The sequence below is a fragment of the Methylobacterium sp. J-076 genome (assembly GCF_022829405.1).
Lineage (GTDB): Bacteria > Pseudomonadota > Alphaproteobacteria > Rhizobiales > Beijerinckiaceae > Methylobacterium.
In genome coordinates this window covers 226,159-281,328 of record NZ_JAKSXW010000133.1, presented here as the reverse complement: position 1 = coordinate 281,328, position 55,170 = coordinate 226,159, and the positions used below count along the sequence as shown (strand labels likewise).

55 protein-coding genes, 1 tRNA gene and 2 pseudogenes (2 of these 58 cut by a window edge) are annotated in these 55,170 nt (G+C 71.6%); 22 read left to right on the top strand and 36 right to left on the bottom strand.

Going from position 1 to position 55,170, the window contains the following annotated elements:
• The 4 genes from MKK53_RS16785 to MKK53_RS16770 form a co-directional block, all read right to left on the bottom strand.
• On the bottom strand, positions 1-349 hold the beginning of the coding sequence (locus MKK53_RS16785; protein ID WP_243929835.1) for an alpha/beta hydrolase. Its footprint begins 788 nt before the window's first position; 349 of the gene's 1,137 nt are visible here — the first part of the coding sequence; the start codon lies at positions 347-349; its stop codon lies beyond the left edge, outside the window.
• A 94-nt stretch (positions 350-443) separates the two neighbouring features.
• Positions 444-860 carry an ester cyclase gene (locus tag MKK53_RS16780; RefSeq protein ID WP_243929834.1) on the bottom strand — a complete coding sequence of 139 codons (417 nt, stop codon included), beginning with the start codon at positions 858-860 and terminating at the stop codon, positions 444-446.
• Positions 861-885: 25 nt separating this feature from the next.
• On the bottom strand, positions 886-1,182 hold the full coding sequence (locus tag MKK53_RS16775; protein ID WP_243929833.1) for a hypothetical protein: 297 nt from the start codon (positions 1,180-1,182) through the stop codon (positions 886-888).
• Positions 1,183-1,196: 14 nt separating this feature from the next.
• Complete coding sequence (locus tag MKK53_RS16770; protein WP_243929832.1) at positions 1,197-2,273, bottom strand: catalase family protein; 1,077 nt, start codon at positions 2,271-2,273, stop codon at positions 1,197-1,199.
• 165 nt (positions 2,274-2,438) lie between these two features.
• On the opposite strand from MKK53_RS16770, the gene MKK53_RS16765 reads away from it, so the two are divergent.
• The 4 genes and pseudogenes from MKK53_RS16765 to MKK53_RS25465 all read left to right on the top strand — a co-directional run.
• On the top strand, positions 2,439-3,008 hold the full coding sequence (locus MKK53_RS16765; RefSeq protein WP_243929831.1) for a type 1 glutamine amidotransferase domain-containing protein: 570 nt from the start codon (positions 2,439-2,441) through the stop codon (positions 3,006-3,008).
• Positions 3,009-3,084: 76 nt separating this feature from the next.
• Positions 3,085-4,167: a catalase family protein gene (locus tag MKK53_RS16760; RefSeq protein WP_243929830.1), complete on the top strand. Its 1,083-nt coding sequence runs from the start codon at positions 3,085-3,087 to the stop codon at positions 4,165-4,167.
• Between the two features lie 51 nt (positions 4,168-4,218).
• Positions 4,219-5,124 (top strand): alpha/beta fold hydrolase, encoded by a 906-nt coding sequence (locus tag MKK53_RS16755; protein ID WP_243929829.1) that lies wholly within the window; start codon positions 4,219-4,221, stop codon positions 5,122-5,124.
• Positions 5,125-5,127: 3 nt separating this feature from the next.
• Positions 5,128-5,262 (top strand): annotated as a pseudogene (locus MKK53_RS25465) (hypothetical protein); the annotation flags it as partial.
• Between the two features lie 12 nt (positions 5,263-5,274).
• Here MKK53_RS25465 and MKK53_RS16750 read toward each other — a convergent pair.
• From MKK53_RS16750 to MKK53_RS16740, 3 genes are all read right to left on the bottom strand, one after another.
• Positions 5,275-7,974, bottom strand: a complete 2,700-nt coding sequence (locus tag MKK53_RS16750; RefSeq protein WP_243929828.1) for a PAS domain-containing protein — start codon at positions 7,972-7,974, stop codon at positions 5,275-5,277.
• Positions 7,975-8,083: 109 nt separating this feature from the next.
• On the bottom strand, positions 8,084-9,316 hold the full coding sequence (locus tag MKK53_RS16745) for an RNA-guided endonuclease InsQ/TnpB family protein (protein ID WP_243929827.1): 1,233 nt from the start codon (positions 9,314-9,316) through the stop codon (positions 8,084-8,086).
• A 30-nt stretch (positions 9,317-9,346) separates the two neighbouring features.
• Positions 9,347-10,138: a Crp/Fnr family transcriptional regulator gene (locus MKK53_RS16740; protein ID WP_243929826.1), complete on the bottom strand. Its 792-nt coding sequence runs from the start codon at positions 10,136-10,138 to the stop codon at positions 9,347-9,349.
• Between the two features lie 677 nt (positions 10,139-10,815).
• Between MKK53_RS16740 and MKK53_RS16735 the strand changes: the two are divergent.
• Positions 10,816-11,715: pseudogene (locus tag MKK53_RS16735) on the top strand (YifB family Mg chelatase-like AAA ATPase); the annotation flags it as partial.
• 60 nt (positions 11,716-11,775) lie between these two features.
• Here MKK53_RS16735 and MKK53_RS16730 read toward each other — a convergent pair.
• The 4 genes from MKK53_RS16730 to MKK53_RS16715 form a co-directional block, all read right to left on the bottom strand.
• The gene (locus tag MKK53_RS16730; RefSeq protein ID WP_243929825.1) at positions 11,776-12,222 is read right to left on the bottom strand and encodes a hypothetical protein; all 447 of its coding nucleotides are present in this window, start codon (positions 12,220-12,222) and stop codon (positions 11,776-11,778) included.
• A 119-nt stretch (positions 12,223-12,341) separates the two neighbouring features.
• Positions 12,342-12,731, bottom strand: a complete 390-nt coding sequence (locus tag MKK53_RS16725; protein WP_243929824.1) for a hypothetical protein — start codon at positions 12,729-12,731, stop codon at positions 12,342-12,344.
• 19 nt (positions 12,732-12,750) lie between these two features.
• Positions 12,751-14,628: a methylmalonyl-CoA mutase subunit beta gene (locus MKK53_RS16720; RefSeq protein ID WP_243929823.1), complete on the bottom strand. Its 1,878-nt coding sequence runs from the start codon at positions 14,626-14,628 to the stop codon at positions 12,751-12,753.
• 165 nt (positions 14,629-14,793) lie between these two features.
• Positions 14,794-15,597: an undecaprenyl-diphosphate phosphatase gene (locus tag MKK53_RS16715; protein WP_243929822.1), complete on the bottom strand. Its 804-nt coding sequence runs from the start codon at positions 15,595-15,597 to the stop codon at positions 14,794-14,796.
• Positions 15,598-15,838: 241 nt separating this feature from the next.
• Between MKK53_RS16715 and MKK53_RS16710 the strand changes: the two genes are divergently transcribed.
• From MKK53_RS16710 to hslV, 3 genes are all read left to right on the top strand, one after another.
• Complete coding sequence (locus MKK53_RS16710; RefSeq protein WP_243929821.1) at positions 15,839-16,531, top strand: glutathione S-transferase family protein; 693 nt, start codon at positions 15,839-15,841, stop codon at positions 16,529-16,531.
• Positions 16,532-16,560: 29 nt separating this feature from the next.
• The gene (queG, locus tag MKK53_RS16705) at positions 16,561-17,676 is read left to right on the top strand and encodes a tRNA epoxyqueuosine(34) reductase QueG (protein ID WP_279599102.1); all 1,116 of its coding nucleotides are present in this window, start codon (positions 16,561-16,563) and stop codon (positions 17,674-17,676) included.
• 209 nt (positions 17,677-17,885) lie between these two features.
• On the top strand, positions 17,886-18,422 hold the full coding sequence (hslV, locus tag MKK53_RS16700) for an ATP-dependent protease subunit HslV (RefSeq protein WP_243929953.1): 537 nt from the start codon (positions 17,886-17,888) through the stop codon (positions 18,420-18,422).
• A gap of 12 nt (positions 18,423-18,434) precedes the next feature.
• Here the strand turns inward: hslV and MKK53_RS16695 are convergent, their stop codons facing one another.
• Positions 18,435-18,731: a DUF2218 domain-containing protein gene (locus MKK53_RS16695; RefSeq protein ID WP_243929820.1), complete on the bottom strand. Its 297-nt coding sequence runs from the start codon at positions 18,729-18,731 to the stop codon at positions 18,435-18,437.
• 244 nt (positions 18,732-18,975) lie between these two features.
• Positions 18,976-20,412, bottom strand: coding sequence for an FAD-binding oxidoreductase (locus MKK53_RS16690; RefSeq protein WP_243929819.1), 1,437 nt, complete (start codon positions 20,410-20,412; stop codon positions 18,976-18,978).
• 130 nt (positions 20,413-20,542) lie between these two features.
• Here MKK53_RS16690 and MKK53_RS16685 point away from each other — a divergent pair, with 130 nt between their 5' ends.
• From MKK53_RS16685 to MKK53_RS16675, 3 genes are all read left to right on the top strand, one after another.
• Positions 20,543-21,238: a fumarylacetoacetate hydrolase family protein gene (locus MKK53_RS16685; protein ID WP_243929818.1), complete on the top strand. Its 696-nt coding sequence runs from the start codon at positions 20,543-20,545 to the stop codon at positions 21,236-21,238.
• An 8-nt stretch (positions 21,239-21,246) separates the two neighbouring features.
• Positions 21,247-21,711, top strand: coding sequence for an NUDIX domain-containing protein (locus tag MKK53_RS16680; protein ID WP_243929817.1), 465 nt, complete (start codon positions 21,247-21,249; stop codon positions 21,709-21,711).
• Positions 21,712-21,821: 110 nt separating this feature from the next.
• A tRNA-Gly gene (locus tag MKK53_RS16675) sits at positions 21,822-21,896 on the top strand.
• Positions 21,897-22,391: 495 nt separating this feature from the next.
• Here MKK53_RS16675 and MKK53_RS16670 read toward each other — a convergent pair.
• From MKK53_RS16670 to folE, 3 genes are all read right to left on the bottom strand, one after another.
• Complete coding sequence (locus MKK53_RS16670) at positions 22,392-23,372, bottom strand: patatin-like phospholipase family protein (protein ID WP_243929816.1); 981 nt, start codon at positions 23,370-23,372, stop codon at positions 22,392-22,394.
• A 71-nt stretch (positions 23,373-23,443) separates the two neighbouring features.
• A complete protein-coding gene (hisI, locus tag MKK53_RS16665) occupies positions 23,444-23,899 on the bottom strand; it encodes a phosphoribosyl-AMP cyclohydrolase (protein WP_243929815.1) in 456 nt (151 codons plus the stop codon).
• A gap of 24 nt (positions 23,900-23,923) precedes the next feature.
• Positions 23,924-24,718 (bottom strand): GTP cyclohydrolase I FolE, encoded by a 795-nt coding sequence (gene folE, locus MKK53_RS16660; protein WP_243929952.1) that lies wholly within the window; start codon positions 24,716-24,718, stop codon positions 23,924-23,926.
• A 241-nt stretch (positions 24,719-24,959) separates the two neighbouring features.
• Between folE and MKK53_RS16655 the strand changes: the two genes are divergently transcribed.
• The 4 genes from MKK53_RS16655 (at position 24,960) to MKK53_RS16640 (ending at position 26,300) form a co-directional block, all read left to right on the top strand.
• On the top strand, positions 24,960-25,406 hold the full coding sequence (locus MKK53_RS16655; protein WP_243929814.1) for an iron-sulfur cluster assembly scaffold protein: 447 nt from the start codon (positions 24,960-24,962) through the stop codon (positions 25,404-25,406).
• A 2-nt stretch (positions 25,407-25,408) separates the two neighbouring features.
• Positions 25,409-25,789: a membrane protein insertion efficiency factor YidD gene (gene yidD, locus MKK53_RS16650; RefSeq protein ID WP_243929951.1), complete on the top strand. Its 381-nt coding sequence runs from the start codon at positions 25,409-25,411 to the stop codon at positions 25,787-25,789.
• Positions 25,790-25,897: 108 nt separating this feature from the next.
• Entirely contained in the window at positions 25,898-26,068 is a 171-nt protein-coding gene (locus tag MKK53_RS16645; RefSeq protein ID WP_243929813.1) for a DUF3606 domain-containing protein, read from the top strand.
• A 46-nt stretch (positions 26,069-26,114) separates the two neighbouring features.
• Positions 26,115-26,300, top strand: a complete 186-nt coding sequence (locus tag MKK53_RS16640; protein WP_243929812.1) for a DUF2934 domain-containing protein — start codon at positions 26,115-26,117, stop codon at positions 26,298-26,300.
• A 309-nt stretch (positions 26,301-26,609) separates the two neighbouring features.
• Here the strand turns inward: MKK53_RS16640 and MKK53_RS16635 are convergent, their stop codons facing one another.
• Genes MKK53_RS16635 through MKK53_RS16625 form a run of 3 tightly spaced genes read right to left on the bottom strand, consistent with a single transcriptional unit; the run spans position 26,610 to position 29,607 of the window.
• Positions 26,610-27,293, bottom strand: a complete 684-nt coding sequence (locus tag MKK53_RS16635) for a glutathione S-transferase family protein (RefSeq protein WP_243929811.1) — start codon at positions 27,291-27,293, stop codon at positions 26,610-26,612.
• 24 nt (positions 27,294-27,317) lie between these two features.
• A complete protein-coding gene (locus tag MKK53_RS16630; protein ID WP_243929810.1) occupies positions 27,318-28,772 on the bottom strand; it encodes a M48 family metalloprotease in 1,455 nt (484 codons plus the stop codon).
• A 13-nt stretch (positions 28,773-28,785) separates the two neighbouring features.
• Positions 28,786-29,607, bottom strand: a complete 822-nt coding sequence (locus MKK53_RS16625; protein WP_243929809.1) for a thermonuclease family protein — start codon at positions 29,605-29,607, stop codon at positions 28,786-28,788.
• A gap of 763 nt (positions 29,608-30,370) precedes the next feature.
• Here MKK53_RS16625 and MKK53_RS16620 point away from each other — a divergent pair.
• A complete protein-coding gene (locus MKK53_RS16620; RefSeq protein ID WP_243929808.1) occupies positions 30,371-33,322 on the top strand; it encodes an FAD-binding and (Fe-S)-binding domain-containing protein in 2,952 nt (983 codons plus the stop codon).
• Between the two features lie 65 nt (positions 33,323-33,387).
• A complete protein-coding gene (locus MKK53_RS16615) occupies positions 33,388-34,068 on the top strand; it encodes a GntR family transcriptional regulator (protein ID WP_243929807.1) in 681 nt (226 codons plus the stop codon).
• 13 nt (positions 34,069-34,081) lie between these two features.
• Here the strand turns inward: MKK53_RS16615 and MKK53_RS16610 are convergent, their stop codons facing one another.
• Complete coding sequence (locus MKK53_RS16610) at positions 34,082-34,729, bottom strand: GntR family transcriptional regulator (RefSeq protein ID WP_243929806.1); 648 nt, start codon at positions 34,727-34,729, stop codon at positions 34,082-34,084.
• A gap of 173 nt (positions 34,730-34,902) precedes the next feature.
• Between MKK53_RS16610 and dctP the strand changes: the two genes are divergently transcribed.
• Genes dctP through MKK53_RS16595 form a run of 3 tightly spaced genes read left to right on the top strand, consistent with a single transcriptional unit; the run spans position 34,903 to position 37,963 of the window.
• A complete protein-coding gene (gene dctP / locus MKK53_RS16605) occupies positions 34,903-35,925 on the top strand; it encodes a TRAP transporter substrate-binding protein DctP (protein WP_243929805.1) in 1,023 nt (340 codons plus the stop codon).
• Positions 35,922-36,614, top strand: a complete 693-nt coding sequence (locus tag MKK53_RS16600) for a TRAP transporter small permease (protein WP_243929804.1) — start codon at positions 35,922-35,924, stop codon at positions 36,612-36,614. Before dctP ends, MKK53_RS16600 begins: the two co-directional genes overlap by 4 nt.
• The gene (locus MKK53_RS16595; RefSeq protein ID WP_243929803.1) at positions 36,611-37,963 is read left to right on the top strand and encodes a TRAP transporter large permease; all 1,353 of its coding nucleotides are present in this window, start codon (positions 36,611-36,613) and stop codon (positions 37,961-37,963) included. The genes MKK53_RS16600 and MKK53_RS16595 overlap by 4 nt, the downstream gene beginning before the upstream one ends.
• A gap of 318 nt (positions 37,964-38,281) precedes the next feature.
• Here the strand turns inward: MKK53_RS16595 and folK are convergent, their stop codons facing one another.
• The 16 genes from folK to MKK53_RS16515 form a co-directional block, all read right to left on the bottom strand.
• Positions 38,282-38,752, bottom strand: a complete 471-nt coding sequence (gene folK / locus MKK53_RS16590; RefSeq protein ID WP_243929802.1) for a 2-amino-4-hydroxy-6-hydroxymethyldihydropteridine diphosphokinase — start codon at positions 38,750-38,752, stop codon at positions 38,282-38,284.
• The gene (gene folB / locus MKK53_RS16585) at positions 38,749-39,123 is read right to left on the bottom strand and encodes a dihydroneopterin aldolase (protein ID WP_243929801.1); all 375 of its coding nucleotides are present in this window, start codon (positions 39,121-39,123) and stop codon (positions 38,749-38,751) included. Before folB ends, folK begins: the two co-directional genes overlap by 4 nt.
• Positions 39,120-39,899, bottom strand: a complete 780-nt coding sequence (gene folP / locus MKK53_RS16580; protein ID WP_243929950.1) for a dihydropteroate synthase — start codon at positions 39,897-39,899, stop codon at positions 39,120-39,122. Before folP ends, folB begins: the two co-directional genes overlap by 4 nt.
• Positions 39,900-40,239: 340 nt before the next feature.
• On the bottom strand, positions 40,240-40,608 hold the full coding sequence (locus MKK53_RS16575) for a hypothetical protein (RefSeq protein WP_243929800.1): 369 nt from the start codon (positions 40,606-40,608) through the stop codon (positions 40,240-40,242).
• On the bottom strand, positions 40,589-41,308 hold the full coding sequence (locus MKK53_RS16570; RefSeq protein WP_243929799.1) for a hypothetical protein: 720 nt from the start codon (positions 41,306-41,308) through the stop codon (positions 40,589-40,591). Before MKK53_RS16570 ends, MKK53_RS16575 begins: the two co-directional genes overlap by 20 nt.
• Positions 41,305-42,450 (bottom strand): pyrroloquinoline quinone biosynthesis protein PqqE, encoded by a 1,146-nt coding sequence (gene pqqE, locus MKK53_RS16565; RefSeq protein ID WP_243929798.1) that lies wholly within the window; start codon positions 42,448-42,450, stop codon positions 41,305-41,307. The genes MKK53_RS16570 and pqqE overlap by 4 nt, the downstream gene beginning before the upstream one ends.
• Complete coding sequence (pqqC, locus tag MKK53_RS16560; RefSeq protein WP_243929797.1) at positions 42,447-43,523, bottom strand: pyrroloquinoline-quinone synthase PqqC; 1,077 nt, start codon at positions 43,521-43,523, stop codon at positions 42,447-42,449. The genes pqqE and pqqC overlap by 4 nt, the downstream gene beginning before the upstream one ends.
• Before the next feature lie 202 nt (positions 43,524-43,725).
• Positions 43,726-44,625 carry a pyrroloquinoline quinone biosynthesis protein PqqB gene (gene pqqB / locus MKK53_RS16555; protein ID WP_243929796.1) on the bottom strand — a complete coding sequence of 300 codons (900 nt, stop codon included), beginning with the start codon at positions 44,623-44,625 and terminating at the stop codon, positions 43,726-43,728.
• 34 nt (positions 44,626-44,659) lie between these two features.
• Complete coding sequence (gene pqqA, locus MKK53_RS16550) at positions 44,660-44,749, bottom strand: pyrroloquinoline quinone precursor peptide PqqA (RefSeq protein WP_238204934.1); 90 nt, start codon at positions 44,747-44,749, stop codon at positions 44,660-44,662.
• Positions 44,750-45,026: 277 nt separating this feature from the next.
• Positions 45,027-45,731: a response regulator transcription factor gene (locus MKK53_RS16545; protein ID WP_243929795.1), complete on the bottom strand. Its 705-nt coding sequence runs from the start codon at positions 45,729-45,731 to the stop codon at positions 45,027-45,029.
• The gene (locus tag MKK53_RS16540; protein WP_243929794.1) at positions 45,728-47,374 is read right to left on the bottom strand and encodes a sensor histidine kinase; all 1,647 of its coding nucleotides are present in this window, start codon (positions 47,372-47,374) and stop codon (positions 45,728-45,730) included. Before MKK53_RS16540 ends, MKK53_RS16545 begins: the two co-directional genes overlap by 4 nt.
• A 135-nt stretch (positions 47,375-47,509) precedes the next feature.
• Complete coding sequence (locus MKK53_RS16535; protein ID WP_243929793.1) at positions 47,510-47,716, bottom strand: hypothetical protein; 207 nt, start codon at positions 47,714-47,716, stop codon at positions 47,510-47,512.
• Between the two features lie 115 nt (positions 47,717-47,831).
• Positions 47,832-48,626 (bottom strand): formylmethanofuran dehydrogenase subunit C, encoded by a 795-nt coding sequence (locus MKK53_RS16530; protein ID WP_243929792.1) that lies wholly within the window; start codon positions 48,624-48,626, stop codon positions 47,832-47,834.
• 3 nt (positions 48,627-48,629) lie between these two features.
• Positions 48,630-49,577, bottom strand: a complete 948-nt coding sequence (gene fhcD, locus MKK53_RS16525) for a formylmethanofuran--tetrahydromethanopterin N-formyltransferase (protein WP_243929791.1) — start codon at positions 49,575-49,577, stop codon at positions 48,630-48,632.
• 163 nt (positions 49,578-49,740) lie between these two features.
• Entirely contained in the window at positions 49,741-51,369 is a 1,629-nt protein-coding gene (locus MKK53_RS16520) for a formylmethanofuran dehydrogenase subunit A (RefSeq protein ID WP_243929790.1), read from the bottom strand.
• A complete protein-coding gene (locus MKK53_RS16515; protein WP_243929789.1) occupies positions 51,363-52,439 on the bottom strand; it encodes a formyltransferase in 1,077 nt (358 codons plus the stop codon). The genes MKK53_RS16520 and MKK53_RS16515 overlap by 7 nt, the downstream gene beginning before the upstream one ends.
• 799 nt (positions 52,440-53,238) lie before the next feature.
• Between MKK53_RS16515 and MKK53_RS16510 the strand changes: the two genes are divergently transcribed.
• Positions 53,239-54,210 (top strand): beta-ribofuranosylaminobenzene 5'-phosphate synthase family protein, encoded by a 972-nt coding sequence (locus MKK53_RS16510; RefSeq protein ID WP_313901561.1) that lies wholly within the window; start codon positions 53,239-53,241, stop codon positions 54,208-54,210.
• Between the two features lie 100 nt (positions 54,211-54,310).
• On the top strand, positions 54,311-55,170 hold the 5' portion of the coding sequence (locus MKK53_RS16505) for an NAD(P)-dependent methylenetetrahydromethanopterin dehydrogenase (RefSeq protein ID WP_243929788.1). The gene runs 34 nt beyond the window's last position; 860 of the gene's 894 nt are visible here — the first part of the coding sequence; its start codon is at positions 54,311-54,313; its stop codon lies off the right edge, out of view.

Below are 55,170 nucleotides of genomic sequence, written 5' to 3'. Positions count from 1 at the left end.
CCGCGGTCTCGTAGGCGAGTTCCCTCGTGCTCACACCAGCCTCGGGGGCGGTGCTCTTGCCCTGCTCCTTGAGGAGTGCCTTGACGCCGTCGGCTGCGCTCGGCTGCTGGCGGGCCTCCTGGGGCGACAGCTTCGGGATCGGCTTCGGATCGAGCGTCTTCATCGCGTCGAGCACGTGCTTCATGTCGAGGTCGAGGTCGGCCATCGGCGACCCGGTCACCGTCGAGACGGCGCCGTCGAGGCGATCCTTCATCGTTGGCGTCTCCTGCGCCCAGACCGAGGACGCCGTCAGGAGGGTGGTGCCGGCGAGAAGCGCGGCGATGCTATGTGTCTTGATGCGTACTTGCATGTTGATCCCTTGTATTGAATCGGATGCCTTCGGGTTGCTGCCGAAACCACCCCCGGTCTCATGCGGTGTTTGCTGGTCCCGTGAGACGGCACCTTCAAGCCTCGACGGCGCCGATCTGTTTGAGCATCGTCAGGTTGTCCATCAGCGCCCAGTGCTCGGCCAGCCTGCCGTCCGCGATGCGGAAGTAGTCCATCACCACGATGTCGACCGCCTTGCCGGTCGCCGGCACGCCCTGGAACTCACCGGTGTGCCGGCCCTGGAAGCGCAGGCGGGCGAGCACGCGGTCTCCCTCGGCTATGACCTCGTCGATGGGCATCTCGATATCGGACAGGCCGCCATGCAGCACATCGCCGAGCCTGGCGACGCCGGCCGGCCCGCGGACCTCGAAATCAAGGCCAGGGTCGTGCCGCACGAAGTCCGGCGCGATGAAGCGATCCCACCACGCTTGGTCCCGGTCGCGGAACGCGACGAAGTACGCCCGCACGAGATCCTTGTTCGATTCCATCGACATCGCTTTCTCCCCGCCCATCGCCGCCTCAGCGCGCCTCGACCCTGATGCAGGTGAAGGCGACCGGCAGGGCCTTTCCGCCCTCCGCCTTCCGCGTGAACGAGGCGGCGTTGGCGGTGGTCGAGGCGATGGCGTGCTCGACGTCCGGGCTATCGACCGGCAGCACGTAGTCCTGACCGCTTTCCACGCCCTTGGTCGGGTCGAAGACGCGGATGGTGACGTTGTACGGCTTGAGCTCCGTCTTCATGATGTCCCCTGCCTGGAGTTGCGTGGACCCGACGACGGCGAGCGCCGCCAGGACCGCGCCCGAGATGAGGCCGCGCATCGTCGTCTCCGTTCTCAGCGCCCGGCACCAGGCTCGTGGATCGGGCAGCCGTTGAAGCGCTGGCGGAACTCGGCGGAATGCTTGTAGGGGGCATTGCGGGCGCGGTTGATGTTGCCGAGCGGGCGGTGCGCCGCGAGGCCGGTCCAGATCGAGAAGCGCATCTCCTCGTTCACGGCCTGCACGCGGGCCTCGTCCCAACTGTCCTGGGGACGGGCGGTGATCAGGCCGACCCGCTGGAACGGCGCCTCCTCCTCGTTCCACTCGACGGTGGGGTCCTCGACGGGCTGGCGTTCGAGGTCGCGGCAAAGCTGGACCCGGAACTCCCAGACGCCCTCGATGGCCTCCATCTCGGACTGCACCGTCTCGCGGATCGCGTTCGGCCGGCCGGAGGCATCGATCTCGGTGCCGGTCAGCGCGGTCAGGCCCGGGGCGACGGGGGCGACCGAGAACTTCGCGATGTGGTCGCCGTACCGGAACGGGGTGACGCTGTAGTAGGTCTCGCCGAGCGGATCGACGTTCGGAGCGCCGCCGAGCGAGCCGATGGTCGGGCTTTCGATGCCCACCGCCGTCAGGGCCTTGTTGACGCCGCGCAGAACGGTGGAGGCGGCGACCTTCAGCCCCTCGACCCGGTCGGTCGTGCCGGCAAGCATCTTCAGGCTGCCCAGGAATTTCTCGGCGTTCGGCGCCTGGAAGACCTTGCCGTTGACCATGATGAAGTTCTGGGTAGTGCCCTCGGCTTCGGGCAGGCGCTCGCCCTCGACGTCGAGCACCTTCAGGGCGAGGCCGCGCGGCAGCGAGACGGCGTCCGGCAGGATGTCGCCGGCGTTGGTCGACAGCCGCATGAAGACCTTGTGCTCGCCGGGCTTGGCGAACAGGCCCTGCGCCAGTTCCGGCGGCAGGTTGGGATCGATCCTGAGAACGCCCTCCAGGATGCCGTGCGCCTTGGCGTGGACGGAGCGGACGGCATGGCCCGAGTCGTCCGCGACCGTCTGCAGGATCGTGTCGAAGGTCTCGTTCAGCCCCTCGATTGTCTTGGCTTCGTCAGGCTTCACCACCTCGACGTCGGGGCTGTAGCGGACAGGGGCTTGCAAGGCTCACGACTCCGTTTTCTGCAATTCGGAAATGAACCTCCTTCGTCGTTCTCCGTTCCATCACGCGTGAATGAATCGCCGGGGACGCACCTCCGATGGGGTTCGCCGAGCCGACGGCCGCCACACCGGGAGCGGGTCCTATCCGGCCAGGAAACGGAGAGAGACATGAGCCTCCAAGGAAAGAAGATCGCCATCCTGATCGCCCCGCGCGGGACCGAGGAGCCGGAGTTCGTCCAGCCACGCGATGCGGTGACGAAGGCCGGCGCGAGCGTGACGGTGATCGGGCTGGAGGCCGGTGAGGCCGAGACCGTCAACAACGACCTGGACCCGGCAGGGCGCTACGCGGTCGACGCAACCATCGAGCGTGTCTCGGCCTCCGATTACGACGGGCTCGTCATTCCGGGTGGCTGCGTCGGCGCCGACAAGCTCCGGGCGAGCAAGGCGGTGGTCGCGTTCGTCCGGGACTTCTTCGCCCAGGGCAAGCCGGTCGGCGTGATCTGCCACGGACCTTGGACCCTGGTGGAGGCGGACGTCGTGAAGGGGCGCACCCTAACCTCGTTCCCGACGCTTCAGACCGACATCCGGAACGCCGGCGGCACCTGGGTCGACCAGGAGGTCGTCACGGACAAGGGCCTCGTCACCAGCCGCAATCCGAAGGACCTGCCCGCCTTCTGCGCCAAGATCGTCGAGGAGTTCGCCGAGGGCCGCCATCCCGACCAGGCCCGCAGCGTCTGAGGGCCGTCCTGCTTTCGGCCGGTCGCACAATCCGCGGCCGGCCCGCGTTGCCCCTCATAAGATCCGCGAGGTGACCATGACCTATCTTCGATACGCCCCCGACATCGAGAAGCCCGCCGAGGGCGAGCAGCAGACCATTGACGGCATCATCAAGGGGATGACGCAGCAATCCGAGACGGTCGAGGCCCGCGAGCAGCACGCGGTGCGCGCCAGCCACGCCAAGAGTTCGGCCTGCGTCACCGGTGAGTTGACGATTCCACCGGGCCTGCCCCCCGAACTGGCGCAAGGGCTCTTCGCCAACCCCGGCACCCACCCCGTCGCGGTGCGCTTCGCGCAGGGGCCGGGCGAGACCCTGGGCGACCGCGTCTCGACCCACCGCGGCATGTCCATCAAGGTGTTCGACGTCCCCGGCGAGAAGCTGCCCGGCCATTCCGTCGAGACCCAGGACTTCGTCCTCGCGACCGGGACCACCTTCCCCTCCGGCACGGCGGCCGGCTTCCTGCGCGACGGCACGGTCATCGGCAAGTCGACCGGGCTGCCGGAAGGGGTCAAGAGCGCGGTCTCCTCGACCATGCGCAACCTCAACCGTGCCCTGCATGCCTTCGGGACGGAGAGCGCGCTCGCCGACTTCTTCGGCCATCCCTACAGCCATCCCCTGGCCGACAGCTACTTCAGCCAGGCGCCGGTCCGCTACGGCGACTACGTCGCCAAGCTCGGGGCCGTGCCGTCGACGGAAAGTCAGCTCGCACTGTCCGAATGGCGCCTCGACCCGCACCAGGACGAGGACGGCTTCCGCCATGCGACGGTCGCCTTCTTCCGGGACCACGAGGTGGTCTTCGAACTGAAGGCGCAGCTCTGGGCCGATGCCGAGAGGCAGCCCATCGAGGACGCCTCGGTCGACTGGCCGGTCTCGATCAGCCCCTACCGGACGGTGGCGACGCTGCGCCTGCCGCGCCAGGACGCCTACGCGCCGGACCGAGTTCGCTACTTCGACGAGGTGATGACCTTCCGGCCCGCCCACAGCCTCGCGGCACACCGGCCGCTCGGATCGGTGATGCGCGCGCGGCTCCAGGTCTACCAGGCCCTGAGCGCCTTCCGCCATCGCGAGAACGGCGTGGCGGAGGAGGATACCGCGAGCATCGACCGCATCCCGGCCTAGGACCGGCGTTTCGGACGCCGGTGAGCATAGCCCTGCCAAAGGAGGCTTCGCGTGAGCGAGCAACAGGTCGAGACCACACTCCTGAACGTGAACGTCGACTTGGCGGGTCCGGCGGACGGCCCTGCCGTCCTCCTGCTCCACGGCTGGCCGGATGACGCCACGACCTGGGCGACCGTGGCCGGGCATCTGAACGACGCCGGCTTCCGGACGGTGACGCCGGAACTGAGGGGTTTCGGACGTACGCGGTTCCGCTCGGTCGACACGCCGCGCACCGGCAACTCCGGCATCCTGGCCCACGACGCCATCGACCTGATGGATGCGATGGGCATCGCGACCTTCATGGTCGCGGGCCACGACTGGGGCTCGAACGCCGCCGAGGCCATGGCGGTCGGCTGGCCCGGGCGCGTGACCCGCATGGCGATGCTGTCGACCCCGTCGCGTCTCGGCGGCATGCCGACGCCGCCGTTCCCGCAGTGCCAGCGCCAGTGGTACCACTGGTTCCAGGCGACCAGGCGCGGCCAGGACGCCGTGCGGGCCGATCCCAAGGGGTTCGGCCGCATCATGTGGGACAACTGGAGCCCGCCCGGCTGGTACGACGAGGCGACGTTCGCGGCGGTCGCCGCGTCCTGGGAGAACCCGGACTTCGTCGACGTCACGTTGCACTCCTACCAGGCGCGCTGGGACGAGGCCGAACTGGACCCGCGCTCGGCCGAGCTTGAGGCGAAGGTGAAGGCGACCAAGACCCTGTCGACCCCGACCCTCTACATCCAGGGCGCCGTCGACGGCGTGAACCCGCCGGAGGCGAGCAAGGACGTACCGTCGAAGTTCTCCGGACCCTTCGAGTTCATCACCCTGGACGGGGTAGGCCACTTCGCCCCGCGAGAGGCTCCGGACGCCGTCGCGGCGGCGCTCGTCCGGCACTTCCGGGCCACGGAAGGTAACGAGGGAACACGGTGATGCGTGCTTGCCTCGGGCTACAGCCACGTCCTCGCCGAGAAGGGCACCCACGGGTTCCCGTTCCTGCGCAAGCCTTACTCCGTCGAGAACCTGTCCCGCATGCTGCGCCGGGCGGTCCGTCGGTCACGGGGCGGCTGACCGACGCCCCCCTCAGTCCGAGGACTGGAAGTTGACCAGCGGCGCCTCGACCGTGCAGGTCAGGCCGTCGAAACGGAAGTCCGAACGCAGGCATCCGCCGACCTGAACCGTCAGACCGCGCTCGATCAGGCGCGAACCGAACCCCTTGTGCGTCGGCGGTGCGACCGGCGGTCCGTCCCGTTCCTCCCAGACGATGCGGAGCAGCGGGCCGTCGGCAGCCTCCACCACCGTCGCCGTCACCGCCACGTGGCCCTCCGGTACCGACAGGGCGCCGTACTTCACCGCGTTGGTGGTCAGCTCGTGAAGCGTCAATGCCAATGACATCGCCGCCCGGCCGCCGATGGGCACGTCCGCCCCCGAAAACGTGACCTGGCCACTTCTCCCATGGACCCCGACGCCCTGGCGCACCACGGCCTCAAGGGACGCACTCACGGCTGCGCCGCCGAGCAGGATGTCATGGGCGTTGCCCAGCGCGACCAGACGACCGCCGAGCACCTCGCGGGCCGCCTCGACATCACCGGCACCTCGGAGGGTCGAGGACGCCACGGCCTGCACCATGGCGAGCAGGTTCTTCATCCGGTGCGAGAGCTCGTGGTTGAGCAGGTCCTGGAGCGCCTCGGCCCGCTTGCGGTCGGCGATGTCGCGCGAGACCGTCGCGAACCCGGCGAACTCGCCACCCGGACCGCGCAGGGAGAACTGGTTGTAGTGGACCGGCACCGGCTCCCCGGTGCGGAGGTTGCGGAACTTGAAGTCCCCGGCCCACGTGCGCCCAGCGACGACGGCGGGAATGATGCTCTCCTCGACGTACGGAAGGTCTTCCGGCACGAAGAAGTCGCGGACATGGAACGCGCCCGCGGCTTCCCCGTCTTCGAGCCCGATCAGGCGGCGGCCCGCCGGGTTGATGTACTCGCCTCGTCCGTCCGCGTCCGCGATGCCGATGAAGTCGTCGGACTGCTCGACGATGGCCGCCAGCCGCGCCGCCTGGGTCTCGGCGCGAAGGCGGTCCTCGACGTCGACCAAGATGGTGACGGCGGCCACGAGCGTCCCGTCGTCGCCGCGCACCGGGGCACTGGACACCTCGAAGCGGCGGACCTCGCCGGTCGAGGCATCGCGGTGGCGCAGGAGCTCGGCGTGAACGGTCTCGCCCCGGCGCAAGGTGCGGGCCGTCGGGTAGTCCGCGGCCTCGTAGGACGTGCCGTCCGCGCGCTGCGCGCCGTGTCCCTCGCGCAGCGCGTCCGGATGGCCGCCCACGCCGAGACCGATCATCGCCTGCGCCCGGTCGTTCACGAGCGTGGTCCAGCCGGAGGCGGCATCGGTCACCGAGATCCCGACCGGGGCCTGCTTGAAGACGGACCTGAGCAGGCTCCGCTCCAGCACGAGTTGCCGCTCGCTCTCGCGCAGCGCCCTCTCGGTGGCCCGAAGGTCGGTGAGGTCGAGCATCGCCCCGATCATGCGACTGGCGCCGCCGTTCGTGTCCCGGATGACGTAGCCGCGGTCGAGGATCTCGGCGTATTCCCCGTCGGCGCGGAGGAATCGGTAGGTGTCCGTCCAGGCCGAGCCGCTTCCCTCGATGACCGCATGGATCGAGGCGTCGATCCGCGGGCGGTCGTCGGGGTGGATGTGCTCGATCCACCAGTCGCCGGTCGGCCGCACGCCATCGGACGCATGTCCGTATGCCGCCTCCAGCGCCGCGTTCCAGCGCACGTGGTTCGTCGCAAGGTCCCAGTCCCAGATCGCGTCGTTCGTGGCGCGGGCGGCGAGGCGGTAGCGCTCCTCGGTCTCGGAGAGGGTGGCGAGCGCCGTCTTGCGGACGGTGACGTCGCGGACGGTGCCGATGAAGCGCACCGCCTTCCCGTCCTCGACGATGGCCTGTCCCCGCGCCGCGACCCAGCGCGTCACGCCGGTTTCGGCGGAGACGGTGCGGTACTCGATGTCGAATTCCAGGGAACCGGCAGGGTCGAGCGCGGCCTGGACGGCGGCGTCGGCCGGTCCGCGGTCCTCGGGATGCAGGTTTGCCAGGAACGAGCCCTCGTAGGTCACCAACCCGCGCTCGGGCACGCCGAACAACTCGCGCACGCGCCGGTCCCAACGAAGCTCGCCCGTGACGAGATCGAGGTCCCAGACCCCGATGCCCCCCGCCGCCGTCGCGAGCCGTAGCTGCTCCTCGGCCTGTCCCTTGGCGGCGAGCGCCTGCCCGCGGTTCTCGATGGCCCGGTGCAATTCCATCTGCACCATGACTTGCCGGGCGAGCGTGCGGAGCGCCTCCCGCTGGTCGTCGGTCAGCCCTTCGGGGCGCGGCTCGTGATCGATCACGCACAGGGTCCCGAGGACGGCGCCCTCGGGCGAGTGCAGTGGCGCCCCAGCGTAGAAGCGCAGGTGCGGCTCGCCCGTCACCAGGGCGTTGTCGGCGGTGCGCAGATCGAGCGTCAGGTCCGGAATGACGAGCAGGTCGTCGAGGCCGAGCGCATGGGCGCAGACCGATTGCGAGAGCGGCGTCTCGCAGGGGTCGAACCCGATCCGCGCCTTGAACCACTGTCGATCCTTGGCCACGAGGCTCACCAGCGCCACCGGGGTCCGGCAGAACTGGCAGGCGAGCGCGACGATGTCGTCGAAGCCCCGCTCGGGCTCGGTGTCGAGGATGTCGTAGCCGGCCAACGCCGCAAGACGGTCCGGGGCCTCGACCAAGCCCGGATCGGACGACGACGCGGTCATTCCGCGGCCTCCCTGTTGGACGCCGCCTCGACGGCGTCGACGGCTAGAATTCGGTCATTCGTCATACGGGGTTGATGCTCTCCCCCGATGGCGATCTCCAGCGCCGCCCTCAGGCGGCGAGGAGGGTCCCGGGACGACGCACGGCCCGACGGCCCACGTTGGCGTCCCCGAGGGGTCGACCCCCCTCGCCCGCGGCCTTCGCCGCGAGCCCACGGGCGAGCAGGACGCCCGCCGCGTTCACGTCACGATGCACGTCCAGCCCGCACGGGCAGCGGTGTCGGCGCAGCGACAGCGGCTTCGCCGCCACCGCCCCGCAGTCCCGACACTCCTGCGACGAGCCACGCGCGTCGACCAGGACCATCTCGCCACCGGCTCTCGCGGCCTTGTAGCGTACCATCCAGACCAACCTGCCCCATCCAGCGTCCAGGATGGACCTGTTCAAACCCCTCTTCTGGCTGACGTTCGTCCCCGGCTCGGCGACGGTCCCCGCCGCGGATCGTGTCATGTTCGCGATCCGCAGGTCCTCCAGCACGATCAGCGGATGCTCGCGCGTGAGCCTGGCCGAGACCCTGTGCAGGTGCGTGTCCCGCGCGTCCGCCACGTGCCGGAGCTGCCGCGCGAGCCTCGCCTTCACCTTGCGCCGGCGGTTCGAGCCCTTGCGGCATCGGGCCAGCGCCCGCCGGGACACCCGGATCTCCCGGGCCCGCCGCGAGGCCGGGCGGACGTTCGGGATGCGCTCGCCGTTCGACAGCGTCAGCAGCGCCTCGACGCCCAGGTCCCCGCCGACCGCCTCGCCGGTCGGCGCCTCGGAGGCAACGACCTCCGTGGTCTCGACCGTGAACGCGACGTGCCAGTCGCGCCCGGTCCGGGTGAAGGTGACGCCCAGGATCCGCGCGTCCGCGGGCAGCGGACGGTCCGGGTTCATCCGGATCGGCCGGTCCATGCCCTTCAGCCGGAGGCGGTCACCGTCAATCCGCAGGCCCGCGACCTCCAGCAGGCCGAACGTGTCCCAGCGGGACATGGGCTTGAAGCGCGGGAATCCGGCCTTGCCGCCCTTCCCGGCCCGGGAAAAGAACCCGGTGAAGGCGTCCTCGACCCGCTTGAGGGTCCAGCGTCCCATGTTGGCCGGGTCGACGCCGTGACCCTCGGGGTCGTCTGCGCGGACGACGGTGAGGCTCTTCTGCTGGTCAAGCCGGGTGACGGTCTTGCGCGCGAGCCGCCAGGCGTCGCGTCGCTCCTGCAGGGCGGCGTTGTAGAGCAGGCGCTGCCGCTCCAGCCGCTCCAGGAGCAGGCGGTGCTGGGCCCGTGTCGACCTGAGCTTCTGGCGGTACGTGAGGATCACGCCGCCAAGCTAGAACGAAAGCGGAACGGGTCAAGCCTCTATCAAAGGCTTATCAACCCCAAACGACGAAGGACCTAGAATTCTTCCCCTGCGCCCGTAGACGGCGCCGAGCACCTCGACGAAATGCCGCCGGACGTTGCCGTGGCATTCGCAGGACGCCCGCTCCGCCTTCGCACGGTCGACCAGCGTGAGCTGCCCGCGACCGGTGCGGACCAGGCCCTCGCGCTGCAGCTTGCCCAGCGTCTCGGTCAGGTAGGCGCGACGCACGCCGAGCATCTCGGCAAGGACCTCGTGGGTGACCGGGAGATCGGCGGTGCCGAGCCGGTCCTGCAGCGTCAGCAGCCAGCGCATGGTGCGCTGTTCGAGCGAGTGGACCGCGTTGCAGGCCACCGACTGGAGCAGCTGCGCGACGAGGCAATCGGAATAGCGCACGAACAGGTCGCGGACCGCGATGGATGCCTGCTTGGCCCGCTGGAGCCGCTCGGCCTCGATGCGCAGGACCCTTCCCTCGACCTGGACGACGGCATGCGAGAAGGCCGGCAGGCAGCCGTTGCTGACCACGCCGCCGATGGCGCCCTCGCGCCCGACCGTAGCGGTCTCGACGGTCTTGCCGTCCTTCAGCGTCACGAGCAGCGTGACGATGCTGCGATCCAACGGGAAGGTGACGTGGGATACGTCCTCGCCGGCCCGGAACAGCACGTCGCCGCGGCGGACATCGCGCGGTTCCAGCCACTTCGCGATCAGGGCGCGGTCGCGCGGTTCCAACGCCTGCAGCAGCAGGTTGGCGTCGAGGTCGACGGGGCGTGGCTCGACCGTTCGCACGGTTGGTCCCATGGGCGAATCTTGCTCTGTCCAATAGCGGACACGAAATGTAGTGTCTGTCCGTTGCCTGACAATCGAGACGGAATTCCCGCACGATGCCGATGGGGTTCGTCCGCGCCGTCAGGGTCCTGGTCGGGCCCGGTCATAGGGAACGCGATCACCGGTGCTCCCGTCGTTCCCGGACCTCCATCGTGCTCGACGGGGTAAGCGGGTCCAGGCCGAGCCTACGGCCTTATCGGCGGCGCGCCGCTCCGGTCCCGGTCCGTCACCATGGCGTCGCCCCGCTGGACGGCCCCGTGGAGGGCACCCCCGCCGGATCACACATGCCGCAGTGGATGGCCATCCGCCTCGTTGCCCGAACCGACCACCCGTCGCGCTTCAGGGAGGGCACGCTCGCCGCCCGGTGGGCGGAAGGCACGGCAAGCCTCCAGTCTTCGGCCTGCGGCATGGCCGGCAGCATGCGTCCTCGACGGTGGCCGGACGCTCCCGGATGCCGAGCTAGTCGTCATCCGGCGGCAGCCCTCGGCGTGCCAGGCCATCGTGTCGTGCCCCGGCCCGACGGCCCAGGGGACGCCGCCGTTCAGGAGGACGACCCGGGATTCGTTGCCGGCCCTCATGGTCTGGCCCACCCTGCGAGCTGCACCCCGGGGCCCATCGCGCACGTTCGCAGAAAGTGCCACGACGTGCTGTTCAACGGGCCGCCGGGGGCCGGCAAGTCGATGCTCGCCGCCCGGCTGCCCTCGATCCTGCCGCCGCTCTCGCCCCGGGAACTCCTCGACATCGCCATGGTGCAGTCGGTGGCCGGGGGGCTGAAGGGCGGCGCCCTGTCGAACCGGCGGCCGTTCCGCCAGCCGCACCATTCCGCGTCGATGGCGGCCCTGGTCGGGGGCGGCCACGGGGCCCGGCCGGGGGAGGTGTCCCTGGCCCACGGGGGCGTGCTGTTCCTCGACGAGCTGCCCGAGTTCAACCCGCAGGTGCTCGACTCCCTGCGCCAGCCGATGGAGACGGGGAGCGTGATGATCGCCCGGGCGAACCACCGGGTGACCTATCCGGCGCGGTTCCAGCTCGTGGCGGCCATGAACCCGTGCCGCTGCGGGCATGGGCTGGAGCCGGGCTATGCCTGTCGGCGGGGGCCGAACGAGCGGTGCATGGCGCAATATCAGGCGCGCCTGTCAGGCCCGCTGCTGGACCGGATCGACCTGCGCATCGAGGTGCCGGCGGTCTCGGCCGCGGACCTGATCCTGCCGGCACCCTCCGAGGGCTCGGCGGAGGCCGCCGCCCGGGTGGCCGCCTCCCGGGCGCGCCAGACGGCGCGTTACACGGACCGGGGCCTGCCCGCGGCCACGACCAACGCCACCTGCCCGGCCAAGGTGCTGGAGGAGGTCGCCGCCCCCGATGGGGAGGGCACCGCCCTGATCCGGCAGGCGGCCGAGACGATGCGGCTCTCGGCCCGGAGCTTCCACCGGATCCTGCGGGTCGCCCGCACCCTGGCCGACCTCGACGGCGAGGCGCAGGTGCGGCGGTTCCACCTCGCGGAGGCGCTGTCCTATCGCGGGCGGAACGAGGGGATGGCGTAGCGGCTGCACGAACCGCCGCCGTCACGGCGTCCGTGGTGACGGCAGGGGGGCGGGGCCGCCCTACTCCGCCGGGGCGGATTCGTCCGCCGAAACCTTCTCGGCCGGCGGCTCGGCGCTGGCGAGGGCCTTGCGCTCCAGCATCGGCTGAAGGCGCTCGGCGAGCTGCTTGTCGAGGTGGCGGGCGTAGGCGCCCTTGAAGTAGCGCTCGCCGGTCTTCGCGCCGAACAGCCGGTCGTGGGTCTGGATCATCGCGGCGACCTCGGGCCGGCACAGGAAGCCCGTGATGCCCGCGGCCTCGTACCAGTGGCCGGCGCGGGCTTCGCGGATCGCCTTCGGGTTCGCCATCACCGTCTCGGCGAAGCAGTCGGTCGCGGCCTGCCGCAGGGGCTCCATGGCCTTCTCGGCCACCACCGGATCGGGGGCCTTCGCCACCATCCGGTGCGGACCGGCTTGCGCGGTCGACCCGAGGGCGAGGACGGCGAGCGTGGCGATGATTGGGGACTTCATGCGGGGCGGCCTCGTCGGGTATCCGAACCGGGTGTCAGATTCCCCCCGGATTGCGTCGGGAACAGGGCCGGGACGCGGTGCCGGCGTGGTATCGCCACGCAAGTCCCGCGCCGTGGCGGTCAGCCCCGGCGCGCGGCGTTCCAGCGCCCACGGCATTCGACGGTGCCGGAGGCGACCCAGGTGCCCCGGCCGACGCCGTTCGCCCCCAGCCGGCCGACCACGTTGGCCGTGGCGAAGCCGTTGGAGATCGAGCCGCTGAGCGCACCGGTGCGGGAGACCTGCCCGTTCACGGTGAAGGCGGTGCCGACGAAGCGGGCCTGCCCGTTCTCGATGCGCACGGGGTAGCGGTAGGCTCGGTCGCAGGAACCCGCCTCGGTGACGATCTCGACGGCCCACGTCCCGTCGAACCGGGCGGGGGTGGCGACACGGGCGGGGGCCGCCGGCGCGGCCCCGGCCGACAGGCAGAGGCCCGCGGCGAGGCATCGGGCCGACGTGGCGGAACGGATCATCGGATCGGCCTGACCGGGCTCAGCGGGTGGGGCTCCGGAGGGCGCGCCGGATCGCGTCGTCGAGCAGCGCCAGAAGGTCGCAGCCGGCATGGAGGAAGGCGTGGACGCCCGCCGCCTTCAAGGGCTCCATGAGGTCGGTCGGCCGGCCGGCGAGGTAGATCGTCCCGGCGCCCGCCGCAACGAGCGCCCCGGCGGCCTCCACCGCCCGCTCGGCGTAGAGGGCATCGGAGGAGCACAGGCAGACGAGGGGCGCGCCGGAGGTCTTGAAGGCCGTCACCAGGGCCTCCGTCTCCTCGAACCCGTCGTTGGTGATCGCCTCGATCCCTCCGGCCGCGAAGGCGTTGGCCGCGAAGGACGCCCGGGTGTTGAACGCGGCGAGCGGCCCCAGATTGGCCAGGAACACCGCAGGGCGCCGTCCGGCCTTGTCCAGGGCCGCGTCGGAGGCGTCGCGCAGGATCTCGAACGGCGCGGCGAGGCGCAGGGACGGCAGCGGATCGCAGGCGACCGCGGCGGCGGACCCGAAATTCGCCGCCGGGGCGGGGGGCACGGGAGCCACGTCGAGGACGGCGGGCGGCTTCTCGGCGAGGTTCGGGAACTCGGTCGCCCCGGTGAGCGGCATCCGCCGCGTGGCCACCGCCTTGGCGCGGGCCTCCCGCACGGCCTCGATCCGCCGCTGGATCTTGCCGACGCTGAGGGAGGCGACGATGCCGCCCTCTCCCTCGATGGCCCGGAACGCGTCCCAGGCGGCCTCGGCGATCTGCGCCGTCAGCGTCTCGAGCCCGCCCGCGCCCGCGGCCGGGTCGCTCACCCGGCCGAGATGCGATTCCTCCAACAGGACGATCTGGCTGTTGCGGCCCACCCGCCGGGCGAAGGCGTCCGGCAGGCCGAGGGCCTGGGTGCAGGGCAGCACGCAGACGCTGTCGGCCCCGCCCATGCCCACCGCCGCCGCAGCCATGCCGGTGCGCAGGATGTTGGTGAAGGAGTCGCGCCGGGTCATCATCCGCCACGCCGTCTCGGCATGGATGCGCAGGGGCTTGGGATCGAGGCCGCAGGCCTGCTCCACCCGCGCCCAGAGGCGGCGCATGGCGCGGAACTTGGCGAGGGTGACGAACTCGTCCGCATCCGCCACGAGGAGCACCGCGATCCGGTCGCGGGCCGTGTCGAGGTCGGTGCCGGAGGCTTCCAGGGTACGCAGGTAGGCGACCGCGGTGGCGAGCACCGCGCCGAGTTCGGCCGCCTCCCCGGCGCCGGCCTCGTGGTAGGGGCGCCCGTCGGCGAGGAAGGCCCGGCCGGAGAAGCCGGCCGCCCCCAGCTCGGTGATCGCGTCGGCGAGGCGGGGGGCAATCTCCTTCCACACGCCGCCGAGGGTGCCGCTGGCGGCCAGCACGCCCACCGGGTCGATGCCGAGGTCGAGGTCGTAGGCGGAGAAGTCCTCGCCGCGGGCGGCGGCGACGTCGCGCATCCACCGCGCCGCCTCGAGGCCGCGCCCGCCCGCGTCGAGTCGCAGGCCGATGAGGGGCAGCATCACGCCGGACAGGGCGGTCGCGAGCCCGGCGGCGTCGTGCACCGTCAACCCGTAGCCGCGGGCGCCGAACGCCCCGGCGAAGGTCAGGACGAGGGCGTCTGCCCCGCCTTCGAGGTCGGTGAGCGCCTGCGCGGCGGCGGCGGCCGGATCGGGATGGTCGACGCGCTGGGCGATCCGCCACGGGCCCGGCGCCCGCACGGGCTGCGCGACCGGCTCGGCGGGGCCGTAGAGGGGCTCGATCCGCAGGCCGTCGGCGGTGCGGGAGACGAGCTTCTTCTCGAAGTCCGCACCCTTCAGCGCGGTCTCGACGAGGGACAGCCAGCGCTTGCGGTCGGCCGGCTCGAACAGGTCGGCGAGAGGTCTGTTGTCCATCGGTTCGGCCGAGCCCCCCTCAAGGCACGCCACGCGGGGGGTGAGCCCGCGGGAGCGCGCGTCGCAGCGTCGTGGATGCGCCGCGGTTCAACTGCCGCGGTCGTTCCGCTGCTGCGTCGCACGCAACCCGTTCCGATGCAATTCCCCGGAAGGCCGCTTTTCCGGTCAGCCGAGGATGATGAGGCCCGCCAGGCCGAGCGCGCCGACGATGATGCGCCACCACGCGAACAGGCGGAAGCCGTGCCGGGACACGTAGTCGAGGAGCACCCGCACCACGAACAGCGCCGAGATGAAGGAGACGACGAAGCCGATCGCGATCAGCCCGACATCGTTGCTCGACAGGTTCTTGTAGTTGTCGAGCAGGTCCTTGGCGAAGGCGCCGGCCATGGTCGGCATGGCAAGGTAGAACGAGAACTCCGTGGCCGACCGCTTGTCGGCGCCCATCAGCATCGCGCCGACGATGGTCGCCCCCGAGCGCGACACGCCGGGGATCATCGCGAGGCACTGGAAGATGCCGATCTTGAAGTCCATCGGCAGGGTGAAGTCGTAGACGTCGGTCTTCTTCACCTCGAGGTCGGTGTCGTCCACCACGAGGAGGACGAGGCCGCCGGCCACGAGGGTGGCGCAGACGATCCAGGGGTTGAACAGGTAGGCCTTGATCAGCTTCGAGAAGAGGCCGCCGATGATCGCCGCGGGCAGGAAGGCGATGAGGATGCCGAGGACGAACCGGCGGGCCTGGGGGTTGTGCGGCAGGGCGGTGGCGATGCCGAGCAGGCGCCGGAAATAGACCAGCAGGATCGCCAGGATCGCGCCGAGCTGGATCAGCACCTCGAAGGTGTTGTTGGGCGAGTGGAAGCCGATGAAGTGGCCGACCAGGAGCTGGTGGCCGGTGGAGGAGACGGGGATGAACTCCGTCGCGCCTTCCACCAAGCCGAGCAGTACCGCCTTGCCGATGCTGATCGGATCCATGCTTCGCCTCGCGCCTTCCGGCGCACGCACGGAAGGCGCCGCCCTTGTGTCGTCCGCCCGGAGCCATCGCCGATCAGGGTTGACGGGCGGTTACCGTGTTGGGCGGCACGTGTTAAGGGGGCGGCAAGAAACGGGCAATAACGCTTCACCCGAAGCCCTGTCCGATGGGGCGGACGGCGCGAGAGGGAGCCCCGCGCCGAAGTGACCGTCAAGTGACCGTTCTGTCCCCTCCGCGGCTTCGATGGCGAACCTCTATCACTTTCCCTTCTGCGCCAATTCCCGCTTCGTCCGGCTGATCCTGGCCGAGATGGGTCTCGAACCGACCCTGATCGAGGAGCGCGCCTGGGACCGGCGCGACGAGTTCCTGCTCATCAACCCGGCCGGGACCACGCCCGTGCTGCTGGAACAGTCCGGCACCGTCGTGCCCGGCGCGGGCATCATCGCGGAATACCTCGACGAGACCCGCGGGCTCGGCCTCAGCGGGCGCCGCCTCCTGCCGGAGGATCCCACCGGCCGGGTGGAGGTGCGCCGCCTGCTGGACTGGTTCCTCGTGAAGTTCGAGGGCGAGGTGACGGGCTATCTGGTGGCCGAGAAGATCGCCAAGCGGTTCATGTCCGCACACCAGGGCGGCGGACCGCCGGACATGAACGCCATCCGCGCCGCCCGCACCAACGTGCGTTACCACTTGAAATACATCGGCTATCTCATCGCCCGCCGCCGCTGGCTCGCGGGCGACGACCTGTCCTATGCCGACCTGGCCGCCGCCGCCCACCTCTCCTGCGTCGACTACCTGGGCGACGTGCCCTGGGAGGAGGACGAGATGGCGCGCAACTGGTACGCGCGGGTGAAGTCGCGCCCCTCCTTCCGCAGCCTCCTCGCCGACCGGGTGGCCGGCATGCCGCCCGCGGCCCATTACGCGGATCTCGATTTCTGAGCGCACGGCGCATCCACCACGGCCCGGACCTGCGCCGGCTGGTCGAGGACCGCGCGCGGCACCTGGGCTTCTGCGGCCTGCGCATCACCCGGCCCGACCGCGTCCCGGACCTGCCCGAGCGCCTCGCGCAATGGCTCTCGGAGGGCGCCCACGGCACCATGGCCTGGATGGAGGAGCGGGCGGACCAGCGCGCCCGGCCCGTGGGCCTGTGGCCGGGGGTGCGCAGCATCCTCGTCCTGGCCATGAGCTACCGGCCGGAGGAGGATCCCCTGGCCGTCCTCGCCCGGCGCGACCGCGCCGCCATCGCCGCCTACGCCCAACGGCGGGATTATCACGAAGTCTTGAAGGGCAAGCTGAAGGAACTCGGCGGCTTCCTGTCGGCCCGGGGCGATGCCCGGGTGAAGGTCTTCTGCGACACGGCCCCCGTCATGGAGAAGGCCCTGGCGGAGGCGGCGGGGCTCGGCTGGCAGGGCAAGCATACGGTGCTGATCTCCCGCGAGGCCGGCAACTGGCTGCTGCTGGGGGCGATCTACACGAGCGCCGAGTTCGCGCCCGACCCGCCGGGGCAGGATCATTGCGGCTCCTGCCGGGCCTGCCTCGACATCTGCCCCACGGATGCGCTGCCCGCGCCCTACCGCCTCGATGCCCGCCGCTGCATCTCGTACCTCACCATCGAGCACCCGGGGCCGATCCCGGCCGAGTTCCGGGTCGCCATGGGCAACCGGGTGTTCGGCTGCGACGACTGCCTCGCCGTCTGCCCCTGGAACAAGTTCGCCCGGCAGGCGGCGGAGACGCGCCTCGCCGCCCGGGACGACCTCGCCGCCCCGGACCTGCGCCGCCTCGCCGCCCTCGACGATGGCGGGTTCCGCCGCCTGTTCGCCGGCACCCCCGTGAAGCGCACGGGGCGCGACCGGTTCCTGCGCAACGTGATGATCGCCGTAGGCAACTCGGGCGAGCCCGGCCTCGCCGACGCGGCGGTGGAGCGCCTCGGCGACGCCTCGCCCCTGGTCCGCGGCATGGCCGTCTGGGCCTGCGGGCGCCTCCTCGACGGGGCGGCGTTTGCGGAGCTGCACCGCCGCTACGGGGCGGGCGAGGCGGACGGGCATGTGCGCGAGGAATGGGCGCTGGCATCCCGCCGGGCGTGATCCCTCGCGGGCGCAGCGGATCCCGGCGGTGGCGCATCCTCGGGTTGCCGCGCGGCGCCCGCAGTGACGACGGTGGCGGGAAGTTCGCGCGTCGCCGGCGGGGTGAGCGAGAATGGCGCTGGACGCGGGGGGAAATCCTCCCCATCTGCGGCCCATCACACAGCCGGAGCCGAGACGTGAGCCACGACGACCGGGGCGGGCCGCCCAGCATGCACGCCACCACGATCCTGATGGTCAGGAAGGGCGGCCGCGTCGTCATCGGCGGCGACGGGCAGGTCAGCCTCGGCCAGACCATCGTGAAGGGCAACGCCCGCAAGGTGCGGCGGCTGGCCAAGGGCACGGTGATCGGCGGCTTCGCGGGCGCGACGGCCGACGCATTCACCCTGTTCGAGCGGCTGGAAGGCAAGCTGGAGCAGTATCCCGGCCAGCTCACCCGCGCCTGCGTCGAGCTGACGAAGGACTGGCGGACCGACCGCTACCTCCGCCGCCTGGAGGCGATGATGCTGGTGGCCGACAAGGACGTGAGCCTGCTCCTGTCGGGCTCCGGCGACGTGCTGGAACCCGAATGCGGCGTAATGGCCATCGGCTCGGGGGGCAACTACGCCCTCGCCGCCGCCCGCGCCCTGGAGGACGGCCCCATGGATGCGGAGGAGATCGTCCGCCGGGCGATGGGCATCGCCGCGGAGATCTGCGTCTACACGAACGGCAACCTCGTCATCGAGGCGCTGGACGAGGTGGCGCAGTAGGCCCGTTCCGCCTCAGGCGACGGCGCGCGACCAGCGGATGTCGCCGAGCCCTTCGCGGAAGGCGAAGCGCAGGAGGTGGTCCGAGACCACGTTCTCCAGGCGGGTGAGGTTGACCGGATCGGCGCTCTCGATGCGCATCACAAGGGCGTCGGGCTCGGCGTTGAGGGTGCAGACCCGGTCCGCCCCGAACGGCACCGTGCCGTGGTCGGCCGTGGCCTCCACATCGAACTTATGGCTCCAGTGGCGGCAGAGCTGCTGGAGGTAGCGGCTCGCCTCGGCGGTCTGCACGCGGGCCAGGGAGGAGGGCATGCGGGGGGACTCCGGATCGGTGACGCTCGACGGATCGTCTCGCAACTGCGAAACACCCGTGGCGGGATGCAAGGGGCGGGCCTGAATTTCGAGGTCGTGGCCGCGTCGCTCTTAGAAAGTCGGATCGAAGCCTGAACAGCGAGTTAACGCCTCGGTTCGATTGCGGCGGGCCTGCCCGCCGCCCCCTCGTCATCCCCCCTCACGCGAGCCGAATTATGGCGCGCTGCACAAAAGTCGCGGCTTGTCACAGGGCCGGCCCGTCCCCGGGCGGGACGACCTTTCCCGGATTGAGCAGGCCCCGCGGATCGAGGGCCGCCTTGAGGCTGCGCATCATCGCGAGGGCGACCGGCGGGGTGTAGCGGGCCAGCTCGTCGCGCTTGATCAGGCCCACCCCGTGCTCGGCCGCGATGGAGCCGCCGAACTCGTACACGATGTCGTGAACGATCCGGTTGAACCGGCTCCAGTGCGTCAGGAACTCCGCCCGGTCCATCCCCACGGGCTGGCTGAGATTGAAGTGGATGTTGCCGTCGCCGAAATGCCCGAAGCCGCAGGGCCGCAGGCCGGGCATCGCGGCGAGGCAGGCGGCCTCCGCCCGCGCGAGGAAGTCCGGCAGCCGGGCCAGCGGCACTGAGACGTCGTGCTTGATCGAGCCGCCCTCGCGGGTCTGCGCCCCCGGCACCGCCTCCCGCAGGCCCCACAGGGCCTCGGCCCGCGCCGCGCCGGTGGCGATGGCGGCATCGCCGATCAGCCCCGCCTCCAGCGCCTCCCCCAGGGCGGTTTCGAGATCGCGGCGCATGTCCGATCCCGGCCGGCAGGACGAGACCTCGATGAGGGCGTAGGCGCCGTGCTCCTGCGCCAGCGGCCGGACCGCGCCCGCGGTGTGGCGCAGGGCGATCTCCAGGGCGAAGGGAGGCATGTACTCGAAGGCGGTGAGGTCCCGGTCGGCCCTGTCGCGCAGGAAGACGAACAGGTCGAGGGCGGCCTGCGCCGAGGCGAGGCCGACGAAGGCGACGCCCGTGGAGCGCGGCTTCGGGAACAGGCGCAGCACGGCGGCCGTGACGATGCCCAGCGTCCCCTCGGAGCCGATGAAGAGCTGCTTCAGGTCGTAGCCGGCATTGTCCTTCCGCAGGGCCTTCAGCCCGTCCCAGACGCGGCCGTCGGGCAGCACGACCTCGAGGCCCAGCACCAGCTCCCGGGCGTTGCCGTAGGCCAGCACGTTGAGGCCGCCCGCGTTGGTGGCGATGCCGCCGCCGATCCGCGCGGAGCCCCGGGAGGCGTAGGTGAGGGGGAACAGCATCCCCGCCGCGTCCGCCGCCTCCTGCACCTGCGCCAGGATCGCCCCGGCCCCCACGGTGATCGTGGCGCCCACCGGATCGAGCGCCCGCACGGCGGCCAGCCGCTCCAGGGAGATGACGACCGCCCCCTGCGGGACGCCGCCGCCGGTCAGCCCGGTATTGCCGCCCTGCGCCACGAAGGGCACCCCGGCGGCGGCACAGAGGGTCACCGCGGCCGCCACCTCCGCCGTCGAGCCGGGCCGCAGGACGGCGGGCGTCGCGCCCGTGTAGAGGCCGCGCCGCTCGGTGAGATACGGGGCCACGAGGTCGGGGTCGGTCAGGACATGGCGTTCGCCCAGGGCGCCGCGCAGGGCGGACAGGAGATCGGAGGCAGCAGGCTGAGGCATCGCATGAATCTTGCGCCACTTCCCCCGCGCAGCAAGCCCGGCGGATGGCGGCCCGGGGCGGATGCCTTACAACAGGGCTGGCCCGCGGCAGCCCGGCTGCCGGAGAGGGCGCGAACGACCGAGGATCCCGATGCTGTCCGTCATCCAGAATCCGCCCCGGACCACGCTGTCGATCGTCGGCAGCCAGGATTTCTTCCCCGTGCGGCGGGTCTATTGCGTCGGGCGCAACTACGCCGCCCATGCCCGCGAGATGGGCGCGGACCCGGACCGCGAGCCGCCTTTCTTCTTCATGAAGCCCGCGGACGCCCTCCAGGTCGTCGGCCCCGAGCCCACCGCCCACCCCTACCCGCCCAAGACCGCGAACTATCATTTCGAGGTGGAGATGGTGGCCGCGCTCAGCGGCGGGGGCACCGACATCCCGGTCGAGGCCGCCCTCGAACAGGTCTACGGCTACGCGATCGGCCTCGACATGACCCGGCGCGACCTGCAGGACGAGGCCAAGGCGATGGCCCGGCCCTGGGACCTCGGCAAGGCGGCCGATTTCTCCGGCCCGGTCGGCGCGCTCCATCCGGTCTCCCTGGTGGGGCACCCGGCCAAGGGAGCGATCACCCTCTCCGTCGATGGCACCGTGCGCCAGAAGGGCGACCTCGCCGACATGATCTGGTCGGTGGCCGAGCAGATCGCCTACCTCTCCACCTATTTCGCCCTGCAGCCCGGCGACCTCATCTTCACCGGCACGCCCTCCGGCGTCGGCCCGGTGGGGCGTGGGCAGCGCATGGTCGCGGCGGTGGCGGGTCTCGGCGAGATCGCCCTCGACGTCGTCTGACCGGCCGGATGCTCCTCGACCGCCCGGCGTTCCGGCGCCTCTTCCTCCTCGGCGCCCTCGCCACGCGGGGCGTCACCCTCGGCGTGCGGGGCATCGCCCTCGACGGCGAGGGCCGGGTGTGCCTCGTGCGCCACACCTATGTCGCCGGCTGGCACCTGCCCGGCGGCGGCGTCGAGCGGGGCGAGGCGGCCCACGACGCCATGGTGCGGGAATTCCGCGAGGAGGCGGAGATCCGCCCGGACGCGCCGCTGCGCCTGCTCGGGCTGTTCCACCACACGGCGGGTGCCGCCCGGGACCACGTCGCCGTCTTCCTGGCCCCGGCCTTCACGCTGCTGCGGCCGAAGGCGCCCGACAGGGAGATCGCCGAGAGCGGCTTCTTCCACCCCGATTCCCTGCCGGAGGGCACCACCCGCGCGACGCTGGCCCGTCTGCGCGAGCTCCGGGAAGGCCTTTTGCCGGGATCGCATTGGTGAGGTGAGAAACGGGCTTGCGTCCCCCGCCGGAATGGTGTTTAGAGAGCGCCGCCGGGGGCCGCCGGCACGGACTTCCGGAGACGGACTTCTGCGGTGGCTCGGCATAGTGAGCGGGTGTAGCTCAGGGGTAGAGCACAACCTTGCCAAGGTTGGGGTCGAGGGTTCGAATCCCTTCGCCCGCTCCAGTTTTCCCAACCAGACGATCGACAAACGACAAGCCGCCTTTGGGCGGCTTCGTCGTGTCTGGGGCGGCGTTGCGTTCGCTTGCGGCGCGGTGTGCGCCGCACTCCGTGCTCGTCAGGCTGCGTTTTCGTCGGCCGGGAAAAAGGGCTCGCACGAGATCTGGCGAGGCCCGATCACCAAACGGCGTTTCAGCGCCCCTGAAGAGTTTTCTGCATACCTTGGATCGGGTGTCCCCACGGCTCTGTACGGGTCCCCTCCCCCTTGTGGGGAGGGGTAGGGGTGGGGGTGGTGCCGGAGAAGGCTCGGCGGTGCCTCCTGAACCACCCCCACCTCCCACTCCTCCCCACAAGGGGGAGGAGAGCGCGTCGAGCCTCACGATCCAGAGTTATCCAGAAAACGTGCCGACAACACGCAGGTGGAGCACACCGCCGAGGAGATCCTCAAGGATGACGGTTTTCCCAAGGCGTTTTAACGAGGAGGACCTCGCGGCCTCCCGCTCACACCCGCGCGGCGGCGCCTTCCAGCGCGGCGCGGATCTGCGGTAGGGCCGTCCGGGCGGCGTGGTAGCCCAGCGCGATGCCGTCCTCCGCCCGGTGGAAGTCGAACAGGCCGAAGGCGGCCACGTCGGGGCCGATGGCCACGTCCGGCGGGTCGCGCTCCAGGCGGGCGCGGGAGATGCGGTTCTGGGTGATGTTGAACGCGTCGAGCACCACCCGGGCGATGCCCGGCAGGGGGGCCTCCGGCGGCGTGCGGGCGAGGCCGGGCAGGCGCCCCCGGACGGCATCGAGGATCCCCCGGCGTGGGGCCGGGGCCGTCACCTCGCGGACCACCGGCCCGCCGGTGTCGCCGTTGAGGTTCACGCAGACCACGACGTCCGCCCCGAGGGAGCGGGCGAGGGCCACCGGCACCGGGTTGACCAGGGTGCCGTCCATCAGGAACCGGCCGTCGATATCCACCGGCGGGAACAGGCCGGGGATGGCGTAGGAGGCCCGCACCGCCTCGACCAGGGGCCCCTCGGTGAGGGCGACCTCCGTGCCGGTGCCGAACTCCGTGGCGACGCAGCCGAACCCGATCCGGAGGCCTTCGATCCGGCGGTCGCCGAGATCGGTGAGCAGGCGCCGCCGCAGCCGGTTGCCGGCGATGAGCCCCGAGCCCGGCAGGCGCGGGTCCACGAGGCGCACGACGCGCCCCCGGGTCAGGGAGCGGGCGAAGCCCTCCAGCCGGTCGAGCCGCCCCGCGGCGTAGCAGGCTCCCACCACGGCGCCGATGGAGCAGCCCGCCACCACCGTGGGGGCGAGGCCCGCCTCCTCCAGGGCGCGGATCACGCCGATATGCGCCCAGCCCCGGGCCGAGCCGCCGCCGAGGGCGAGGCCCAGGCGCGGCCCGGCCTCGGCCGGGCGCACCGGCTCCACCGCGCCGGGCGGGAATTCGGGCTCGGTGCGGCCGGCGGCCCGGCGGGCCGTCTCGGCCGCACGCATCCGCGCCGCCTCCCCCCGCGGGGGAGAGGGAAACGGGCGGTGGGGAACCTCGCGGGGCTCCGGAACGCGGTTCATTCCCCGGCCGGTCGCAGCCGCACCTGCCCGGTCGCGGCGTCGAGGGCGACGGTGCGGTAGAAGCAGGCCCGGCGGCCCGTGTGGCAGCAGCCGCCGTCGCCGCCCACCTCGACGGTGATCAACAGGGCGTCCTGGTCACAATCGGTCCGCATCTCCACGACGCGCTGGGTCTGGCCGCTGGTGGCGCCCTTGCGCCAGAGCTGGCGGCGCGAGCGCGACCAGTACCACGCCTCGCCGGTCTCGAGGGTTCGGGCCAGCGATTGTGCGTTCATGTGGGCGAGCATGAGCACGCGCCCGTCGCCGGCATCCACGGCGATGCAGGTGATGAGCCCGTCGCGGTCGAAGCGGGGCGTGAAGACGGTGCCCTCCTCAACCTCGGCGGCGCTGCCGGGCTCGGGGAAGGCGATGCCGGACCCGGAGGACCGGAGGGGGGAGGGATCGGTCTCGGACATGGCGAGGGTGCAAGCCGGGGGGGCTTACTTGGCTCCGCCGCGGACGAGGGTCAGGAAGCGGATCTGCTCGTCCGGCGCGTCCTTGAACACGCCGCGGAACTGGGTCGTCAGGGTCGAGACGCCGGCCTTCTGCACGCCGCGCATGGCCATGCACAGGTGCTCGGCCTCCAGCATCACCGCCACGCCCCGGGGCTTGAGGATGCTCTCGATGACGTCGGCGATCTGCGCCGTCATCGTCTCCTGGGTCTGGAGCCGCTTGGCGAAGGCATCGACCACCCGGGCGAGCTTCGACAGGCCCACCACGCCCTTGGACGGGTAGTAGGCGATGTGCGCCAGCCCCATGAACGGCACCATGTGGTGCTCGCAATGGGAGTGGAACGGGATGTCGCGCACGAGCACGATGTCCGAGTAGCCCTCCACCTCCTCGAAGACCCGCTCCAGGAGCGAATCCGCCTCGATGCGGTAGCCGGCGAAAATCTGCTCGTAGGCCTTGGCCACCCGGGCCGGCGTCTCGATCAGCCCCTCGCGGGTCGGGTCGTCCCCGGCCCAGCGCAACAGGGTGCGCACGGCGGCCTCGGCCTCCTCGCGGCTCGGGCGGCCGGTGGCGATGCCCTCCGGCACGCGGGTCGCGGAATCCGGCTCCGGGGCGACCTCGGCCACGGGTCCGGTGCCGTCACGGAACGGCCGATTGTCATTGCGCATGCCGTTCAAGGTCTGGCCATCGACGCGGTACGAAAGGGATTTGAGTGCGGCATCCATGGCATCTCCGGCCCGCGCCACACGGGTCTTCATGGTGGTACTGTCGGGCTTGGCATACATGTCGGTCAGGCTCGGGCTCTCGTGTAGGGCCCGCGCCCGCGTCGGGTGCGCGGGCCGGTGCCCCGGATGTCGATGGGCCATGGAGCCCGACCTCGGCCTTGGGCGCGACCTCGGTCGATCCGCCGCCTCCTCGCGAAGCGACGGCGAAACACCTATATCGTGTGTCGCGGGCAAACGCGCAATCCGACGCCGGCTGCGCAGGCGGCCCATCCGCCGTTATGCTTGCCCAACCGAGGCTTTAATGCTCGACGAAATCTACAACCGCAGGATCCTCGAACTCGCGGCCGACATCCCGCGTCTCGGCCGTCTCCCCGCGCCCGACGCCAGCGCCACCGCCCATTCCCGCCTGTGCGGCTCCACCGTCACCGTGGACCTGATCCTCGGCGAGGACGGGCGCGTGACTGATTTCGCGCAGGATGTCAAAGCCTGCGCCCTCGGGCAGGCCTCGTCCTCGCTGATGGGCCGGCACGTGGTCGGCACCTCGGCGGACGCCCTGCGCGCCCTGCGCGGGGCGATGCGGGCCATGCTCAAGGAGGGCGCGCCGCCCCCAAGCGGTCCCTTCGCGGACTTCGCCGTGCTGGAGCCGGTGCGGGACTTCAAGGCGCGCCACGCCTCGACGCTCCTGACCTTCGACGCGGTGGTGGATGCCCTCGATCAGATCGAGGCCAAACGGCGCGCCGCGGCGTGAGCATCCCGCGCAGGGCCGTGCGGCTGGCCATCCGCACCTACCAGCTCAGCCTCTCCTCCGTCGTCGGCCGGCAGTGCCGGCACTGGCCGAGCTGCTCCGCCTACATGGACCAGGCCGTCGCCACCTACGGCGTCTGGCCGGGGGGCTGGATGGGCTTCGCCCGGGTCTGCCGGTGCGGGCCGTTCGGCACCCACGGCATCGATCTCGTGCCCAGCCGGCTGCCCGAGGGGGCGGTGTGGTACCGGCCCTGGTCCTACGGCCGGTGGCGCGGGGTCGAAGCCCCGCCCGTCCCCGAGGGCTCGCTCCTCGTCTGCGAGGAGGTCGAGGAGCGCCCTCCGCCCGCCCCCCTGCCGTTCCGCGACCCGCCGTTCCGCTGGGGGTGACAGGGGCGCCGGTTCCGTCCGCGGCCGTGAAACCTAATGTGCGGCCTCCGGTTGAGTGATGAAGGGCCCGGCACGGCCGGGCGCCACTTCTGATCGGGGTCGCAGACCATGTCCACGGGGACCGAAGGCAAGAACCACATCGCCATCTTCGACCGCACCAGCCGGCTGGTCTGGGCCCAGCATTTCGGGGTGACCGAGGCGCGGCTGCGCAAGGCCGTCAGCATGGTCGGCACCCGGGTGACCAGCATCACCGCCTATCTCCACCGGCCGGGATCCTGAGGGGCGGCCGATGGCGCGGTGCATGAGCCCGGCCCGGTAGGTCGCGATGGCGTCGGAACAGACCACAGGCGGTGAGTCCCGCGACCGGGACGTGATCACCTTCGACCAGATCCGGGAGCGCGCCTACGAATTGTGGGAGCGCAACCACCGGCCGGAGGGCCTGGAGATCGAGTTCTGGCTGATTGCCGAACGCGAGCTTCGGGCGGAGCGGGGGCGGGACCGGGGCAGGTAGCCCCGCTTCCATCGCGAACGATGGGCGGCGGCTCGGCGTTGCGGGTCGTGTCGGGGCGCGTCCCTGGATTGCTTCGCTCCGCTCGCAAAGACGATGGCGGTTCGGGTGCCCCGCTCCGTCATCGCGAGCATGGCGAAGCGACCCAGGGCGGCGGGACGTTTTCGCAGGTAGCGCGTCCCTGGATTGCTTCGCTCCGCTCGCAAAGACGGTAGCGGTTCGGGTGTCCCGCTCCGTCATCGCGGGCGCAGCGAGGCGACCCGGGGGGGGCGGGACGTCATCGAAGAAAGCGCGCCCCAAGAGCAGCGCGCTTCAGGGCGTCGGCGTGAGGAAGCGGAACATGTTCCGCCTCGCCTCGTCGTCCATGTCCGCCTTGAAGGCGTGGCGGGCCTTCAAGGCTTCGGCGCGCTGGGCGGCCGGTCGGGCGTTCACCGTGTCCAGCAGGCGCTTCACGTTCGGCAGGGTGCCGAACGCGTCCTCGCCGAGGACGAACGGGACATTCCGGGCCCAGCCCCACACCGCCATGTCGACGATGCCATACGTGTCGCCGAGCACGAAGGCCCGGCCGTCCAGGTGCCGGTCCAGCACGCCCCAGTGGCGGCGCGCCTCGTAGACGTAGCGGTCCACGGCGTAGGCGCCCGCATCCTTCGGGGCGAAGTGGCGGAAGTGGACGCACTGGCCGGAGAACGGCCCGATCCCCGTCGCCACGAACATCAGCCAGGACAGCATCTCGCCCCGCGCCGCGTCGCCCTGCGGCAGGAAGCGGCCCGCCTTCTCGGCGAGGTAGAGGAGGATGGCGTTCGAATCGAACACCGTCACCGCGCCGTCCACGATCGCCGGCACCTTGGCGTTGGGATTGATGGCCGCATAGGCCGCGTCGAACTGATCGCCCTTGCGGGGGTCCACCGGCACCGGTTCGTAGGGAAGGCCCAGCTCCTCCAGGCAGAGGGCGACCTTCATCGGGTTCGGGGAGAGGTTGTAGTAGAAGCGGATCACGGCACGGTCTCCGGTCGATGACGCCTATTCCGTCACGATCTTGTAGCTGCGGCCCGGCACCAGCACGCCGCCGCGCTCCAGCCCGTTGAGAACGAGGAACCGCTCGAGGGCGCGGTCGGGCACGACCATGCGCCGGGCGAGCTCCTCGGGGGTGGTGCCCCCGGCCTGCACGATCTGCAGCCGCGTCGGGTGCAGGGCCGCCACCTCGTCGGGTGGCACCTCCGCGAGGCTGGCCACCCAGCGGCGGAAGGCGGCATCCGGGTCGGCGCTGCCCTTGGCCGCCATGATCATCCGGTAGGTGGCCCCGCCGAGGTGAAGCGCGGCGAGGCGGAACGTCCAGTCCTTCCCCCGGGACAGGGCGAAGGCCACCGGGGTGCCGTTGACATCCCGGGTCTCGGAGCCGGCGGGGTCGAGGCTGTCGTTCCAGGTGGCCTTCAGCACCGCGTCGAGCCCCTGGCCCTCCTTGGTCTCGATCTGGTCGAACAGCAGGCGGCGGCTGCCGTCCGCCGTGGTGCCGAGCACCGCCGAGCGGGTGTTCTCCAGGCTGAACCCCTCCGGCACCGCGAAGGCGATGCCGAGGCCGGAATGGACGAAGCGCCCGCCGCGGACCACGCCGTCCCGGGGGCTGTCGCCGTAGGGCAGGCCGTCGATGGCGGCGAGGAAGCGGCTGCGGTCGTCGGCGCCGATGCCCGGCGCGCCGATCCGCCGGGCGGCACGGGTGGCCAGGGCCACGCGCTCGCTCGTGCCGGGATGGGTGGCGAGCATGTCCGGCTCGCCCGCCGTGCCGGCGCCCTGCTTGAGCTGGACGGTGCGGTTGAGGGCCGTGAGGAATCGCGCCGCCGCGAAGGGGTCGTAGCCCGCGCCGGCCAGGGTCTTCACCCCGGCGGCGTCGGCCTCCAATTCCTGCTCCCGGGAGAACCGGGCGAGGGCGAATCGCGACTGGCTCTTGAGCTGGGCGCCCGTGTCCGGGTCGTTCAGCACGTCCGCCACCACCTTGCTGACGAGGGCGGAGCGCAGCTCCAGCTCGCTGCGGGCGGTGGCGTGGTTCAGGGTGACGTGGGCGATCTCGTGGGCCAGCACCGCCGCCACCTCGGAGGTGTCGTTGGCCAGGGCCACGAGGCCGCGGGTGACGTAGAGCCGGCCGCTGGGCAGGGCGAAGGCGTTCACGACGGGCGAATCGAGCAGCGTGACGGCGTAGCTCTGGTCCGGCCGCTCGCTGGCCTTCACGAGGCGGTCCGTCACCTCGGTGAGCAGGCGGGTGACGGCCGGCGCCTTGGCCTCGCCACCGAAGGAGGCCACGAGCTTGACGTGGTCGGCGTCGGAGGCCCGCTCGCGCCCGGTGACGCGGGGCGCCTCGGCGGGCACGCGCACGACGGCCGGCGCGACCACCGAGCCGGTCTGGTCCGCCACGCAGGCGCCCAGGACCAGGGCGGCGAGGCCGAGACAGGCCGCCCTCCGGATACCGACACCCCCCCGCATCCCGTCCATCGCGCTAGCGCCGCACCTCAGAATCGTCCTGGCCCCGTGCGTCCTGCGCCACCGGAGCCCCTTCGTCCAGCATCTCGACCGCATCGGCCGTCGCCGCCGCGATGACCGGGCCCCGCCAGACCTCGACGACGCCGCGGACCCGCACGCGCCGACCGGGCAGCGAGTCGGCAGTCAAACCATGGGCGGCCATCGTTCGCCAAGTGCGTTTCGTTACCGTGACGGTGAGCCCGTCGCCGCCCCGGGGGCCGAAATCGAGGTAGGTGCGCGCACTGCGCTCGCCCACATGGCGGACCACGCCCTTCACCACGGCATAGCGGCCCGCGAGCCCGCGCAGGGCCGCCCCGTCCTCCGCCGCGAGCGGGCCGTCGCGCCACAGGCCGAGCCGCCGCCGCCGGGCCATGGCCTCCACGAGGCGCAGCGCCGGACGGCAGAGGGCCTCCGCCTCGCCGGGATCGGCATGGGCGAGGCCGGCGCCCACGAGGTCCCCCGCCAAGTCGCCCTCGAAGTCGCCGCCGGCCTCGGCCTCGGCGGCGACGCGCTCCCGGCCCCAGCGGTCGGGCGATCCGAGGGGCACGACGACGAGGCGCTGCCCTGCCCACCGGGCCAGGCGGTCCCGCGCCGGGGCGTCGTCCTCCGGCCAGCGCAGCGAATCGAGCACGGCCCGTCCGCCCGAGGCGAAGCGCATCTCGCCCCGGAGCCCGAGCCCGTCCAGGGTCTCGGTGCGGGCCGGGGCGGGGGTGCAGTCGGGATGGGGAACCGGCGCGCCGGAGGCGGGCAGCCCCAGGCCGAGCAGGAGCCAGGGCGCGTATCGCAGGCTGCCTCCCATGCCGGACCCCGCCCCCCGCGCCGCGCCGCGACGGTGTTGGCCGCGCCCTGCGGAGATGCTAAGGACGCGCGGTCGTCTCCGTAGCTCAGCTGGACAGAGCACAGGTTTCCTAGAGGTTCAAATTGGGCGTCGCGCCGGGAAACCGCGCGGCGGATCCGCTCAAAGTCGGGGAAAGCTTCCGGCTCCGGTGTCACCACACGGGAGCCCTGCCGATCCCGAGCCAAGCCCGCCCCGGCGGGAAGGTGTAGAGACTAGACGGGCGGCACCTAACGGCCGGGCGCGAGCCTCGGCCCACGGTGAAGGGATAGTCCAGACCACGAACGCCTCAGGCTCCGGCCGGGCGGCGGCGAAAGCCGAAGTGGGATGAAACCTGGGGTCGCAGGTTCGAGCCCTGCCGGGGACACCACTTTTTCCCGCGTCTTGCGCAAAGACCGTGGTGGTGCGGGTGTCCCGCTCCATCGTCGCGGGGGCGGTGACGCGACCGGACGTTGCGGGCCGTGTCCCGGCCTGGCGCGTCCCGGGATTGCGTCGCCCCGCTTGCACAGACGGGGTGGTTCGGGTGCCCCGTTCCGTCATCGCGAGCGCAGCGAAGCGACCCAGGGCAGCGGGGCCTTTGTCGACGCCGGCGCATCTCCCCATCGCGTCGCCCCGCCCTTCAGGATGTGGGTGAGCGCCGGCCCCCTCCGCTGCCACCTGCCGCGCGAGAATTTTCCCCACACGACTGAATCTTGAATACACTCCCGCAAACACCGGGAGGACAAGCGTGGCCGCAGGCACCGCCGACAGAGCTGAGACGCCCCGCGCGGCGTCGCGAAACGATGCGGGCCTTCCGCGCCGGCTCGCGGAGCGGCTGCAGGGAGAGGCGTGGTTCGATCCGTTCACCCGCGGGCGCTACGCCACCGACGCCTCGATCTACCAGATCACCCCCGCGGGCGTGGTCCTGCCGCGCTCCGCCGACGACATCGCCGCGACCCTCAAGGTCGCCGCCGAGCACGGCGTGCCGGTGATCCTGCGCGGGGGCGGCACCTCGCAGAACGGCCAGCCCATCGGCACCGGCTTGGTGGTCGATTGCTCGCGCCACTTCAACCGGGTGCTCGACTACGATGCCGAGGCCGGCATCGTGACGGTGGAGCCGGGCGTGGTGCTGGAGCGGCTGAACGCCCGGGTGAAGGCGGACGGCTGGTTCTTCCCCGTCGAGCCCTCGACGGCGACCCGCTGCACCATCGGCGGCATGGCCGGCAACAATTCCTGCGGCGCCCGCTCGCTCCGCTACGGCACGATGCGCGACAACGTGCTGGCGATGCGCGCCCTGCTGCACGACGGCGAGCCCTTCGCCTTCTCGCTGACCGGCAACGACGCCACGGGCGTCGCCGGCTCGCCGCGGGCGGAGGACCTCGCGGCGCGGATGCTGCGGCTCGCCCAGGATCACCGGGACGAGATCGAGGCGCGCTACCCGAAGGTGCAGCGCCGGGTCGGCGGCTACAACCTCGACGCCCTGGTCACGGACCGGCCGAACCTCGCCCACCTCCTCGTGGGCTCGGAGGGCACGCTGGCGGCCACCACGGCGGTGACGCTGAAGCTCTCCCGCCTGCCGGCCCACCGGGTGATGGGCGTGTGCCACTTCCCCTCCTTCCGCGCGGCGATGGAGACGACGCAGCACATCGTCGCCCTCGATCCGGTGGCGGTGGAGCTGGTGGACCACAACGTGCTGGTGCTCGGGGCCGACATCCCCCTGTTCCGCACGACGCTCGCCGACATCACCCGCGGGCAGCCGAACTGCCTGCTGCTCGCCGAGTTCGCGGGCGACGACCTCGCCGCCCTGAAGCGCGACCTCAGGCGCCTCGACGCCTGCATGGCCGACCACGGCTTCCCCGGCGCCGTGGTGGAGGTGATCGAGCCCGCCCGGCAGAAGCCGGTCTGGGAGGTGCGGGAAGCCTGCCTCAACATCATGATGTCGATGAAGGGCGACGCGAAGCCGGTCTCGTTCATCGAGGACTGCGCGGTGCCCCTCGAACACCTCGCCGACTACACCGACGCGGTGACGGAGGTGTTCACGAAGCACGGCACCCGGGGCACGTGGTACGCCCACGCCTCGGTGGGTTGCCTGCACGTCCGCCCGATCCTCGACATGAAGCGCGGGGGCGACGTCGCCAAGATGCGCGCCATCGCCGAGGAGACCTCGGAGCTGGTCCGCCGCTACAAGGGCTCGTATTCCGGCGAGCACGGCGACGGGATCTCCCGCTCGGAATTCGTCGAGCCCCTGTTCGGGGCGACCCTGGCCCGCGCCTTCGAGGCGGTGAAGGACGGGTTCGACCCGCAGAACCACCTCAACCCCGGCAAGATCGTCCGCCCCCTGCGGATGGACGACCGCAGCCTGTTCCGGTTCAAGCCGGACTACGCCGTGACGGCCCCGGCCAGGACCGCCCTCGACTGGTCGGATTGGGGCGGCTTCGGCGGCGCCGTGGAGATGTGCAACAACAACGGCACCTGCCGGAAGCTCGCGGGCGGGGCGATGTGCCCGTCCTACCGGGTGACGAAGGAGGAGCAGCACCTCACCCGCGGCCGGGCGAACTCCCTGCGCCTCGCCATCTCCGGCCAGCTCGGCACCGATGCCTTCACCAGCCCCGCGATGAAGCGGACGATGGACCTCTGCGTCTCGTGCAAGGCGTGCCGCCGGGAATGCCCGACCGGCGTCGACATGGCGAAGATGAAGGTCGAGTTCCTGCACCACTACCACGCCCGCCACGGCCTGCCCCTGAAGGACCGGCTGATCGGCCTGATGCCGCACTACGCGGGGGTCGCCGCCCGGCTGGCCCCGCTCCTCAACCTGCGGGACCGGTATCCGGTCCTGGCGGCGGCCTCCGAGCGGGTCGCCGGCCTCTCGGCCAAGCGCAGCCTGCCCGTCTGGCGGCGGCCGTGGAAGGAGGTCGGCGAGCCGGCCCACCCCTCCGACGTGACCGGCGACTTCCGCGACGTCATCCTGTTCGGCGACACCTTCAACCGCGCCTTCGAGCGGGAGAACCTGGAGGCGGCCGAACGGGTGCTCGTCGCCGCCGGCTACCGGCTGCACCGGGTCTTCCCCGCCAAGGGCCGCCGGCCCCTCTGCTGCGGGCGGACGTGGCTCGCCTCGGGCCAGACCGACCGGGCGCGGGCGGAGGCGAAGCGCACCCTCGACGCGCTGTTGCCCTATGTCCGGGCCGGCGCGCGGGTGGTGGGGCTGGAGCCGTCCTGCCTGCTCACCTTCCGCGACGAGTTCCTGGCCCTGCTGCCGGGGGAGGAGGCGGCGGTGCTGGCCGAGCGGTCGCTGCTGATCGAGGAGCTGCTGATGCGCGACCTCTCGGCGGGGCGCATCAGCCTGCCCTTCGTCCACCAGGGCGGCCGATTGGCGCACCTGCATGGCCATTGCCACCAGAAGTCCTTCGGAATGATGGGCACGGTGGAGGCGATGCTGCGCGCCGTGCCGGGGCTCGACGTCCGGCCGATCGAGTCGAGCTGCTGCGGCATGGCCGGGGCGTTCGGCTACGGCAAGGAGACGGTGGACGTGTCCCTCGCCATGGCGGAGCTGTCCCTGTTCCCGGCCCTGCGCGGGGCGGGGCCGGACGACCTCGTCGTCGCCGACGGCACCAGCTGCCGCCACCAGATCCATGACGGGCTCGGCCGCGACGCCGTGCATGTGATCCGTGTGCTGGACGAGGCCCTGGTGCCTCGACACTGAATTCCGCTGCACCTACACATATTGTCTTACCTATCGGTCCCCCGCGGCCGGATGTGTGTGTGCGCATGAACAAAATTGAATCCGGATTCGGCATCAGCCGCCGCTACCTCCATGACGAGGTGGCCGACCGCATGCGCGAGCTGATCCAGTCCGGCGAGATGGAGCCGAAGGAGCGGATCAACGAGGGCGAGCTGACCGAGCGCTTCGGCATCTCGCGCACGCCGCTGCGCGAGGCGATCAAGATCCTGGCGACGGAGGGCCTGCTCGAACTCCTGCCGAACCGCGGTGCCCGGGTGGCGAGCATCTCGGAGGAGGAGCTGGAGGATGTGATCGAGGTGATCGCGGGCCTGGAGGCGACGGCGGGCGACCTCGCCTGCCGGACGATCTCGGACGCGGAGATCGACGCCATCCAGACCGACCACGATGCCATGCTCGCCGCCTTCACGGCGGGGGACGAGGTCGGCTACTTCGCCCACAACCGCCTGATCCACGAGGCGATCATGGCGGCGGCCCGCAACTCCACCCTCTCCAACATCTACCAGAGCCTGTCGGGCCGCATCCAGCGCTCGCGCTACCGCGCCCACCAGACCGAGGAACAGTGGAAGGAGGCGATGTCGGAGCACGAGGAGATGATCGTGCACCTGCGCGCCCGCGACGGCACGGCCCTCGGGAGCCTGCTGCGGGAGCACATCCGCCACAAGAAGCGGGTCATCGCCGCGAATTACGGGGAACGCGGCGCGGCGTAGGCGGGCCGGTCCCTCACGCCGCGTCCGGCGCCCGCAGCCCCGACACGAGGTCGGCGAAGCGGTCGCCCTGCACGAGGACGTGGCCCCGCAGCCGCTCCGCCGCCGCGGCGTCGTCCCCCGCCAGGATCGCCTCCACGATCCCCCGGTGCTCCGCCAGCGATTGCGGCAGCCGCTGGCGCACCCGCAATTGCAGCCGCCGGTAGGGCGCGAGGCGGCGGTGCAGGTTCAGCGCCTGGTCCGCCAGGAAGCCGTTGTGGCTCGCCCGGTAGATGAGGCTGTGGAACACGTAGTTCTCGGCATAGTAGGCCTCGCAGTCGCCCGCCGCCGCGGCGCAGGCGGTGAGCGCCGTCTCCAGCGCCGTCCGGTCGTCCCCCGTGAGGCGCCGGGCCGCCAGCCGCCCGCAGGCGGCCTCGATCTCGGCCATGGTCTCGAACATCGCGATCAGGTGGTGCGGTTCGGGGGCGCTGACGATGGTGCCGCGCCGGGGCTTCGTCTCTACGAGGCCGCTCACGGCGAGCTGGAGCAGCGCCTCGCGGATCGGCGTGCGGGAGACGCCGAAGCGCCCGGCGAGCTGCACCTCGTCCAGCCGCGAGCCCAGAGCCAGACGGCCCTCGACGATCTCGTCCTCGATCGTCTGCCGGAGATCCTGCGCGCGGCTCATCCCCACCCCCCTTTACGGTTGTCCGGATTCATCCGCGTCCGAACTTGTCGGTGTAATATGCGAGGCCGTTGACAAAATATACAAGAGACCGTTCTCTGCATACCAAGACGGTAGGCGATGAATACCGCGTTGCACAAATACAGGCCGCATCTTGTGCGGCGCGGGAGGTGACCATGACGCCGACACGACGCAATCTCGTCGCCGCGACCCTTGCCGCGCCCGCGCTCCTCCGGTTCGGCCTGCGCCCGGCCGAGGCGGCGACCACCCTCAAGCTGTCGCACCAGTTCCCCGGCGGGACCCTGGAGGAGGGCGACTTCCGCGACCGCATGTGCCGGATGTTCGCCAAGCAGGTGGGCGAGAAGACCAAGGGCGCGCTGGACGTGCAGGTCTATCCCGGCTCGTCGCTGATGAAGACGAACGCCCAGTTCGGCGCCATGCGCAAGGGCGCCCTCGACATGTCGCTCTACCCGGCCCCCTATGCCGGCGGCGAGGTGCCGGAGATGAACATCGGGCTGATGCCCGCCCTCGTGACCTCCTACCCGCAGGCGATCGCCTGGAAGACCGCCCCGGTGGGCCGCAAGCTCACCGAGGTCCTGGCCGCCAAGGGGATCGTGATGGTCTCCTGGGTCTGGCAGGCGGGGGGCATTGCGAGCCGGGAGCGCCCGCTGGTGGCGCCCTCCGACGCGAAGGGGATGAAGGTCCGCGGCGGCTCCCGCGAGATGGACATGATGATGAAGGAGGCGGGCGCGGCCACCCTCTCGATCCCGTCCAACGAATCCTACGCCGCCATGCAGACCGGCGCCTGCGACGCGGTGCTGACCTCCTCCACCAGCCTGATCTCGTTCCGCCTGGAGGAGCTGTCGAAGGCGCTCACCTCCGGCCGCCAGCATTCCTACTGGTTCATGCTGGAGCCGATCATGATGTCGAAGATCGTGTTCGACGGCCTGCCGAAGGACCAGCAGGACGCCATCATGGCCACCGGCGCCGAATTGGAGGCGTTCGGTCAGGCCGGCGCCAAGGCCGACGACATCCGCGTCGAGGAGCTGTTCGGCAAGGCCGGCGCCAAGGTCGAGCAGCTCGACGAGGCCAACCTCAACAAGTGGCGCGACATCGCCCGGGCCACGGCCTGGAAGGACTACGCCGCCAAGAACGCGAGCTGCGCGGAGCTGCTCAAGCTCGCGGAGCAGGTGGCGTGAGCCACGCCTTCGACGCCGCCACCGCCGGCCCGGAGGCCCGTGCCGAGGCGGCGCCCCGCATTCCCGGCGCCCTCGGGGCCCTCGAACGGGCGTTGGCCGGGCTCAACCGGGTGATCATGGGGCTCGGCGGCCTCTGCCTCGTGGCGGCCTGCCTCGTGCTCAGCCACAGCGTGGTGGTCCGCTACCTGTTGAAGGAGCCGACCGAGTGGCAGGACGAGATGGCGGTGTTCCTCATCGTGGGGGCCACCTTCTTCTCGGCGGCGGCGGTGCAGGCCAAGCGCGGCCACGTCGCCATCGAGGCCCTGACCGGGCTGCTGCCGCCGGCGGTGAACCGGGTGCGGCTGCTGCTGGCCGACATCGTCAGCCTCGCCTTCTGCCTGTTCTTCGCGTGGAAGAGCTGGTCCCTCGACCACGAGGCCTGGACGGACGGGCAGGTCTCGCAATCGACCTGGGGGCCGCCGCTGGCGATCCCCTACACCCTGATGGCGGCGGGCATGAGCCTGCTGTGCCTGCAGTTCGCCCTGCAGATCGCCGAGGGCCTGCTCCACGGGCCGCGGGCGGCGGGCTGGGCCAAGCCGAAGGTCGGCCTGGGCGCCGACCTCAACGCGGACATGCGCGGGGCGCCGGAGATCACCCCCGAGGGTCCCGATCCGATGGGGCGGACGGTGGGCACGGGGGGGACGCGATGAGCACGGCGGCGATCGGCTTCCTCTACGCGGGCGCCACCCTCGGTGCGATGCTGTCGGGCATCCCCATCGCCTTCGCGCTCGGCGCGGTGGCGCTGGCCTTCATGCTGGCGTTCATGCCCGCCGCCTCCCTCGATACGGTGGCGCAGAACGTCTACGAGGAGATGGCCTCCATCACCCTGCTCTCGATCCCGCTCTTCATCCTGAAGGGCGCCGCCATCGGTCGTTCCCGGGCGGGGCAGGACCTGTACTCGGCCATGCATGCCTGGATGAACCGCATCCCCGGCGGCCTCGGCATCGCCAACGTCTTCGCCTGCGCCCTGTTCGCCGCCATGGCGGGGTCGAGCCCGGCGACCTGCTCGGCCATCGGCTCCGCCGGCATCCCGGAGATGCGCAAGCGCGGCTACTCGCCGGGCTTCGCCGCCGGCATCATCGCGGCGGGGGGGACGCTGGGCATCCTGTTGCCGCCCTCCATCACCATGATCCTCTACGCCGTGGCGGCCGAACAATCCCTCGGGCGGCTGTTCCTGGCCGGCATCGGGCCGGGGCTGCTGCTGGTCTGCCTGTTCGCGGCCTGGGCGATGGTGCGCTTCCGCGCCGAATACGCCACCGCCAAGGGAGTGCTGGAGCGTGGCGGGCCGGCCTCGCCGATCCTGGCCGAGGACACCTACAGCCTCGCGCAGCGCTTCTCGACCCTGCCGCGGGTGCTGCCCTTCGTGGTGCTGCTTACGGGCGTCATGATCGCGCTCTACGGCGGCTACGCCACGCCCTCCGAGACGGCGGGCCTCGGCGGCCTGCTGGCGCTGGGGCTGATCGCGGCGATCTACGGGGTGTGGCGCTTCCGGGACGTGAGCCCGATCCTCACCGCCACCCTGCGGGAATCGACCATGCTGATGCTGATCATCGGCATGTCGCTCCTCTACGCCTACGTGATGAGCTACCTCCACATCTCGCAGTCGGCGGCGGCGGCGATCGTGGCGATGCAGCTCTCGCCCTGGCTGCTGCTGGTGACGATCCTCGGCCTCGTGATCGTGCTCGGCTTCTTCCTGCCGCCGGTCTCGATCATCCTGATGACCGCGCCGATCATCCTGCCGCCCCTGAAGACCGCCGGGTTCGACCTCGTGTGGTTCGGTGTGGTGATGACGATCACCATGGAGATGGGGCTGATCCACCCGCCGGTGGGCCTCAACATCTTCGTCATCAAGAACATCGCCCCGGACATCCCGCTTTCGGACATCATCTGGGGCACGCTGCCCTTCGTGCTGCTGATGGCGGTGGCGATCCTGACCCTGTGCCTCGTGCCGGGCATCGCCATGTGGCTGCCGGACCTGCTGCTGAGCAGCACGCGGTAGGAGTCATTCGCCGATCCCTGCCTCGATTCTGAGTGCCCGGCCGGGAAGGCACGGGGAACCCCTCTCCCCGCCTGCGGGGAGAGGCCCCCTGACACCTTGTCGTGTCAGGGGGGAGCGCAGGCGAAGCCGAAGCGGCGGTGAGGGGGCGTGCCGGAGGAGGATCAACCGGCGAGCCCCCTCATCTTCGGCTGCCGCCTCGCCACGCCGACGACAGGGTCGTCGCGGCCCTCTCCCCGCAAGCGGGGCGAGGGGATTATTCCCCTTCGCGGCTCCACTTTCAGGATGAGGTGGTGCGAAGGACGGGCGACAGCCAACCCCTCAGGCCCGCACGATCCCCGTCCGGTCGAGCTTGGCGAGGGCGTCAGCCACCCGCTCGCCGCCGATGACGAGGTCGGGGGCGATCTCGTTCAGGGGCACCAGCACGAAGGCACGCTCGCGCACGTAGCGATGGGGCAGGACGAGGCGTTCGTCGTCCACAGCCGCGCCCTCGTAGGCCAGGACGTCGATGTCGATGATCCGCGGCCCCCAGCGCTCCTCGCGGATGCGGCCGAGGTCGCGCTCGATGCCCTGGCAGGCGTCGAGCAGGGCATGGGGATCGAGGTCGGTCTCGATGGCGACCGCGCCGTTCAGGAACCAGGGCTGGTCCGTCTTGCCCCAGGGCGGGGTGCGGTAATCCGGCGAACGGGCGACGACCCGGATGCCGGGTACGGCGGCGAGCGATGCCACCGCCCGGTCCAGCGTCGCGGCCATGTCGCCGATGTTGCTGCCGATGCCGAGCCAGGCCTTCACCGGCTGCCCTCCCGCCTGCGGGTGATGGTGACGCCGACGCGCTCCAGGATCGCCGGGACCGGCGCGCTCGGCTTGTCGACCCGCACGGTGATCGCCGCGATGGTCGGGAAGCGGGCCAGGATCTCGCCCGCGATGCTCTCGGCCAGGGCCTCGATCAGCTTGAAGCGGCGCTCCGTGGCGAGGGTCACGGCGATGGCCGTGAGGTCGGCGTAGCTCACCGTGTGGGCCACGTCGTCGGACCGGCCGGCGGGGGCGAGGTCCATCTCGGCGTCGAGCCCGAGGTAGAAGCGCTGGCCCAGCACCTCCTCCTCCGGCAGCACCCCGTGCCGCCCGAAGACGGCGATTCCCTCGACGCGGATGTGGTCGCTCATGCCCGCGCCTCCGGGCGCATCACCGCATCGACCACGCGCATGGCCTCCACATGGGCCGCCACGTCGTGGACGCGCACGATGTCGGCCCCGAGGGTGCCGGCCAGGGCATGGGCGGCCAGGGATCCATGGAGCCGGTCGGCGGGCTTGGTCTCCCGGTCATGCAGCCGCCCGAGGAGCGATTTGCGCGAGACGCCGACGAGGAGCGGGAAGCCGAGGGCCCGGATCTCCGGCAGGCGCCGGAGGGCTTCGAGGTGCTGCTCCCAGCTCTTGCCGAAGCCGATCCCCGGATCGAGCACGATGTCCCCGTCCGGGATGCCGGCCTTGCGGGCGATGGTCAGCGAGCGGTCGAAGAAGGCGAGCATGTCGGCCACGATGTCGATGCCGGGGTCGATCGCCTCGCGGTTGTGCATGGCGATGACCGGGGCCCCGTGCGCGGCGGCGACCGAGGCGATGTCCGGCTCGCGCTGCAGGCCCCAGACGTCGTTGACGATGGCCGCCCCGGCCTTCAGCGCCACCGCGGCGGTGGAGGCCTTGTAGGTGTCGATGGAGATCGGCGCCGCCAGCCTGCCGGCGAGCGCCCGGATCACCGGCAGGACGCGGGCCTGCTCCCCCTCCGCCGGGACGGGGGTGTGGCCCGGCCGCGTGGACTCGCCGCCGATGTCGAGGATCGCCGCGCCCTCCGCCACCAGCCGTTCGGCCTGCTCCCGCGCCTGCGCCTCCCCGGCGAACAGGCCGCCGTCGGAGAACGAATCCGGCGTGACGTTGAGGATGCCCATGACGAGGGTCCGCCGCCCGAGGCCGGGCAGCAGGGTGGACAGGGCGGTGGGGTGCGGGGTGTCGGTCACAGGAGCGGTGTGAGCGAAACGCGTGCCGGGTGCAACGGTCGGTCGCGACACGCGCGCCCTCCGGCGTTCGGGCCGACGCGGTTTCGACCCCTCCGCCCCGGGAAGATCGTGGCGATCCAGCCTCGTCCTTGCGGGTACAGCGAAGCCATCCGGGGGAGCGGGACGCGCCTGGACCGGGCGCGTCGCCCGATGGCCTCGCCCTGCCCGCAGGGACGGAAAGGGGAGGGGGCTGCGGGGATGGGTTGGGCGCGGCCGCGAGGCGCCGCCCCGGTCAGCCCCGGTAGCAGCGGATCTCGGCCTCGGCCTGGGCACGGCGCAGGTCGGCGACCTTGTCGTCGAAGACCTTGGTCGCCTTGAACTCGTTGGCGCGGTTGCCGATGCCCTGGCGCATGGACAGGATCGTGCTCGCCTGCACGTACTTGTCGTAGGGCAGGATCGCGGCGAGCTGGTCCACCGAGCACGAGCACTTCTGAAGGTTCTCGCGGGTCTGCCCGTTGGCCGCCATGCAGCCGAAGACGTAATCGACCCGCGCGTCCGTCGGATAGTCGTTCTCCTCGGCGGCCCGCCCCGGCGAGGCGGCCAGCCCGAACACCAGGGCGAGGGCGGCGATGCCGCCGAGATTAGCCAGCCTTCTGCTCATAGCCGAGCTTCTCCTCAAGCAATTCGCCGCCTTCCTGGTTCTTGGAGGCGGCTTCCATGGATACGATCTCGCCCGGCACCGTGGGGGAGGTCACGAACGTGTAGGTCAGGTTCTCCAGCCCGCGCATCCGATCGCTCATCTTGTCGCCCTCGAAGGGCTTCATCACGATGCGCCAGCCATCCACCTCCTTGCCGCCGAACGGCACCTTGGTGGGGGTGACGGTGGCGCGCTCGCGCAGGCCCCGGCGGATGGCGAGCTTCAGGTAACGCGGGTTGGCCTCCAGCACCCTGGAGAGGGCCATGACGTGGTTCTCGAGGAACAGCGGCACGACCGGGTTGCCGACCATGTCCTCGAACGGCCCCGCCGGCCGGCGGTTCAGGCCGGAGAACATCTCCACCTCCATGTTCCGCCCGTCCGGCTGCTTGCCCGGCTCCACCTTGATGGTCACCGTGTCCTTGAGGGGGGCGCCGAAGGGGCCCTTCGCGATGCCGGAGCGGCGCAGGTAATCGTAGGTGATCGTGCTGCCGGGGACGGCGTTCTTCATCTGCGGCTGCTCGAACAGCAGGTCGGCCGCGTTCGGGGTCGCGGTGGCGTTCGCCTGCGTCGGCGCGGGGGTCGGGGCCTCCTCGGCCCGGGCCGGACCGAAGGTCGATCCGGCGAGGGTGAGGGCGAGGGCGGCCGCGAGGGGGAGCGATCTCACGAAGGGGCACCTTCTTTCAGCGGCGAGCGGATGTTGCTGCCGATCGTGCGGTAGACGTAGTCGGGGGGCGTTTCGGCGGCCTCCTCGACGGCGAGGGCACGCACCTTGGCGTGCAGGGGGGACAGGGAGCAGGCCGGATCGGTGGCCGCCGCATCGCCCGCCAGGGCGAGCGCCTGGCAGCGGCAGCCGCCCCAATCCTTCTCCCGCCGGTCGCAGGAGCGGCAGGGCTCCTGCATCCAGTCGGTGCCCCGATAGGCGGTGAAGGCCGGCGAGTCCCGCCAGATCTCCCCGAGGGAGTGATCGGTGACGTGCCAGAACTCCAGGCCGGAGATCGTCTCGGCCGCGTGGCAGGGCAGCACCTTGCCCTGGGGCGTGACGTTCATCAGCTTGCGGCCCCAGCCGCCGGCACAGGCCTTGGGGTACTTCGCGTAGTAGTCCGGCACCACGAGGTCGATGACCAGCTGGCCCTTCAGCCGCTCGCGGGCGGCCTCGACGAGGCGGATCGACTCGTCCACCTGGGCCTTGTTCGGCATCAGCGCGGCGCGGTTGACGAAGGCCCAGCCGTAATACTGCGTGTGCGCCACCTCGAGCCGCTTGGCGCCGAGCTTCACCGCGAGGTCGATGAAGCCCTCCACTTCGTGGATGTTGCCCCGGTGGATCACCGAATTCAGCGTCAACGGCAGGCCGAGTTCCACCACCTTGGCGGCGAAGACCATCTTCTGTGGCTGGGCGTTCCTCAGGCCGCCGATCTTCTCGGCGTTCTGCGCATCGACGCCCTGCACCGACAGCTGCACATGGTCGAGCCCGACGTCGTAGAGGGCCTGGAGCTTGTCCAGCGCCCCGCCGACCCCGGACGTGATCAGGTTCGAGTACAGGCCGAGGTCGGCGCAGGTCTTGGTGATCTCCACGATGTCGTTGCGGGCGGTGGGCTCGCCCCCCGACAGGTGGACGTGCAGCACGCCGAGGCCCGCCGCCTCCGTCAGCACCCGCTGCCACGTCGCCGTGTCGAGCTCGCCCGAGCGCCGGTCGAGCTCCAGGGGGTTCGAGCAGTAGGGGCAGCGCAGGGGGCAGCGGTGGGTCAGCTCCGCGAGGAGCCCCACCGGGGCCGGCGCTTCGGGGCGGGGCGGCGTCTGCGCGTTCATCGCTCCAACACCCGCTTCTCCGCCAGCCCGTCGAGCATCACGCAGATGTCGGCCTCGATCGCCCGCGGGTCGGCGGCGTAGACCTTGCCGAGTTCGTCGGCGATGCCCGACACCGTGCGCGACCCGTCCACGAGCTTGAGGACGGCCACCGCGTTGTCATCGAGGTCGAAGGTCCGCTCCGGGGCCAGCAGGACGTGCTTCCCGCGCGTCTCGTCGTAGCGCATCCGCACGCCCCGGGGCAGGCGCGGGGTGTCGCCCGGCGCCGTCCTGCGCGGCCCCGCGGCCTGCTGCGGCGCGGCGACGAGGCCGACACCCGGCTGCCACGCATCCGGCGGGATCATCCCCGGCGCGACGTAGGCGAAGTACAGGGCGTCGAGCTGCACCCAGAGCACGTTGCACTTGAAGGTCAGGGCCTCCATCGCCTTGCGCTGGAGCTCGGGCGTGGTGGCGTGGCGCTTCACGTAATCGAGGGCGAAGTCGGCATCGCGCGGCGCCTGGGTGAGGCGCTTGTCGAAGTAGGCGAGCGTGTCCTTGGTGATGAAGTCGTAGTTCTTCAGCATCCCGGCGACGCGCTCGGAGATGATCGTCGGCGAGAACATCTCCGTCAGCGAGGAGGCGATGGCTTCGAGCAGCGTCCGCTCCGCGACGAAGTGGACGTAGGCCTCCACGGCGAACTTGGTCGCCGAGAGGATGCCGCGGGTGGAGAGCACGTAATCGCGGGCGAAGCCGACGCCCTCGGCGAGCTTCAGCCAGCGCTCGATGCCGCCGTCGCCGGGGGCGTCGCCGTCGTGATCGACGATCCGCTGCCGCCAGACCCGGCGCAGCTCGGCATCGTGCATCCGGGCGAGGACGGCGGCGTCCTTCACCGGGATCATCGCTTGGTAATAGTAGCGGTTGAGCGCCCAGGCCCGGACCTGGTCCTTCGAGAGCTTGCCGTCGTGCAGCAGGCGGTGGAACGGGTGCAGGATGTGGTAGCGCCGGGCGCCGATGTCGCGCAGGGCGGCTTCCAGCTCCTCCGGGGACAGGAGGCGCTCGCTCTCGGCGGCATCCGGGGTCGGGAAGATGGCGTTCATGGCGTGTCCGGCGTCCGTTCTCGGCTGTTGCCCGTCGGGGTTCTTGTGTCCGGCGCCCTCACGGGGGCCGGCGAGCCTTGCCCTCTCATGTAGGGGCGCAGGCCGAAGACTCAAACCGGTGCGGCCCTCGCGACGGCCTTCCCCGCCACGGCGGGCGAAGCGGTTCCGGGATCCCCGCCCGCCTGTGCGGGGGCGGCCCGCCTCAGAGGTCGAGGCTCAGCCCGTCATGGGCCACCGTCCAGCCCGCGGCCTCCACGTCGGCGCGCTCGGCCGAGCCCTCCACGAGGACCGGGTTGGTGTTGTTGATGTGCACGAAGACCCGGCGGCCGATCGCCACCGTGGCCAGGGCCTCGATCGAGCCGTTGCCGCCGCGCATGGGGACGTGGCCCATCCGCCAGCCGGTCTTGGTGCCGACGCCGGCGCGGATCATGTCGTCGTCGTGGAGCACCGTGCCGTCGAACAGGAGGGCGTCCGCCCCGTCGATGCGGCCCCGCACCGCGTCGTCCACCAGGGCGCAGCCCGGCACGTAGGCGAGGCGCTTGCCCCCCGCCTCGATCATCGCGCCCACCGTGGTCTCGGTGGCGGCGCCGATCTCGACCTCTGCGCCCTCCAGCCACAGGGGCACTTTCCCCGGCACCGCGAACAGGGTGACCTTGAGGCCGGGCAGGGGTTCGAAGGGGGTTTCCAGCGCGACGTCTTGCCGGGCGACGACGCCCTCGGCCATCACATCGAACACCCGGTTGGCGTTGACGGAATCGAGGATGCCGGGCGTGGCGTAGAGGGTGTAGGGCTGGCCCTCGCGCAGGGTCAGCAGCCCGGCCACGTGATCGACGTCGCCGTTGGTGAGCAGCACGGCGCGGATCGGGGAGTGGCGGAGCCCTTCGCGGGGATGCATCGCCGGGTTGTCGAACAACTGCTGGCGGATGTCGGGCGAGGCGTTGATGAGGAGCCACGCGTCGCCGTCGGCGGACACCGCGATGCTCGACTGCGTCCGGGGGCGGACGCGCTCGGGCTCGCTCCGGGCGAGGGAGCAGATGGGGCAGCGGCAATTCCATTGAGGAAGGCCGCCGCCCGCAGCGGAGCCGAGAACCACGACGCGCATGCTGCGTCTCCCGCGTGTCCCGGCCCGCTTGAACTCAGTTGAACGTGTCGATCTCGGCCGACTCGTAGCTCGTCACTTCCATGCCGACGCAGATCTCGGACACGACGGGGGCAGCCCAGGCCATGGTGTTTCTCCTTAGTATTTCGTTCACCGAGCGTCGTCAGATCAATCCTAAGAAGACCCTAAGACACTGATGGCGCTCTCATTTCTTGCGCAGGACCGATATTGTCCATTTGCGGTTCGCATTCAAGCACCAAATTGCCGGATCATCCCAAATTTTTCGTGAGAGAGTGCTGGAACTGCTTGATCCCACAAAATAATTCTGCGGCGCCGCACCCTCTCCCCCAAAGGTCCAAGACGCCGTCCCTTCCCCCGCGGTTCGCTGAGGGGGGAAGGCGGGCCTACTGCCGGAAGTCCGGGCCGCGCGACTCCAGCATGAAGCCCTTGCCGCGCACGGTGGTGAGCACCGGGCCGCCATGGCGCACGAAGTCGGCCATCTTCGAGCGGAGGTAGCCGATATAGACATCGACCACGTTCAGCGAGAGGCCACCCTGGCTCGCCCACAGGCGGTCGAAGATGTCGGCGCGGGAGACCGGCTTGCCGAGGCTGTCCATCAGCATGGCGAGCAGTTCCGCCTCACGCGGGGTCAGGCGGGCGCTGGCGTCGCCGCAGCTCACCTGCCTCGTGTCGAGGTCGAAGTGCAGCCGGCCGGCGACGAGGCGGGAGCGGGGTGCTTCGGCCTGCTGCCGCCGCATCAGGTGGGTGCGCAGGCGCGCCACCAGCTCCTCGAACTCGAACGGCTTGACGATGTAGTCGTCGGCGCCGATCGCGAGGCCCTCGGCCCGGTCGCGGATCTCGTCCCGGGCCGAGAGGAACAGGATCGGGCCGGCGAACCCGCCCTCACGCAGGGACCGGCAGACGTCGTGGCCCGACCCGTCCGGCAGGCCGACATCGAGGAGCACGGCGCCGGGGGCGGGGTCGCGGGCGGCCCTGAGGGCGTCGCCGACGCTGTCCGCGGTGCCGACCTCGAAGCCCTCGGCCTCCAGCCCCCGGGCGAGGAGGCCCCGGATATCGACGTCGTCCTCGACGATCAGGATGCGCGTCATGCGGCCGGCTCCCTCAGCTTCTGCGCGATGTCCGTGTGCCCGGGCGCTTGCCCCCTCCATGCGGCGTCGCTGGCGGGAATGTCCAGGCTCACGCGGGCGCCGCGTCCCTGCTCGGCCGGGCCGAAGCGGATCGTGCCGCCGTGCTGCTCCACGATCCAGCGGGCAAGGGCGAGGCCGATGCCGAACCCGGTCTCGTCCGGGGCCGGTGCCCCGCCCGGGCCCTTGCCCCGCTTGAACCGCTCCGTCAGCTCGGCCTCCGGCGCCCCGAAGCCGGGCCCGTCGTCGCTCACGGTGATCCGCGCGGCCGGCCCCTCCGCCCGGGCCAGGGCCACCTGCACCCGCGTCAGGCCGGTGGCGTGGCGCAGGGCGTTGTCGATCAGGCTCTCGATCGTCTGGCGCAGCCATTCCCGGTCGGCCACGCATTCCACATCCTCGGCACCGGGCACGAGGTCGAGGGCGATCCGGCGGCGGGCGGCCTCCGAGGCCATGGTGTCCACCGCCTCCGCCAGCACGACGGCCGCGCTGATCGGCCGGCGGTCGAGCTCGATCTCGCCCGATTCGGAGCGGGCGACCCGCAGCAGGTCCTCCACCCGCCGCTTCAGCCGCTGGGCCCGCTTGCGGATGGTGGTGAAGGCCGGCATCGGGTCGGCGGCCCGGGCATTGGTCCGCATGGCGATGTCGCACTCCCCGAGGATGACGGTGAGCGGCGTGCGCAGTTCGTGGCTGACGTCGGCGAAGAAGCGGCGGCGGGACAGGTCGACGGCCTCGAGCCGGGCGTTGGCGGCGCGCAGGTCGGCGGTGCGGGCGGCGATGGTGGATTCCAGGGCCGCCCGGTCGTCCGCCACGTGCTCCTCCCGCCGGGAGAGGCGGGTGGCCATGCGGTTGACGTTGGCCATGAGCAGCCCGAGCTCGTCCCGGGACTGCACCCGCAGCCGCGTGTCGAGGGCCCCGTGGCCGATGGCGCTGGCGGCGCGGCGCACGTCGTCGATCCGCGCCAGGATCGGCCGGGTGAGCGCCCGGTACAGGGTCACGAGAAGCGCCAGGGCGACCGCCACCGCGACCACCGCCGCCGCGCGCAGGCGGCTCGACAGGTCCCGCGCCTCCTCCGATCCCCGGGTCATGCTCCGGCGCTCGGCCTCGATCAGGAAGGAGAGCGGCTGGCCGGTCATGGCGCCGAACCCGTTGAGGGCGCCCTTGATCGAATCCTGGCGCTTGTCGGGGTCCATCTGCCGGCTGATCAGCGAGACCTGCCGGTCGAGGATCACCCGGGCCCCGCGCAGCTGCGACATCGGCCGGGAGCGCATGGCGTATTGCATCCGGTCGGTGGGGTCGTCGCTCGGCGGGAAGCTCCGGGCCATGGCCTCGTCCACCGCGGTGAGGGCCTTGTCGACGTTGGCGCGGGCGATGGCCATCGCCTCGGGTTGCCCGTCCGGGTTGCCCACGGTCTCCACGGCGGCGAGGCCGAACTGGGTGAGCCGGCCGGAGAGTTCGGCCAGGAGTTCGAGGCGCCCCTGGGCCGCCAGCGTCCGGTCCACCGTGCGCTCGGCGACGCCGATCGAGGCCAGCACCGCCGCCGCCGCCAGCAGCACCACCAGGGCGCTGCCGGCAAAGAGGACCGCGAAGCGGGCCTTCAGGGAGCGCATGGGGGGCGACCCTCCACCATGGCCGTCATCGCACGCGACGCGAGGCGGCCCAGGGCCGCGGGAGGCGTCCGACCGTCGCGGATCCCCGGATCGCCCGGCTTCGCTCGCGGTGGCGGTACGGGCGCATCGCGGTGCTCACGGCTTCTTCGGCGGGGCCGCGTTCGCCGCGCAGCGCCACTTCTCGACGTGCCATTCGGGGTGCTCGTCCTGCCACTGGGCCAGGACGCTCTGGGAGTTGCGCAGGCAGACGAAGGCGTTCGCGGCCCCGCCGCCCACCGGGATCTGCTCGTCGCGGCAGGTGGCGGGCTGGGCGATCAGGCAAACGGACAGCAACAGCAGCACAGGCGACCTCCCGAATGCCGGTCATCGATGCGCGCCGGCTTGCCGTGAGCATAATCCGCCGGGGCCTGCGCTGGACAGGGGCCGCCCCCGCGCCCCGCGGGCGCAGGGGCCGCCCTCAGCCGGCCACCCAGATCTCGCCTTTGGCGAGGGTCGCGAGGTCGCCGGAATAGCGCCGCAGGGGTTTGGCCAGCAGCGCCGCATGGGCCTCGCTCAGGCTGTTCAACTGCCGGGCGAGGAGGCGCAGGAACACGAGGTCGTGGCTCCCGGTCTCCACGAAGGTCGGGGAGAGCGCCCCGTGCCGGCCGACCACGAGGGTGCCCCGGCGCATCCCGTAGCCCGGCAGGTCGCCGACTTCGAGGGCGGCGAGGGTGCCCGCGATCATCCGCGCCCCGGCATGGGCGCCCGTCCGCCCGGCGAGGATCAGGCCCCGCCGCATCCGGTCGCCGCAATGGTCGCCCGCCGTGCCGCGGATGATCAGCGTCGCCCCGTCGAGCCCGGCCTTGGCCGCGTAGACGGCGCCGCCCGCGAAATCGCCTGCATCGCCCTCGATGGTGATCGTCCCGCCCGTGGCGCCGGAGGCCGCGTAGGGGCCCGCATGGCCGGTGACGGTGAGCGTGCCCGCCGCCATGCCCGCGCCGAGGCGCTGGCCGACATCGCCGACGACGCGGATCGTGCCCTCGGAGAGCGAGGCCCCGACCCGGTCGAGGCGTTCATGCCCGCCTTCGATGGTCAGGGTGTCGGAGCCGTCGAGGGAGACGGAGAAGCAATCCCCCAGGCGCATGCCCCGGCGGCTGGTGCCGACCTCCAGCCGCTCGGCCTCGCCCTGGGACAGGCGGCTGAGGGACAGGGGGGAGAGGGAGAGGAAATCGAGGCGCTCCGGGGGCGCCTCGCGCAGGGTGAGGGTGCTCAAGGCTCAGCCCTCCTGGCCGCCGGCCGGCGCGAGCAGATCGCGCAGGTGGTAGTGGTGGCGGCCGAGATTGCCGCCGTAATTGCCCGCCGTGACGGCGATCAGCCCGTGCCGCTCGCCGATCTCGGTGGCCGCATGGAGCCCGGCCCGCATCGAATCCGACACGCCCTGCGAGGTGAGGGCGTCGATGACGATCTCCAGCACCACGCCGCATTCGGGGGGCAGCGCGGAGCCGGCCCGGCCCTTCAGGGTCGGGCAGTAGGCGTCGTTGGTGGAGGCCATCATGCCCTTGGTTCGCCCGCCAACCTTCGAGCCGGAGCGGACGATGCCGCCGGGGAAGGGCAGGATCGCGCCCGGTACGGCGGTGGCCGCCTCCACCGCGATCTCGGCGACCTTCAGCGTCTCGGCGTGGGTGCGGCCGAGGAACAGCAGGTTCCCGCCCCCCACCGCGCCCTCGACGGCGCGCACCGAATCCTCGCACAGGAACTCGCCGTCCATCACCGGGATGCGCCAGTAGCGGCGCTCCTTGCCCGTGGCGTCGGGCACGCGCTTGGCGATGGCGAAGCCGTCGCCGAAGTAGCGGATCGCCCCGCCGAGCTTGATCTTGTTCGGCCCCTCGACGCCCGCGTAGCAGGCGGTGCCGGGGCAGGTGAGGATGCACTGGCCGACCCGCTTGATCAGCTGGTCCTTCAGCCCGTTCGGCTCGAAGCCGAACAGCAGGATGCGCACGCCCGGCCGCCCGTCCGGCGTCTCCTCCGGCGAGAGCACGGCGTCGATCCCGGCCTCGGCGCCGCAGCCGATCACCGAGGTGGCGAAGCCGGTCATGGTGGTGGCGGCGATCATCGCCCACTTGGCCGTGTCGTTGGTGACGACGATGGCCGTGCCGGCCACGTCGAACGCCTCGGCGAAGGTGTCGATGACGCGGATGCCGTTGAGGGTGAGGTCACTGGACATCAAACTTCGGTCCCCCGTGGGGCAGTGTCGCCTCTCCGCTTACTCACTGTCATTGCGAGCGCCAGCGAAGCAATCCAGGGATGCGCCAAGGTTTCAGAACGTCCCGCTGCCCTGGATTGCTTCGCTGCGCTCGCAATGACGGGGAGGGGAAGAGCCGTGTGCATCACACCTGGCATGGCACGGCCTCGAAGGTCGGTGCGTCGAACGCCGCATCCGGCACCGTGAAGCTCTCCAGCCCCGCGCCGAACCGCTCGGTGAGGTAGGCGTCGGTGCGCTTTTCCATCGCCTTGTCCGACTCGACGGTGAGGGACAGGGTGCGCCCCGCCCGCCATTCCACCACTTCGCCGTCCTCGACGATCGGCACGCCGTCCTTGAGCACGAGCTTGGCGGCGGTGAACATCGCGGTGCGGTTCGGGTCGTCCCGGTAGACCGCCACGTCCGCCCGCGCTCCGGCGCGCAGATGTCCCCGGTCGGTGAGGCCCAGGAGCTTGGCCGGGCCGGAGCGGGTGAGCTGCGCGATCTCGGACAGGGTGTATTCCCGCGCGATCCCCGGCAGGCCGCTGCGCTCGCCGACGATGCCCGGCAGGGCCGCGATCTCGCGCTCGCGCTCGCCCTTGTCCATCAGCAGGTGGATGATGCGCGGATACTGCGTGAACGGGCCGCCGTTCGGGTGGTCGGTGGTGAGGATCGTCCGCTCCGGGTCGGGGGAGAGCAGCATGATCTCCAGGCCGATGGCCCATTGCAGGGAGCTCGTCGGACCCTTCGGCCGGTAGAGGAACGGCACCACGCCGCCGCCCTCGGCGTCGCCCGCGTTCAGCACCCACTTCTTCGGGTTGGCACCCTTGCGGCCGGCGAACTGGCGCAGGATGTCGAGGGAGACCGTCACCGTCTGCCCGAACACCACCTGCCCGATGTCGAGCGTCGCCTCCGGGTTGTCGCCGATGGCCCGGGCGATCCGCTCGGCGGCCGAGCGGAAGCCCTTGCCGTCATCCGTCTCGCCGTAGGCATAGAACTGCGCGTGGGCGAAGTGGATGCGCCGGCCCTCCGCGGCGTCGAGCGTCGCCATGAACGAATCGTCGGCGCCCGGCAGGCCGAGGTTGTTGCAGTGGACGTGCAGCGGATGCGGCACGCCGATCTCCTCCACCGCGTCGAGGAGGGCGCCCATGATCTTGCGGGTCGAGAGCCCGTAGCAGGGGATCTCGTCGTCCAGGGAGAGCTTGAGGGCGCCGTCCTTGAAGGCCGAGGCGCCGCCCGCGTTGATGCACTTCACCCCGAGGCCGCGGGAAGTCGCGACGTTGAGGGCCACGAGGTCGCGCACCGCCGCCTTGCCCGCACCGTCGCGGAGCAGTTGCAGCAGGTGGTCGTCGTTGCCCATCACCGTCAGGGCGCCCCGGTCGAGGAGCGGGATGTCGGCGAGTTCGAGCTGCGTGGCTAGCGCATGGGTCGGCGGCATCGCCGGCTCCACGGCGGTGGTGTAGCCCATCCGCGCATAGGTCGAGCCGATCCAGGCGGCGGCCCCGCCGGCATGGGCGAAGGGGTGCCCCTCCGGCGCCGCCTCGCTCACGTAGAGGTCGGGCAGCAGCAGCCGCGAGGTGATGACGTTGCCCCCCGCGATGTGGGAATGCACTTCGACGCCGCCGGCCATCACCACGCAGCCCGACGCGTCGATGACGCGGTCGGGCTCGCGCCCCGGCGCCTCGACCACCCGGCCGTCCTGCACCCAGACGTCGCCTACGGCGTCGCGGGACGCGGTCGGATCGACGACGCGCCCGCCCCGGATCACGCTCAGCATGCGGTCTCACTCCTCGCCGCAAGACGGTTGGCCAATCGCCCCAGCACGGAGGCGGCCGTGGGCAGGTCCGCCGGAGCGGACGCGCCCGGTTGGGGCGGCCGGTAGGCCAGGGCGCCCCGGGCTTCGTTCCACAGCACCCCGCCGACATCGCGGCCCGGCACGCCCACCGCGATCACCACCTCGGCGGCGTCGGGATCGGCCTCGCCCACCAGGGCGACCGAGGGCACCCGGCCGAGCCAGCTCGGCCGCGGGGCGGGAACGGAGGCGATCCAGAGGGCGGCGTCGGCCTCTCCGGCCGCGATCTGCCGCGCCGCGTCGAACCGCCAGGGGTCGTGCTCCGGCACCCGCCGGCCCAGCCCGACCCGCGGAGCCTGCCCGGTGGTCCAGGCCGAGACGGGGACCACCGCCCGGTCCTGGTTCACGCCCGGGCCGGGCACCGCCAGGGCGAAGCCGCGGGTCTTGTCGTTGAGGTCCACGGCGAGGCCCTGGACCGTCTCCACGCCCATCTCGCCGATCTCGGCGGGGTCGTAGAGCACCGCGACGTAGCGCGCCGAGGCCAGCCGCTGCGTCAGGTCCGCGACGGGCGAATCGTCCGAGAGGTGGCCCCGGAGATGGGCGCGCAGCAGGGCGAGCGCCGGAAGGCAGCCGCCCTCCGCGGAGACGGAGACGGTGGCCCGATCCTGCGCGGCGCCGAGGGCCAGCAGGGACCGCTCGGCCCCCGCCGCCCGGCCCCTCGTGGGGCGGCTGCCGACGAGGCGGCCGACGAGGTCGGACTTCCAGGGATTCGCGCCCACCACGAGCACGGCATCGGCCCGGCCCACGACCTCGGCGGGGGTCGAGGTCATCGCCCCCACGCGGCTCAGGGCGCCGAGCTCGGCATAGGTGCCCGCCGCGCCGTCCGTATCGAGGGATGCGCCCACGCGCCCGGCGAGGGCGAAGGCCGCCTGGATGGCGGAGACCTCCGCGTTCAGGCCGGCGATGATCGGCACCCGCGCCGCGCCCAACAGGTCCGCCGCCGCGGCGATGGCGGCGTCGATATCCGTGGCCGCGCCTTTGACCCAGGCTGGCATGGCTCCCCTCGCTCGATCTTTCTTTCGACACGGCCGGCCCGGGGGCCTGACGGTCGCGATCTCTGTCGGGCGGGCGACGGCCGTAAGACCGGAGGGGCGGGACATCGCGGACGAGTCCCGTCGGCTCGGAATGGCCTGCCCGTCCGGTTCGAACCGGACGGACGGCAAACTCGGCGCGCCGTCGCGGGGCTAGGTTTGCCTTCATCGGGCGCATCCGGCAAGGCCCCCGGCCCAGGGAACCGACCGGGTCCTCCGCTTTGCGCGCCGCGAGGGGCCTTCCGCCATCGCCGGGTGGGGATCGGCGCGAGCCTGGTCCTGCCAATCTCTTCATCCGATGAGTCTGGCGGGAAGGCGGGTCTGGTCCTGTCGCGCGGTTGCCGCCTCTCCCCCCTCGCCCCGCTTGCGGGGAGAGGGACGCGACGACCCCGTCGTCGGCGCGTCGAGGCGGTAGCCGAAGGTGAGGGGGCGTGCCGACCGAGTCTCCTCCGGGAAGCCCCCTCACCGCCGCTCCGGCTTCGCCTGCGCTTCCCGCCGACACGACGAGGTGTCGCCGGGCCTCTCCCCGCAAGCGGGGCGAGGGGGAGTCCGCGCTTTCCTCGGCGAACTCCGCGCTCACAAGAACGAACATACCTTCCCGCCCAACCGCCCAGGATGAAGCGCCTTCGGGGTCGGACGGAAACCGCCGTGGCCCCTGTGGCCAGGGGGAGGATCCATTCGTGCCGACAAGGTTGCCCCATCGGGCCTCCCGTGTGAGAAGCGCCCGAGATCCGACACGGAGTCCGGGAGGAAGGGGATCGCCGTGGCCGACGTCCCCGTGCCCAGTGCCGAGAGCGTGCGCATCGAAGCGCCCGCGCGCCTGCATTTCGGCTTCCTCGACCTGCATGGCGGCCTGGGCCGCCGGTTCGGCAGCGTCGGGCTCGCCATCGATTCCCCCTCCCTCGCCCTGACCGCCCGGCCCGCGGAGACGCTCCATGTGGAGGGGCCGGAGGCCGAGCGCGTCCGGCGCTACGCGGCCGCCGCCGCCGGCCACCTCGGGGTCGGGACCGGGGTCGCCATCCGGGTGGAGCGGGCGATTCCCGCCCATGCCGGGTTCGGTTCGGGCACGCAGCTGGCGCTCGCCGTGGCGGCGGCCCTCGCCCGGCTGTCCGGGGAGCCCTTCTCGCCCCAGGATTTCTCCAACGCCCTCGACCGGGGCAACCGCTCGGGCGTCGGCCTGCGGGCCTTCACCGAGGGCGGGCTGATCGTCGATGGCGGGCGGAGCGCGGAGGCCGCGCCGCCGCCGGTGATCGCCCGGATGGCCTTCCCGGAGGCGTGGCGCCTCGTCCTGATTCTCGACCCGTCGATGGACGGGGTCCACGGCACCCGCGAGGTCGAGGCGTTCCGCGACCTGCCGCGCTTCCCCGAGGCCCAGGCCGCCGAGATCTGCCGGATCGTGCTGATGCAGGTCCTGCCGGCCTGCGTCACCGGGGATGTGGACGCGTTCGGCGCCGGCATCACCCGGATGCAGGATCTCGTGGGGGACCACTTCGCCCCGCACCAGGGCGGGCGCTACGCCAGCGCGGCGGTGGCCGGGGTGCTGGCCGAGGCCGCGCGCCGGGGCGTCGCCGGCTACGGGCAGAGCTCCTGGGGGCCGACCGGCTTCGTCCTGGCCCGCTCGGAGGAGGAGGCGCAAGCCCTCGCCGCCTCCCTCGACCGGGGCGAGGGCCTGCGCTTCCTGATCGCCCGCGGGCGCAACACCGGTGCAACGGTCGCCGGGGGGATCCGCGCGTGACGCGGGCGACTTCCCCTTGACCGGGGGCGTTGCGGGAGACTTCCTTGTGGAAAGCGGCCCTAACGAAGGGCCGATCAAGAAAATGGGAGAGGTCGAAGGAATGGCCCGCTCGATCCTGCACATGCTCACGCCGCTCCGGCACATGAGCCCGTTCGACGTGAACATGGCCGTCGATGCCGGCTTCGAGACCATCGTCGCCTATACCGAGGTCAGCCTGTCCGACGTGGTCTCGCTGACCCAGGACTCGATCTTCTCCCGCTCCCCGGCGGACGGCACGCGCACCGGCCTCTTCATCGGCGGCAAGAACGCCGAGGACGCCCTCGACATGGTCGACCGGGCGAAGAAGGCCTTCGTGCCCCCCTTCGTGAACCACGTCTTCGCCGACCCGGCCGGGTCCTTCACCACCGGGGCGGCCATGGTCGCCCAGGTCTCCCGCGCCCTGCGGGTGAAGTTCGGCACCGATCTCAAGGGCAAGCGCATCGTGATCTTCGGCGGTGCGGGCGTGGTCGCCTACGTGGCGGCGGTGATCGGCGCGCTGGAGGGGGCGCAGAGCGTCCTCGTCGGGCATGACGGCGAGGAGCGCGTCTCCAAGATCGCCTTCACCATGAAGTGGCGCTTCGGGGTCGAGGTCGGCGCCGTGGACGGCACCACCCCGGCCGACCGCCGCGAGGCGATCCGCGACGCCGACGTGATCCTCTCCGCCGGCCCCGCCGGGATCCCGATCCTGACGGCGGACGACCTGTCCTGCGCCCCGAAGCTCCTCGTCGCCTCCGACGTGAACGCGGTGCCGCCCGCGGGCATCGCCGGCATCGACGTGAACGCGGTGGACGTGGCGCTGCCCGGCGGCAGGGGCTTCGGCATCGGCGCCCTGGCGGTCGGCAACGTGAAGTACCAGACGCAGCGCCGCCTGTTCCAGCGGATGCTCGCGGCGGACACGCCGCTCTGCCTCGATTTCCGCGA

Bases quoted from the DNA above. Each gene is read 5' to 3' on its own strand.
- MKK53_RS16780 (WP_243929834.1), bottom strand. From the start codon at position 860: ATGTCGATGGAATCGAACAAGGATCTCGTGCGGGCGTACTTCGTCGCG.
- MKK53_RS16775 (WP_243929833.1), bottom strand. From the start codon at position 1,182: ATGCGCGGCCTCATCTCGGGCGCGGTCCTGGCGGCGCTCGCCGTCGTC.
- MKK53_RS16765 (WP_243929831.1), top strand. From the start codon at position 2,439: ATGAGCCTCCAAGGAAAGAAGATCGCCATCCTGATCGCCCCGCGCGGG.
- MKK53_RS16760 (WP_243929830.1), top strand. From the start codon at position 3,085: ATGACCTATCTTCGATACGCCCCCGACATCGAGAAGCCCGCCGAGGGC.
- MKK53_RS16750 (WP_243929828.1), bottom strand. From the start codon at position 7,974: ATGACCGCGTCGTCGTCCGATCCGGGCTTGGTCGAGGCCCCGGACCGT.
- MKK53_RS16730 (WP_243929825.1), bottom strand. From the start codon at position 12,222: ATGAAGTCCCCAATCATCGCCACGCTCGCCGTCCTCGCCCTCGGGTCG.
- MKK53_RS16725 (WP_243929824.1), bottom strand. From the start codon at position 12,731: ATGATCCGTTCCGCCACGTCGGCCCGATGCCTCGCCGCGGGCCTCTGC.
- MKK53_RS16720 (WP_243929823.1), bottom strand. From the start codon at position 14,628: ATGGACAACAGACCTCTCGCCGACCTGTTCGAGCCGGCCGACCGCAAG.
- MKK53_RS16715 (WP_243929822.1), bottom strand. From the start codon at position 15,597: ATGGATCCGATCAGCATCGGCAAGGCGGTACTGCTCGGCTTGGTGGAA.
- MKK53_RS16710 (WP_243929821.1), top strand. From the start codon at position 15,839: ATGGCGAACCTCTATCACTTTCCCTTCTGCGCCAATTCCCGCTTCGTC.
- hslV (WP_243929953.1), top strand. From the start codon at position 17,886: ATGCACGCCACCACGATCCTGATGGTCAGGAAGGGCGGCCGCGTCGTC.
- MKK53_RS16695 (WP_243929820.1), bottom strand. From the start codon at position 18,731: ATGCCCTCCTCCCTGGCCCGCGTGCAGACCGCCGAGGCGAGCCGCTAC.
- MKK53_RS16690 (WP_243929819.1), bottom strand. From the start codon at position 20,412: ATGCCTCAGCCTGCTGCCTCCGATCTCCTGTCCGCCCTGCGCGGCGCC.
- MKK53_RS16685 (WP_243929818.1), top strand. From the start codon at position 20,543: ATGCTGTCCGTCATCCAGAATCCGCCCCGGACCACGCTGTCGATCGTC.
- MKK53_RS16680 (WP_243929817.1), top strand. From the start codon at position 21,247: ATGCTCCTCGACCGCCCGGCGTTCCGGCGCCTCTTCCTCCTCGGCGCC.
- MKK53_RS16670 (WP_243929816.1), bottom strand. From the start codon at position 23,372: ATGCGTGCGGCCGAGACGGCCCGCCGGGCCGCCGGCCGCACCGAGCCC.
- hisI (WP_243929815.1), bottom strand. From the start codon at position 23,899: ATGTCCGAGACCGATCCCTCCCCCCTCCGGTCCTCCGGGTCCGGCATC.
- folE (WP_243929952.1), bottom strand. From the start codon at position 24,718: ATGTATGCCAAGCCCGACAGTACCACCATGAAGACCCGTGTGGCGCGG.
- MKK53_RS16655 (WP_243929814.1), top strand. From the start codon at position 24,960: ATGCTCGACGAAATCTACAACCGCAGGATCCTCGAACTCGCGGCCGAC.
- MKK53_RS16645 (WP_243929813.1), top strand. From the start codon at position 25,898: ATGTCCACGGGGACCGAAGGCAAGAACCACATCGCCATCTTCGACCGC.
- MKK53_RS16640 (WP_243929812.1), top strand. From the start codon at position 26,115: ATGGCGTCGGAACAGACCACAGGCGGTGAGTCCCGCGACCGGGACGTG.
- MKK53_RS16630 (WP_243929810.1), bottom strand. From the start codon at position 28,772: ATGCGGGGGGGTGTCGGTATCCGGAGGGCGGCCTGTCTCGGCCTCGCC.
- MKK53_RS16625 (WP_243929809.1), bottom strand. From the start codon at position 29,607: ATGGGAGGCAGCCTGCGATACGCGCCCTGGCTCCTGCTCGGCCTGGGG.
- MKK53_RS16615 (WP_243929807.1), top strand. From the start codon at position 33,388: ATGAACAAAATTGAATCCGGATTCGGCATCAGCCGCCGCTACCTCCAT.
- MKK53_RS16610 (WP_243929806.1), bottom strand. From the start codon at position 34,729: ATGAGCCGCGCGCAGGATCTCCGGCAGACGATCGAGGACGAGATCGTC.
- dctP (WP_243929805.1), top strand. From the start codon at position 34,903: ATGACGCCGACACGACGCAATCTCGTCGCCGCGACCCTTGCCGCGCCC.
- MKK53_RS16595 (WP_243929803.1), top strand. From the start codon at position 36,611: ATGAGCACGGCGGCGATCGGCTTCCTCTACGCGGGCGCCACCCTCGGT.
- folB (WP_243929801.1), bottom strand. From the start codon at position 39,123: ATGAGCGACCACATCCGCGTCGAGGGAATCGCCGTCTTCGGGCGGCAC.
- folP (WP_243929950.1), bottom strand. From the start codon at position 39,899: ATGGGCATCCTCAACGTCACGCCGGATTCGTTCTCCGACGGCGGCCTG.
- MKK53_RS16575 (WP_243929800.1), bottom strand. From the start codon at position 40,608: ATGAGCAGAAGGCTGGCTAATCTCGGCGGCATCGCCGCCCTCGCCCTG.
- pqqE (WP_243929798.1), bottom strand. From the start codon at position 42,450: ATGAACGCGCAGACGCCGCCCCGCCCCGAAGCGCCGGCCCCGGTGGGG.
- pqqC (WP_243929797.1), bottom strand. From the start codon at position 43,523: ATGAACGCCATCTTCCCGACCCCGGATGCCGCCGAGAGCGAGCGCCTC.
- pqqB (WP_243929796.1), bottom strand. From the start codon at position 44,625: ATGCGCGTCGTGGTTCTCGGCTCCGCTGCGGGCGGCGGCCTTCCTCAA.
- pqqA (WP_238204934.1), bottom strand. From the start codon at position 44,749: ATGGCCTGGGCTGCCCCCGTCGTGTCCGAGATCTGCGTCGGCATGGAA.
- MKK53_RS16545 (WP_243929795.1), bottom strand. From the start codon at position 45,731: ATGACGCGCATCCTGATCGTCGAGGACGACGTCGATATCCGGGGCCTC.
- MKK53_RS16540 (WP_243929794.1), bottom strand. From the start codon at position 47,374: ATGCGCTCCCTGAAGGCCCGCTTCGCGGTCCTCTTTGCCGGCAGCGCC.
- fhcD (WP_243929791.1), bottom strand. From the start codon at position 49,577: ATGTCCAGTGACCTCACCCTCAACGGCATCCGCGTCATCGACACCTTC.
- MKK53_RS16520 (WP_243929790.1), bottom strand. From the start codon at position 51,369: ATGCTGAGCGTGATCCGGGGCGGGCGCGTCGTCGATCCGACCGCGTCC.
- MKK53_RS16515 (WP_243929789.1), bottom strand. From the start codon at position 52,439: ATGCCAGCCTGGGTCAAAGGCGCGGCCACGGATATCGACGCCGCCATC.